The following is a 56275-nucleotide window of genomic DNA, read 5'->3' on the forward strand; positions in this document are numbered from 1 at the left end:
GCTGAGGTTTTGCGCGGTGGTGTTGAAATCCTGGCGCAGCTGTTCGTAATCCTGAGGGAAGGTCTCGGTGATCTGCGCACTCAGGTCGCCCTGCGACAGCGCCGACAGCTTGCTGCTGAGCGCGGCCACCACCTTGCTGCGCTTCTCATTCAGCGCATGCTCCGCGTCTTCCAGCTCCTGCTGCCGGATCAGCGCCTGGCGGAATACATCCAGGGTGCGCGCCATCTCACCGATCTCGCTTTTGCTGGCGGTGGCCGGAATGGCACTGGCGGTATCGCCGTCCGCCATCGACTGCATGCGCCCGCGCAGGGCGCCGACCGGCCCGGTGACACTGCGGGTGATCAGGGTCGCGCCCGCCATCAGAACCGCCAGGGTAACAAGCAGCCCTGTCACGGTTGTGATGATATTCTGCTGCACCTTGGCCTCGATATCCGACACATAGGCGCCGGTACCGATGATCCAGCCCCAGGGTTCATAGACCCGGATGTAGCCCATCTTGGCCTCGATCACGCCGGTGCTCGCGTTGGCGAAGTGGTAAATCAGAGAGCCCTGGCCATCCGCCTTGGCGATCTTAAGCATCTCCTGATAGATCCTGACCCCGTTTTCATCGGTCAGGCCGGGCTGGCGCGTGCCCACCCACTCCGGCAGAAAGGCATTTGCAGTGATCACCAGATCGAAGTCAAAGGCGTGAAAGTCGCCGGCGGTGCCGAACCTGAAGGTCTCAAGCACCGTGCGGCCCATCTCGCGAGCCGCTGCCTCCTCAAGCTGGCCGTCCGCAACCTGGCGTTGCAGCGCATCCAGCTGGCTGAAGGCCATGTCCGTGATTTGATGCAGCTCGCGTTCACGGCTGACGTATTCATCGTTATTTGCGCGAACCAGCAGGAAGACAGTCAGCAGGGCAAACCGCCATTGCGGCCAGCGCGTAGATCCGCACCGGCAAGCGGTAGAAGAAAGCAGGCATAGTGAAGTGGGTCCTTTGATTCCGGGCCATCTCCTTCTTGAAATAGGCAGCTGGTCCTAACAAAATCCTAGCACCACAGCACCGCGCCGGCGCAGCCCGCAAATGCACGCGCCAGTCCGGGCCGCCGTGCAGAAAACTCGGCAGCCCGGTAGATGTCAAACCGCACTAGCGCCACACCGCCAGGTGCTAGGCGGCAGGGCTGTAATAGGGGGAGTTCATTGCCCGGCTGGCAGCCTCCGTGACCGCAGCATCAAACACCCGCGTATAGAAGGCGCAGCCCAGTTCTGCCGCGGTTTCCGGGAACATGTTCACTGCAAAATCCAGTGCATGGTCCAGTGTCTGAAAGGCATCAAACCCGCCCAGTGTCCTGGTCTGCAAGCCGCTCAGCCAGACCTTGTTCTGCAGCCCCGGCAGCATCTTCAGCGCCTTGTTGCGGGCCTGCCAGGGTGCATCCTCGAAAGGCACCGATAATTGCAGCTCAGTATAGACAAAGGCGCCGGGTGCTGCGGCTGGGCCACCGTATTGCACCGCGCCCATGTCCCTGCTGGCGGCCTCGGTCGTTTCGGCATCAAACACCCGCGTGTTATGCGCCACGCCGAAGGCCCGCGGCTCCGACGGGAAATAGCCGGTCACGAATTTCCGCGCATTTTCAATGCTGTCAAAGCCATAGAACCCGCCCAGGGAATTGTTGCCGTGACCTGACAGCCAGGTCTTGTTCAGGAACCCGGGCTGCTGCCGGATCGCCTGGTTGATGTCCTGCCAGGGCGCCTGATCGAACGGCACGGAGATGGCAACTTCGGTGTAGACAAAGGCTTTGGGGGTCATGTCTTTTTCCTGAGCTTTGGGAAGGGAGGGCAGCAGCAGCGCGCCCGCAGAGGCGGCCAGCAGCTGGCGGCGGGACAGCCGCGATCGTTCGCGGAAATCCGCGGTCATTGGGGTTTCGGTCATGGTCACTCCTGATTGCTTGCATTTTGCAAGTGTTCAATTGGCTCGCACAAACACTTGCAATTCGCAAGTGAAAAATATACCGAGGGCCCATGACCCAATCGCGCAGTAAGTATGACTCCGGCTGTCCCGTCGCCTATGCGCTGGACATTTTCGGTGACCGGTGGAGCCTCCTGGTCATCCGCGACATGGCAGTGAAAGGCGCCCGGACCTATGGCGAGCTGCTGGCAGGCTGGGAGGGGATCTCCACCAACATCCTGGCGCAGCGGCTGAAGCAGCTGGAGCAAGCTGGTATTGTCACCAAAGAGAAAGACCCGGACAGCGGCCGCAGCTTTGTATATGAGCTGACGCAAAAGGGCCGCGACCTGGCGCCGGTGCTTATCGAAATCGCCCTGTGGAGCGGCCGCTACAACACTGCTCCGGATGCGATGACGGGTTTCCTCGACAAAATCTCAGCAGACCGGCCAGGAACAGAGGCCAGAATGCGCGCAGGCGAGCGCCCCTAAGCTCCTGATTTGCAGCACCCTTTGACCCGCACCCCCTGGCCCCGGCGGGTCATTCCACATATCTGTGGATTTTGTATCCATTATCCTGTATCTGATTCTCCATAACAACACACCGACAGGAGGATCTCATGTTCAAATCGCTGGCCGCTGCTGCGGCGCTTGCCCTGGTGCCCTTGGCACCTGCCCTTGCGGATACACTGGATGATGTGGTGGACCGCGGCACCCTGCGCTGCGGCGTGGTGCTGGATTTCCCGCCGATCGGCTACCGCGATGCCAACAACGAACCGGCAGGGTTTGACGTCGATTACTGCAACGACCTGGCGGCCGCGCTGGAGGTTGATGCCGAGATCCTTCCGGTCACCTGGGCCGAGCGCCTGCCCGCCATCGTGACGGGCCGCGCCGACGTGGTGTTCGGCGCCACCTCCGACAGCCTCGCGCGGGCGCGCACCGTCGGCTTCACCATTCCTTATGCGATCTATTTCGCTCAGGGCGTCGTGAACACTGAAAGCGGCATCGAAAGCTTTGAGGACATCAAGGGCAAGCGGGTGGCCGGCGCCATCGGCACCCTGCCGGAGCAGGAATGGCTGAAGATCGCCGCCGAATGGGGCGAGGAAGGCAACTACCAGGGCTACCAGTCCGAGAACGAGGTGTTCCTGGCGGTGGCGCAGGGCAAGGCGGACATAGGCCTCACCACCAACACCGCGGTGCTGCCGGTGACCCAGCAGTATGAGACCCTGGCGGCCGGCCCGCGGATGCCCTGGACCACCGACTATACCTCGGTCGTGGGCAAGCGCGAGGATGTCACCTGGATCAACTTCCTGAACCTGTTTGTAACCCATCAGGTACGCTCGGGCCGCTACGGCGAGCTGTGGGGCAAATACGTCGGCGGCGACGCGCCTGAGCTGCGCATCCCCGGCGTGCTGTACTGACCCAACGGTGAAACCCGCCCCTGCCAGCCGCGCTCTCCCGGCGGCTGGCAGGGGCCAGGGAGCATAACCCCAGATGTTCGACTATAATTTTCACTGGCGGCCGGTGATGAAAAGCCTGCCGGACCTGCTGGAGGCAGCCTCTTTGACGCTGCAGGTGGCGGTTCTGGCGATGGTGCTTGGCATCGTGATCGGCCTCTGCCTGGCGCTGGCGCGGCTGCACCTTCGGGGGCCGGTCTACTGGTTCGCCACCGCCTGGGTGGAGCTGGCCCGCAACACGCCCGCGCTGTTCCAGCTGTTCTTCTTCGGCTTCGGCCTCGGCGCCTTCGGGCTGCACCTCTCGCCTTATCTGATCGTGCTGGCGGGGCTGACCTTCAACTGCGCGGGCTATCTGGCCGAAAACTTCCGCGGCGGCTTCAAGGCGGTGCCGGAGACCCAGATCCGCGCTTCCCGCAGCCTTGGCATGACACCCTGGCAGGCCTACAGCCGCGTGGTGATCCCGCAGGTGTTCCGCATCGTCTATCACCCGATCACCAACCAGATGGTCTGGGCGGTGCTGATGTCCTCTCTGGGGATGCTTGTGGGCTTTCGCGAGCTGTCGGGCGAGACCCAATTCTTTGCCTCCCGCACCTTCCGCATCTTTGAATATTTTGCGGTCACAGCGGTGATCTACTACGCCATCGTCAAGGTGATCCTGCTCAGCTCGCGGCTGATGGCCGCCCGGCTGTTCCGGTACTGAGGGGAAGCGCCATGGAACCGACACTCAAGTTTTTCAGCGGCTTTGCTCCCAATGACCTGTGGTTCATGGGTGAGGCCGCGCTGCGCACGCTGTGGATTTCCGTCCTGTCGATCTCGCTTGGCACGGTGCTGGGCACCCTGTTCGGCTGGATGCTGTACGAGGGCCGCCGCGCCGCCACGCTTACACTGGCGCCGGTGCTGGACGTGTTCCGCTCCGTGCCGCTGATCATCCAGCTAGTGCTGTTTTACAACTTCGCCCCCATCGTGGGGCTGAACCTTGATCCCTTTGCCTCCGGCACCGTGATCCTGACCGTCTATACCGCGGCACTCGTGGCCAATGTGGCCCGCGGCGGGATTGAGGCGGTGGGCGCCCCGATGCGCCGCGCCGCGCGCAGCCTCGGGCTTAGTTACTGGCAGGACCTGCGCCATGTGGTGCTGCCAATCGGCGGGCGGGCGGTGTTTCCCTCCTGGGTCGGCGTTGCCTTGGGGGTGATGAAAGACAGCGCGCTGGTTTCCGTGCTTGGCTATGTCGAGCTGCTGAAAGCCAGCCAGATCCTGATCACCCGCACCCAGGAGCCGTTCCTGATCCTTGCCCTGGCCGGCGCCTTCTACTTTGCGCTGTCCTATCCGGTCTCCCGCTACGCCACACATCTCGAAAACAGGTGGGCCCAATGATTTCCATCCGCGACCTTCACAAGTATTTCGGCGCTCTGCACGTTCTGAAAGGCATCGACCTGGATGTGCAGAAAGGCGAGGTGCTCTCTGTCATCGGCGCCTCCGGCTCCGGCAAATCGACGCTGCTTTACTGCATCAACGGGCTGGAAGCGATCCAGGACGGGGCAGTCACCGTTGATGGCACCGATGTCCACGCCAAGGGCACCGACATCAACAAGCTGCGCCAGAAGCTGGGCATGGTGTTCCAGCAGTGGAATTCCTTTCCGCATCTGACGGCGCTGGAAAACGTGGCGCTGGCGCCGCGCATCGTCAAAGGCAAATCCAAGGCTGAGGCCCGCGACATTGCAGCGAAACAGCTGCAGCACGTGGGGCTGGGCGAGAAGCTGGATGTCTACCCCGGCGCCCTGTCCGGCGGCCAGCAGCAGCGGCTGGCAATAGCCCGCGCCCTGGCGATGGAGCCGGAATACATGCTGTTTGACGAGGCGACCTCTGCCCTTGACCCCGAACTGGTGGGCGAAGTCCTGGATACCATGCGCCTGCTGGCGGATGAAGGCATGACGATGATCTGCGTCACCCATGAGATGGGCTTTGCCCGCGATGTTTCCGACCGGGTGGCCTTCTTCCATCAGGGCGTGATGGAGGAGATCGGCCCTCCTGCCCAGATCTTCGGCGACGCCCGGTCCGAACACACCCGCAAATTCCTCGCCAACGTGCGCTGACCCCTTCCCCCGCAGGCTGCCGTGCCTCCCAGTGGCGGCCTGCCCCTAACTGGAGAAATTGGATAATGTCTACAAACGTCTTCACCGGCACCATGCCGGCCCTGATGACCCCCTGCAACCCGGACCGCACGCCGAACTTCGACGCCCTGGTCATGAAAGGCGTGGAAATGATCGCCGCGGGCATGTCGGCGGTGGTCTATTGCGGTTCGATGGGCGACTGGCCGCTGCTGACCGATGAACAGCGGATGGAGGGCGTTGCCCGCCTCGCCGCCGCCGGACTGCCGGTTGTAGTCGGCACCGGTGCGATCAACACCAAATCCGCGGTGGATCATGCCCGACACGCGCAGGAGGTCGGCGCGGCCGGCCTGATGGTGATCCCGCGCGTGTTGTCCCGCGGCACTTCCGTGGCGGCGCAGAAGAACCACTTCAAGGCCATTCTGGACGCAGCCCCGGACGTGCCGGCGATCATCTACAACAGCCCCTACTACGGCTTTGCCACCCGGGCCGATCTGTTCTTTGCCCTGCGCGCGGAGCACAAAAACCTGATCGGTTTCAAGGAGTTCGGCGGCAAGGACGACCTGCGCTATGCGGCGGAGCATATCACCAGCCAGGACGATCAGGTGACCCTGATGGTCGGTGTCGACACCGAGGTCTACCACGGGTTTGTCAACTGCGGCGCAACCGGCTCGATCACCGGTATCGGCTGCGCCCTGCCCAAGGAGGCGCTGCTGCTGGCGCGCCTGTCGAAACTGGCGGCTGAAGGCAGCGCCGAGGCCCGCGTCCGCGCGCAGGAGCTGACCGACGCGATCCACGTGCTGTCCACTTTCGACGAGGGTCCGGACCTGATCCTCTACTACAAGCACCTGCTGGTGCTGAACGGCGAAGAAGACTACCGCCTGCACTTCAACGCGACAGACGAATTGTCGGACGCCCAGCGCAACTATTGCGAACAGCAGTACACGCTGTTCCGCAACTGGTTCGCCGATTGGTCGGCGCAGGGCGGGATCATCGCCGAATGCATGTAGTCGACAGCCATACCGGCGGCGAACCGACGCGCGTGATCCTGGAGGGCGGTCCCGATCTGGGGACCGGCCCGCTGGCAGAGCGCGCGCGGCGGCTGGCAGTGGAGCACATGGGTTTCTGCCACGCCGTGATGCGCGAGCCGCGCGGCCAGCCCGCCATGGTCGGCGCACTGCTGGTGCATCCCACCGATCCAACCTGCGCCGCCGGTGTTCTCTACTTTGATGCCGACGCGGTTCTGGGCATGTGCGGCCATGGCACCATCGGGCTGGCGGTGACGCTGGCCCATCTGGGCTTGATCACCCCCGGCAGCCACCGCATCGAGACCCCCGTGGGCGTGGTGACGGTGCTGCTGGAGGACGCCAATACCGTCACCGTCACCAACATCGAAAGCCGCCGGGTCTCCGCGGCGGCCAAGGTCACCCTGCCGGATGGCAGCACGGTGACAGGCGACGTCGCCTATGGCGGCAACTGGTTCTTCATCGTCGAGCCCAGCCCGCTGCCCTTGCGGACAGACAACATCCGCGCCCTCACGGATCGCGCCATCGCCATCCGCACTGCGGCCAATGCCCAAGGGATTGGCGGCGAAAAAGGTGAGCTGATCGACCATGTGATCTTCCAAGGCCCCTCCCCCCGCGCTGGCATCCACAGCCGCAACTTCGTGCTGTGCCCGGACGACACCTATGACCGCTCCCCCTGCGGCACCGGCAGCTCTGCCCGGCTGGCCTGCCTAGCGGCATCGGGGCGGCTTCAGCCGGGGGAGGAGATCATCCAAGAAAGCATCATCGGTTCCCCCTACCGGCTGTCCTATCAGCCGGGGCCAGCTGGCGGCGTGATCCCCACCCTCAGCGGCCAGGCCTTTGTGATGGGTGAGGGCAAGCTGTTCTTCAGCCCCGACGATCCCTTCCGCGACGGCATCTCCAGCAGCGGGGAAGCCGCCGCCTGAGCATCTTTAACCAAGGCCCGGGACGGAAACCCGGGCCGCATCCCAGCAGAAGAGAGGATACTGTCATGAAATTCACATCCGCAATCGCCGCAGGCTTCAGCCTCGCATTGGCGTCTGCCGCTTCCGCAGCAGAGGTCGAATGGAAGATGACCGCCGCCGTCGGCGAAGGCTCCTTCCTCTATCAGAACTTCATGGAGCGCTTTGCCGGCAACGTCGAAACCCTGACGCAGGGCCGGGTTGAGATTCAACCCTTCGGCGCCGGTGTTCTGGTGCCCGCCTTCAAGGCCCATGAGGCGGTGCAGGAAGGCATCGTTGAGGCGGGCCATTCCACCCCGTCCTATCTGGTCAATCAGGACCCGACTAATGCGATCTTCGCCTCCTTCCCCGGCGGCATGTCGCCCGAGGCCACCCTGCACTGGATCTACGAGGGCGGCGGCGAGAAGATGCTGCAGGACTTCCGCCGCGAGGAGATGGGGCTGCACAGCCTGGTCGTCGGCATCGGCACCTCTGAAGTCATGGCCCATTCCAACGTCGAAATCAAAACCGTCGCGGACCTGAAGGGCGTGAAATACCGCACTTCGGGCGCCTTTGCCGCGGTGATGAAGGATGACTTCGGTGGCGTGCCGACCGTGGTGCCGGGCAACGAGATCTACACCCTGCTGCAGCGCAAGGGCGTGGACGCGATCGAATGGTCCACCCCCGGCGCCAACTTCTCCGAAGGCTTCCACGAGGTTGCTCCCTATATGATCATGCCCGGCGTGCACCAGCCGTCCTTCCTGTGGGAGGTTTTCGTCAAGGCTGAGACCTGGGACGCGCTGCCCGAGGACCTGCAAGGCCTGATCGAGGCCTCCGCGCGCCTGTCGACCTATGAGGGTTACACCCGCTTTGGCGACGCCGACATCAAGGCGATGGCCGATTACCGCAAGACCAAGGTGCAGATGGTCCAGATGGAGCACGCCGAGTCCGAAAAGCTGCGCGAAGCCGGCCGCAACTGGGCCCGCGCCCGTGCTGCAGAACTGTCTGAGGGCGGCAATGCCCGCATGCAGGAGATCCTGGACAGCTACCTGGCCTATCAGGCCAGCTGGGCGGAAAACTCCGTCTACCTGGTGCGTGACGCTTCTGAATGATCTTTTGCGCGGGCCGGGATCTCCGGCCCGCGCCTCCCTGCCCGGAGGTTTCCATGCATTTCTTCAGAACCGGCGTTGAGGGGCTGTCGGCCCTCTTGGGCGCGGTTGGCAAACTGACCATCCTCGCCATGATCGCGGCCATGCTTTATGAGGTCGCCGCCCGCTACGTCTTTGGCGCTCCGACCCTCTGGGCCTTCGACATTTCCTACATGCTGAACGGCTCCATCGTGTTCCTGGGTGCTGCCTATTCGCTGCGCAAAGAGGCGCATGTGCGGATCGATTTTCTGTCGCAGAAATTCCCGCTGCGGGTCCAGCAGCTGCTGAATGCCGCGGTCTATGCGCTGCTGATGGCCCCGATCACCGGCGCGCTGACCTGGGTCGCGGCCTCCAAGGCGCTGAAGGCGTTCCAGACCGGCGAGGTGGAAACCGTCAGCCCCTGGGCGCCGCTGATGTGGCCCTTTTATTCGGTGATTGCCCTTGGCCTCTTTGCCTTCTGCCTGCAGTTCCTGCTAGAGGCGCTCCTTTACTTACGCGGCGAGAAAGTCCCGGGACAGACCCCCGATGACCCGCACGCCGCGCCGGAGAGCTGATTTATGATCCCCCTTCTGATGTTTGCCGCCCTGTTTGCGCTGGTGTTTGCCGGCATCCCGGTGGCGTTTTCGATGATGATCGTCGCCGTTGCCTTTGGCTATGCGGTCTTTGGCGACATGCTGTTCCTGCAGCTTTACGGCCCGCTCTTGCACACCGCTTCGAATTTCGTGCTGGCTGCGATCCCGCTGTTCATCTTCATGGGCGCGGTGCTGGAACGCTCCGGCATTGCCAAGCGGCTGTTCTATGCGCTGCAGATCTGGCTGGGCGGACTGCCCGGCGGGCTGGCGCTGTCAACCATCGCCATGTGCGCGATCTTTGCCGCCGCCTCCGGCGTTGTCGGCGCGGTGGAGATCGTCGTGGGACTGATGGCCATCCCCGCGATGCGCGCGGCGGGCTACAAGAACGACCTGATTGCCGGCACCATTTGCGCGGGCGGCTCGCTCGGCACCATCATTCCGCCCTCGGTCATTGTGGTGGTCTATGCCTCCATCGCGCAGCTGTCGATCGGCCAGCTGTTTGCCGCCTCGATCCTGCCCGGCGTGCTGATGGTTGTGTTCTTCGTCGGCTATGTGCTCTTGCGCAGCCTGCGCCGCCCTGAGGACGCGCCGGTGCTGCCGCCTGAGGGCCGCGCCATTCCGATGGGCCGGAAGCTGAAGATCACCGTCACCGCGCTGGTGCCGCCACTCTTGCTGATTGCCATGGTGCTGGGCTCGCTGCTGGCAGGGGCCGCCTCTGCCACAGAAGCCGCCGCCGTGGGTGCTGCCGGCACGCTGGTGCTGACGCTGATGTTCCGCGAGCTCACCTTCACCATGCTGCGCGAGGCCCTTGGCGTCACCCTGCGCATTACCGCGATGATCATGCTGATCGTGGCCGGTGGCACCATGTTCACCTCGATCTTCGCCGTCACCGGCGGCGGCGGGCTGGTGCGCGATACGGTGGAGGTGATCGGCTACGGCAATGCGGGCCTCATCACCTTCCTGCTCCTGGTGGTGTTCTTTGCGGGTTTCGTGCTGGACTGGGTGTCGATCGTGCTGATCTTCGTGCCGATCTTTGCCCCGCTGGTGCGCAGCGCCGGGATCGATCCGGTGTGGTTTGCGATGCTGGTGCTGGTGGTGATCCAGACCTCCTACCTGACCCCGCCGATGGCACCGTCGATCTTCTACCTGCGCTCCATTGCGCCCAAGGACATGACCTATGGCCATATGTACCGCGGGGTGCTGCCTTTTGTGGCCGCGCAAGGCCTGGTGCTGGTGGCGCTCCTCTTGGTGCCGGAGCTGGCCACCTGGCTGCCCTCCCTGCTGGTCGGACTGTGAGGGACCTCTCATGAACTCAGAACAGACCGGCGATATCCTCGTCATCGGCGCCGGCATCATCGGCCTCAGCGCCGCGCTGGAACTGCAGAAACAGGGCCGCCGAGTGCGTATCCTCGACCGCACCGGCGTCGCGGCAGAGGCCTCGGCGGCCAGCGCCGGCGCCTTTGCCTTTACTGACATCGTGCCGCTGGCCACGCCCGGCATCATGCGCAAGGCGCCGAAATGGCTGCTGGACCCGCTGGGCCCCTTGTCGGTGCCGCCCGCCTATGCGCTGCAGATCGCCCCCTGGATGCTGCGGTTCTGGCGCGCCAGCTGGCGCAGCCGCTACCATGCGGCACTGCAGGCGCAGGTGCTGCTGATGGCACACTCCCGCGCCGCGCTGGAACGCCAGATCGCCGATGTGGACGGCGAGCCGCTGATGCAGCGCGAGGGGCAATTGCAGCTATACGAGGGTGAGAGTGCCTTCCGCGCCGCCCTGCCCGACTGGCAGCTGCGGCGCGAACACGGCATCCGCTTTGACCTGCTGCACAGCCCGCAGGCGATTGCCGAAATCCAGCCTGGGCTTGCCTCCCGCTTCACCCGCGCGGCTTTCACCCCCGACTGGATGAACACGGTGAACCCCAAAAGCTGGGCCGAACATCTGGCGCAGGCCTTCGTCACCCGCGGCGGCCGCATAGATACCGCTGAGGTGACGGCCCTGCGCGGCGAAGGCGGGCAGACCGTAGCGCAGACAAAGGACGGCCCTGTCCCTGCAGCCCAGATCGTGGTCGCCTGCGGGGCCTGGTCGCATCACTTGGCCCGCACCCTAGGCGAAAACGTCCCGCTCGAGACCGAGCGCGGCTACAACACCACCCTGCCGCCTGGCGCCTTTGGCCTCAGGACCCATCTGACCTTCCCGGCGCACGGCTTTGTCGTCACAAGGATCAGCGGCGGCGTCCGGGTCGGTGGCGCGGTGGAGCTGGGCGGGCTGAAGCTGCCGCCCAACTTCCGCCGGGCGGACATCCTGCTGCAAAAGGCCAGACTGTTCCTGCCGGATCTCGACACTTCCGGCGGCACCCAATGGATGGGGTTCCGCCCCTCGATGCCCGACAGCCTGCCGGTGATCAGCCGCTCCGCCCGCGCCCCGGGCGTGATCTATGCCTTCGGCCACGGCCATCTGGGCCTGACCCAGGCCGCCGGCACTGCCGAGCTGGTGGCCGCACTGGCCGCAAACACCCCGGCTGCGCTGCCGATGCAGCCCTATGCCGCCACCCGGTTTTGACCCGCCGCTGACCCGCAATTGAAAGGAGCCGCGCCATGAAGATCACCCAGCTCACCGTCTACCAGGTCGATCTGCCGCTGAAGGAAGGCCGCTACAGCTGGTCCAACGGCAATTACGTCGATGTCTTCGACAGCACCGTGCTGGAAATCACCACCGACGAGGGCCTCAAGGGCTACGCCGAATGCTGCCCGCTGGGCTCCGCCTACCTGCCCTCCTTTGCCCGCGGTGTGCGCGCCGGGCTGGCCGAGCTGGCGCCGCATCTGATCGGGCAGGACCCGCTGAATATTGGCGGCATCAACCGCATCATGGACGCGGCCCTGCGCGGCCACCCCTATGCCAAAGCGCCGGTCGACATTGCCTGCTGGGACCTCTTGGGCAAGGCAACCGGCCAGCCGGTCTATACCCTGCTGGGCGGCGCCGCGCAGGACGATGTGGTGCTCTACCGCGCCATCAGCCAGGAGGACCCGGATACCATGGCCCGCAAGATCGAGGGCTATGCCGCCGAGGGCTATACCAAGTTCCAGCTCAAGGTCGGCGGCGAGGCCAGCGACGATATCGACCGCATCCATGCCACCCGCGCGGTGCTGAAGAAATCCGACCTGCTGGTGGCCGACGCCAACACCGGCTGGACCCGGCACGAGGCCGCACGGGTGGTGGGAGCCATCGCGGGCCTCGACGTCTATGTGGAGCAGCCCTGCCTGACCTACGAGGAAAGCGTCTCGATCCGCCGCCGCACTGCGCTGCCCTTTGTGATGGATGAGGTGATCGACACCCCCAACACGCTGGTGCGGGGCATTGCCGAGGATGCGATGGACGTGATCAACCTCAAGATCTCCAAGGTTGGCGGCCTGAGCAAGGCACGGCTGATGCGCGACCTCTGTGTGGCCCATGGCATCCCGATGACCATCGAAGACACCTGGGGCGGCGACATCACCACCGCCGCCATCGCCCATCTGGCCCGCTCCACCCCGGCGGAGTTCACCTTCTCCGCCACCGACTTCAACAGCTATGGCACCGTTGACATTGCCCGCGGCGCGCCCAAGCGTGTGAACGGGCGGATGACCGCCCCGGACACGCCCGGCCTGGGGATCACCCCGATCTTCGAGGCCCTGGGCGACCCGGTTGCCCGCTATTCCTGAGGAGGCCTGCGGATGCGCAGCAGCAAAACCATTCATGTGATCTCTGCCCATGCGGAGGGCGAGGTGGGCGATGTCATCGTCGGCGGCGTCGCACCGCCGCCGGGCGAAACCCTATGGGAGCAGCGCGCCTTCATCGACCGTGATCAGACCCTGCGGAACTTCGTCCTGAACGAGCCCCGCGGCGGCGTCTTCCGCCATGTGAATCTGCTGGTGCCGCCCAAGCACCCGGAGGCCGACATGGGCTTCATCATCATGGAGCCGGAATACACCCCGCCGATGTCCGGCTCCAACTCGATCTGCGTCTCAACCGTCCTGCTGGACGGGGGCATCCTGCCGATGCAGGAGCCGGAAACCCATCTGGTGCTGGAGGCCCCCGGCGGGCTGGTGCGGGTGCGCGCCGAATGCCGGAACGGCAAGGCAGAGCGGATCTTTGTGCAGAACGTGCCAAGCTTCGCCGGTGAAATCGGCGCAGCGCTGGATGTGCCGGGCATTGGCACCCTGTCCGTCGACACCGCCTATGGCGGCGACAGTTTCGTGGTGGTGCAGGCCGCTGATCTGGGGCTGGAGATCACAGAGGCAAACGCCAAGCAGATCGCCCAGCTGGGCACCCGCATCCTGGAGGCCGCGAACGCGCAGCTCGGCTTCACCCACCCGGAGAACCCGGACTGGAACCACATTTCCTTCTGCGCCTTCTGCGGCCCGCTGGAACAGACGGAAACCGGCCTCAGCAGCCGCTCTGCCGTTGCCATCCAGCCGGGCAAGGTCGACCGCTCCCCCACCGGCACCGCGGTTTCTGCCCGCATGGCGCTGATGCTGGCCAAGGGGCAGATGACGCCGGACCAGACCTTTGAAGCCGTGTCCATCATCGGCTCCCGCTTCACCGGGCGCATCGTAGAACAGACCACGGTGGGCACCCGCCCGGCCATCGTCCCCGAACTCAGCGGCCGCGGCTGGATCACCGGCATTCACCAGCACATGCTGGACCCGGAAGACCCCTGGCCCGGCGGCTACCGCCTCAGCGACACCTGGGGCGCCTGACAGCCCGGCTTTTGGATACAAAAACCGGCTGCGGGACAGCAGCGCCCGCCGTCGGTGCAAAACCAGGCCAATTGCTTGAAGAAACCGGGCGGACCCTCTAGCGTATCCAAAATACGAACAACTGATTTCACGAGGCCCCCATGGCAGGCAAACGCGCCGTTACCCGCAGCTCCCTCCCGGAAGTGATTGCCAACGACCTGCGCGAACGCATCCTGAGCGGTGAACTGGCAGAGGGCGAAACCATCCGGCAGGAGGCGCTGGCAGAGGAATACGCAGTCTCCCGCATGCCAATCCGCGAAGCGCTGAAACGGCTGGACGCCGAGGGGCTGGTGCAATTCACCAACAACCGCGGCGCCTCCGTCACCAAGCATTCCCTGCGCGAAATCGCCGAGATTTTCGACCTGCGCATCCTGCTGGAGGTGGACCTGTTCCGCCGTGCGATCCCGGCAATGACGGCACAGGATTTCACCCGCTGCACCCAGATCCTCGACGACATGGACGCGTCCTATGATGCCAACGACGTGGCCAAATGGGGCGCACTCAATCACAAATACCACTCAGCGCTTTATGCCGCTGCGGACCGCAAGCTGACCAATGAGGTTCTGCAGGGCATCAGCCTGCACTCAGACCGCTTCATCCGGATGCACCTCAGCGTGATGCAACAGCGCGAGCCCGCCAAGAAGGAGCACCGCGACCTCCTGGACCTGGCTCAGGCCCGCGATGTGGAGGGCGCCTGTGCTGCACTGGCGCATCACATCTCCCGCACCAAGGAGGAACTGCTGTCCCTGGTCGCCGAACACCGCGCCACTGCCGACAGCTAGACCGCCCTTTCCCGGTTTCTGACACCCGAACCACCCGGTTTTCTCCGGCCAGCGTCTTGCACAATCAGCATTTTGTATCCATTATCCTGTATCAATATTCACCCGCTGCGCCGCAGCACCAGACAGAGGTCCGCCCATGTTCACACCGCACGGAAACCACCTGATCGCAGGCGCCTGGGTGCCCGGCGGCACCCGCTTCCCTTCCGCCCCCGCCACAGGCCCCAGCCACGAGTTCTCCGTTGGCCGCGTCAGCGACGTGAATGCCTCGGTGGAAGCGGCAGAGGACGCCTTTGCCATTTACGGCAGCACCAGCCGGGCAGAGCGCGCCGCCTTCCTCCACGCCATCGCCGATGAAATCGAGGCCCGCGCCGAGGCCATCACCGCCATCGGCACCCAGGAAACCGGCCTGCCGGAGGCCCGCCTGCAGGGCGAGCGCGGCCGCACCAACGGCCAGCTGCGCACCTTTGCCGAACATATCCTCCAGGGCAATTATCTCGACCGCCGCTATGACGCCGCGCTGCCGGACCGGGCGCCCCTGCCCCGGCCTGAGCTGCGGATGATGCAGCGCCCGCTAGGGCCGGTCGCGGTCTTTGGCGCCTCCAACTTCCCGCTCGCCTTCTCCACCGCCGGCGGCGACACGGCCGCGGCACTGGCGGCGGGCTGCCCGGTGGTGGTCAAGGGCCACAGCGCCCACCCCGGCACCGGCGAAATTGTCGCCGAAGCCGTCCTTGCCGCGATCACCAAATGCGGCCTCCACCCCGGCGTCTTCAGCCTGATCCAGGGCGGCAACCGCGAGGTCGGCGCGGCGCTGGTGCAGCACCCGCTGATCAAGGCGGTGGGCTTCACCGGCTCCCTCGCAGGCGGGCGCGCCCTTTTCGACCTCTGCGCCGCCCGGCCCGAGCCGATCCCTTTCTTTGGCGAGCTGGGGTCCGTGAACCCGATGTTCATCCTCGCCGCCGCCCTCGCCAATCGCGGCGCGGAAATCGCCACTGGCTGGGCCGCCTCGCTGACCATGGGCGCGGGCCAGTTCTGCACCAACCCCGGCATCGCCGTGCTGCGCGCAGGCGCCGAGGCCGACCGCTTCATCGACACCGCCACCGCCGCCCTGTCAGCGGTCGCCCCCCAGACCATGCTGACCGAGGGCATCGCCAGCGCCTACCAGGACGGCCAGCGCCGCGTCGCCGCCACCGCGGGCGTGCGCGAACTGCTGACCACCAGCTGCGACACCCGCACCGCCGCGCCCTACCTCTATGTCACCGAAGTCCGCACCTGGCTCGACAATGAGATCCTGGCCGAGGAGGTCTTTGGCCCGCTGGGTCTGGTGATCACCGCTGAGAGCGACGCCGAGATGCTGGAGATCGCCCGCGCGCTGCAGGGCCAGCTGACCTGCACGCTGCATCTGGATGAGGCTGACACCGCCCAGGGCCAGGCCCTGCTGCCGGTGCTGGAGCGTAAAGCCGGCCGGGTGCTGGCCAACGGCTTCCCCACCGGGGTTGAGGTTTCCGACACCATGGTCCACGGCGGCCCCTACCCGGCCTCTACCAACTTCGGCGCGACGTCGGTGGGCACCCTGTCCATCCGCCGCTTCCTGCGCCCGGTGTGTTATCAGAACATCCCCGAAGCATTGCTGCCGGAGGATCTGCGCGAGGGGTGAGAGGGCGTTTTGAGGCGGACGCTGTCCTGAGAAATGCAGAAGGCCCCGGAGGTGATCCGGGGCCTTATTCACGGGTGATGAGAATGACCACCAACAAGCGTCTAAAGGGCTAAAATTAAGTCATGAAACCAGCACGATAGTCAGGAATCCCCTACCAACAAATTTCACCATTGAGCCTCTAAGGTGACCTGCATGTAAAAACTGCACATGTTTCAACTCTAACGAGGCATTTATGAATTTCTCTATCCCCACAGCAGCTGTTCTCACGCTAATTTCTAGCACTGCAGTAAATGCCGAAAGTGGCACTATAAACATTGAACTTGTGCTCAGCGATGGCACGACCGGGCATTTGCAGTTCGTCGACCTCAGGCAGGAAGAATCATATGCCGACATGGATAATCCGCTCTCCAACTGCGCGCCCCCGCTAGCTAGAAGAATACTTGCCAAATCTTATATTGGTTCACCGCCTGTAGGTATTGCAGAAGTTGAACTAGACTTTAATCCAGAGCGTTTACATCGGCCTAAACTCAAGCTGGTCAGCCAAGAGATGACAAGCCTAATTGTTGTGAACTTGCGGGCAGGCAGCACTCCAGAGGAAATAAGCGAATGGCTGCCTGCAACAGAACCCCGCCGCGAAGGTCCCGACTGGGTCATTGAAACACATTGGGGCTTCAAACCAGCTCCCGTTCCAAAATTTTCAGGGGTTCCCGGCACTCCCGCGGCATTCACAGAAAGCCTAGAAACCCAGGAAAAATTACAACCTAGCTGGCTTGACCCTGAAACTGGAAAGATTTCGGCTTCCGAAGTCGCGCACGTAGACGTAAAAGCAAGTATTCGCTTTCCAGCCACCTATCTGGACCCAGAAACATTTGAGCCGGTTCCTTGCCCGGAAGTGAATTAACGGAACAAGCAAGGCTGTCCTCCAGTCACCCCCCAACAAGCCAGCGCCGTCCCGCGGGGGGGGCGCTCGCAACGTTGCGTTTGGCAGTTTGTCCCCTCAAAATCCTTACGACCCCACCGACACGCACAAGACCGGCCAAAAGCGCCGCCCCATGGGGGCGGGTCATGCCGGAGGCATGCCTTCGGCATGACGCTGGCGCGGCGGCCTGCGGCCTTTATTCCGCGCCGGGGTCCAGGCTCCGCTGCCGCGCTTTGAAAACTTGGCTCGCCAGGCTTTGGGCTCCACCCAAACCACCCGTTACGCCCCCACCGTACGCCCCTGCTTCCCGGATCTTAACCGCCAGCAGCTAAACAGGACCGGAGATCCCGGAAAGGACCCCGCCATGCCCGCACCCGCATCAGCCGCCCTTCACCTCTTCAACGATGGCCCCAACGAAAAAGGCCCCCGCTTGCGCGAGGGCCTTCCAATTTGTCAGAGAGGCAAATCTCAGAGTCCGGTGGACACGTCGATGGTGTTGCCTTCTTCCAGGGTGACATAGGCTTTTTTCACGTCTTTACGCTTGCCCATCTGGCCGCGGAAACGCTTGACCTTACCCTTGGTGACGGTGGTGTTGACCGCTTTCACCTTGACGCCAAAGAGAGCTTCGACAGCTTCCTTGATCATCGGCTTGTTGGAGTCGATTGCCACTTCGAAAACCACTGCGCCGTTCTCGGACGCCATGGTGGATTTCTCGGTGATGATCGGCTTGCGGATCACGTCGTAGTGTTCTGCCTTCACGCTCATTTCAGACGAGCCTCCAGTGCTTCGACACCCGCCTTGGTGATCACCAGGGTGTCACGCTTCAGGATGTCATAGACGTTGGCACCGATGGTCGGCAGGATGTCCAGACCTTCGATGTTGCGCGACGCTTGCAGGAAGCCTTCGTTGACCGCTGCGCCGTCGATGATCAGCGCGCGCTTCCAGCCCAGGTTTTTCACCTGCTTGGCCAGAGCTGCAGTCTTGCCTTCGGAAGCAGCGTCCTCGATGATGACCAGCTCGCCCGCTTTCGCCTTTGCGGACAGCGCATGGCGCAGGCCCAGCTTGCGGAACTTCTTGGTCAGCTCGTGGCCGTGCGAACGCGGGGTCGGACCCTTGTAGATACCACCCTTGCGGAAGATCGGCGCGTTACGGTCACCGTGGCGTGCGCCGCCGGTGCCCTTCTGGCGGTAGATCTTCTTGGTCGAGTAGGAGGTCTCGGAGCGGGTCTTCACCTTGTGGGTGCCGGCCTGCGCGTTGTTGCGCTGCCAGCGGACCACGCGGTGCAGGATGTCCGCACGCGGCTCCAGGCCGAACAGGTCTTCGGACAGTTCGATGTCGCCCGCTTTGCCGCCGTCCAGTTTGATCACGTCAAGTTTCATGCTTCACCACCTTCCGCGGCAACTTCCGCAGTTTTCAGAGCGGCCGGGAAAGGCAGACCCTCGGGGGCTTTCTTCTTCACGGCGTCCTTGACGGTAACCCAGCCGGATTTCGGGCCCGGTACGGCACCCTTGATGAAGACCAGGCCGCGCTCGGCGTCGGTTTTCACCACTTCCAGGTTCTGGGTGGTCACGCGGGCTGCGCCCATGTGGCCGGCCATTTTCTTGCCTTTGAAGACCTTGCCCGGGTCCTGACACTGACCGGTCGAACCGTGCGAACGGTGCGAGATCGACACACCGTGCGAGGCGCGCAGGCCGCCGAAGTTGTGCCGCTTCATGGCACCGGCGAAACCTTTACCGATCGAGGTGCCGGTCACGTCCACTTTCTGGCCAGCCAGGAAGTGTTCGGCCGAGATTTCGGCGCCGACTTCGATCAGGCCGTCCGCGGGAACGCGGAATTCGACCAGCTTGCGCTTGGGTTCAACCTTGGCAGCTGCAAACACGCCGCGCATGGCTTGCGAGGTGCGCTTTGCCTTGGCGGAGCCTGCACCCAGCTGAACAGCGGTGTAGCCGTCTTTTTCCTCAGTGCGCTGAGCAACGACCTGCAGGCCGTCCAGGGACAGAACGGTCACAGGGATCTGCTTGCCGTCTTCCATGAACAGGCGGGTCATGCCCACTTTTTTAGCGATAATTCCGGAACGCATAATCAATACCCTCCGAACTTACGACTGCAGCTTGATTTCGACGTCAACGCCGGCAGCCAGGTCGAGCTTCATCAGCGCGTCCACGGTCTGCGGGGTCGGGTCGACGATGTCGAGAAGGCGCTTGTGGGTGCGGATCTCGAACTGGTCGCGGGATTTCTTGTCAACGTGGGGGCCACGCAGAACAGTGAATTTCTCGATCTTGTTCGGCATCGGGATCGGGCCGCGCACTTGCGCGCCGGTCCGCTTGGCAGTGTTGACGATCTCTTGCGTGGACGCATCCAGCACGCGATAGTCAAATGCCTTCAGCCGGATACGGATGTTTTGGCTTTGCATCGTACAGCCTTTTATTCAGGCGTTGGGGTTGAGAGGAGGGCCTGCGACCACCGCAACCCCTCATCGAACCCAAAAGGCGGGAATCATCCCGCCCCAATTCGCATCAGCGAACTCGCGCCCTATACGCCCTATGGCCCCATGTGGCAAGGGGTTTCGCCGCGAAACCGTTGCGTTTGAGGCGGACGGTGCGTTTGGGTTTTGTCAGTAAGTGTTAATCGGAGGTTTCTGAGGGAAGGTTCGAAACCGGGCCTTAGCCGATGGCCGCAGTTCTCAAACCGCCCGCAACAGGTTTTGCCTTTCAATTCCGGTCTGAGAGCTTCCAAAAGACCGCCCGGTGACCAAACTCTCCCGTAGATGACCCTGCGACAACTGACCCATCCGCGCTTACATCACTGGCGGAACTGAACCTTGTGCCGCCACGCTCTGGCAGCCATCCAAGAAACTCCATAGGCTTGTCCTTCGCCTTTACGAATGCAACTTCGCCCCCTGAACCCTTGACATACCCCACGACGGTCTCGTTCAGCTGGCTGATCGCACGCGCTCCCGTTTTCTTAACTTTGAACGCTGGCAACAACAGATCGGTGCCACCCTTGGAGCTCCAGTAAAATGCCTTAGTTTTGCTATTGCTGCCCGCTTCACCCACGATGATTGAGCCATCTGTTGAAGCATCGTGGGCATACCGTAGTTTTTCGCCTTGTACCGGCGCCAGCAGGACAACCCCCTCTGCATTGGTCCATCGGAAAGCACGGAATCCTACACGTCCAACGATAACCTTGCCGTCACCGCTGATACCAAGCGCGGCACTATCGCTGTTGAGTTCTTCGGTCCCGATGAAGGTCAGGCCGTCGTCTGCTGTCCACCGAAAGGCACTACGCCCCCCGATGCCGCCAACGCTGCCGACTATAACTGTGCCATCTGAACTTACTGCTGTTGCTCCGGTTTGCCTGTCCCCATCGACGTCACCGAGACTTATCATGCCCGTTTCTTTCGTCCAACGGAACGCACGCCAACCGGCTTCACTGTCACTCTTTCCCACAACAACTGAACCATCAGCACTAATACCCGTAGCTCTGCTTTCGGCACCTCCAGCCAGGACCCCCAAGCTGATCATTCCCTGCTCTTCAGTCCACAAAAAGGCGCGCTCTCCTTCCGAAGAGTCACTCACTCCTACGACGGTCAAACCATCTTCGCTTACGGCCTTCGCGAAGCTGCTTTCCCCGCCATCCAGAACTCCCAGATCGCAGATAACGGCTCCCTTGATGCTGCTATCAACTGGGGCACTGCAATCTGCGGCAGAGGCGTAGGAGCTTGGAACCAGCTGCGCCAGAGAAACTAAAGCAATCGCCCCCAGCTTGGGAAGAACCCTGAACATTCATAAACCTTTTTGGAAAAGAAAAGTGCAGGCCGTGCTGCATCCAATTTCGTATTAACAAAGCGAGATGACGTTTTCCACCCAGGGCTGCGTCAAACCTGCATTTTCACGTCAGGCGGTCTTGAAAACAAAAAAGGGGCCTCCCGAGAAAGACCCTTTCTATCAAGTATCAGGAGACCTGACTACTCGATGATCTTCAACGCAGCCTTGATACGAGCGTCTCGAGATCATCGCTTGCAAACAAAAAAGGGCGCCGCAAGGGCGCCCTTTCCGTTCGAACATTCGCTGGCGCGAATTACTCGGTGATTTTGGAAACGACGCCGGCGCCGACGGTGCGGCCGCCTTCGCGGATGGCGAAACGCAGGCCGTTTTCCATCGCGATCGGGGCGATCAGTTCAACGTCGAACTTCAGGTTGTCGCCCGGCATCACCATCTCGGTGCCTTCCGGCAGGGTCACGGTGCCGGTCACGTCGGTGGTGCGGAAGTAGAACTGCGGACGGTAGTTCGCGAAGAACGGGGTGTGGCGGCCGCCTTCTTCCTTGGTGAGGATATAGGCCTCAGCTTCGAACTTGGTGTGCGGCTTCACGGAGCCCGGCTTACACAGAACCTGGCCGCGCTCAACGCCGTCACGGTCGACACCGCGCAGCAGCGCGCCGATGTTGTCGCCCGCTTCACCGCGGTCCAGCAGCTTGCGGAACATTTCCACACCGGTGCAGGTGGTGGAGGTGGTGTCGCGGATGCCGACGATCTCGATCGCGTCGCCGACGTTGATCACGCCGCGCTCGACACGGCCGGTCACAACGGTGCCGCGGCCGGAGATCGAGAACACGTCTTCGATCGGCATCAGGAACGGCTGGTCAACCGCGCGCTCCGGGGTGTCGATGTAGTCATCAACAGCCGCCATCAGCTCTTTGATCTTCTCTTCGCCGATTTCCGGCTTGTTGCCTTCCATCGCCGCCAGAGCGGAGCCTGCAACGATCGGGATATCGTCGCCCGGGTACTCGTAGGAGGAAAGCAGTTCGCGGATTTCCATTTCGACGAGCTCGAGCAGCTCTTCGTCGTCGACCTGGTCAACCTTGTTCATGAACACCACCATCTTCGGGATGCCAACCTGGCGGCCCAGCAGGATGTGCTCGCGGGTCTGCGGCATCGGGCCGTCAGCTGCGTTCACAACCAGGATCGCGCCGTCCATCTGGGCCGCGCCGGTGATCATGTTCTTCACGTAGTCGGCGTGGCCGGGGCAGTCGACGTGCGCGTAGTGGCGGTTCTCGGTCTCATACTCGACGTGCGCGGTCGAGATGGTGATGCCGCGGGCTTTCTCTTCCGGGGCGCCGTCGATCTGGTCGTAGGCTTTGAAGTCACCGAAGTATTTGGTGATAGCCGCGGTCAGAGTGGTCTTGCCGTGGTCAACGTGGCCGATGGTGCCGATGTTGACGTGCGGTTTATTGCGTTCAAACTTTTCCTTAGCCATGATGGCCTCCTTTTGCTTCGAGGGAGGCCCGCACCACCTGCGAGCCCCCGTATTTTCTGACGCTTACGCGTATTTCGCCTGGATCTCTTCCGAGATGTTCTGCGGCACCGGATCGTAGTGATCGAACTGCATGGTGAACTGGGCGCGGCCCGAGCTCATCGAACGCAGGGTGTTGATGTAGCCGAACATGTTGGCCAGCGGCACAAAGGCGTCGATGGCGATGGCGTTGCCGCGGTTCTCCTGGCCGGACACCTGGCCGCGGCGGGAGGTCAGGTCGCCGATGATGCCGCCGGTGTATTCTTCCGGGGTGATCACTTCGACCTTCATGACCGGCTCGAGCAGTTTCGCGCCAGCTTTGCGCATGCCTTCACGCATGCCCATGCGGGCGGCGATTTCAAAGGCCAGAACGCTGGAGTCCACGTCGTGGAACTTACCGTCGATCAGGGCAACCTTGAAGTCGATCACCGGGAAGCCTGCCAGCGGACCGGAGTCCATGACCGACTGGATGCCTTTTTCGACACCCGGGATGTATTCCTTCGGAACCGCACCGCCGACGATACGGGATTCGAAGGAGTAGCCTTCGCCCGGCTCTGTCGGGGAGATGATCAGTTTCACCTCGGCGAACTGGCCCGAACCACCCGACTGCTTCTTGTGGGTGTAGGAATGCTCGACCTCTTTGGAGATGGTCTCGCGGTAGGCCACCTGCGGCGCACCGATGTTCGCCTCGACCTTGAACTCGCGCTTGAGACGGTCCACCAGGATGTCCAGGTGAAGTTCGCCCATGCCCTTCATGATGGTCTGACCGGACTCGATGTCGGTCTCGACGCGGAAGGACGGGTCTTCGGCGGCCAGACGGGCCAGACCCTGGGACATCTTCTCCTGGTCGGCCTTGGTTTTCGGCTCAACCGCGATCTCGATCACCGGATCGGGGAAGGTCATGGTTTCCAGAACGACGGGATCGTTGACGGCGCAGAGGGTGTCACCGGTGGTGGTGTCCTTCAGGCCTGCCAGCGCGATGATGTCGCCTGCGAAAGCTTCCGTGATTTCCTCACGGTTGTTCGAGTGCATCATCATCATCCGGCCAACGCGCTCTTTACGGCCTTTGGTCGAGTTCAGCAGGGTGTCACCCTTGTTCATCACGCCGGAGTAGATCCGGGTGAAGGTCAGGGAGCCGACGAAGGGGTCGTTCATGATTTTGAACGCCAGGCCGGAGAACGCCATGTCATCGTCCGCGCGGCGGGCAATGTTACGGACTTCTTCTTCGTCGCCGGGTTTGAAGCCCATGTAGTCGACAACGTCCAGCGGGCTGGGCAAGTAGTCGATCACAGCGTTGAGCAGCGGCTGAACGCCTTTGTTCTTGAACGCGGAACCGCCCAGGACCGGAACGAAGGCCAGTTCCAGGGTGCCCTTGCGCAGCAGTTTGCGCAGGGTCGGAACGTCGGGCTCTTCGCCTTCCAGGTAGGCTTCCATCGCGTCGTCGTCCATTTCGACGGCCGCTTCGATCATCTTGCCGCGCCATTCGTCAGCCATGTCTTTCAGGCTGTCGCGGATCGGAGCTTTGACCCAGGATGCGCCCAGGTCTTCGCCCTGCCACAGCCATTCTTCCATGTTGACCAGGTCAACCAGGCCTTCCAGCTCGTTCTCGGCGCCGATCGGCACACCAACCGGAACCGCGCGGGCGCCGGTACGGTCTTCGATCATGTTGACGCAGTTGAAGAAGTCAGCGCCGATCTTGTCCATCTTGTTGACGAACACCATGCGCGGAACCTTGTAGCGGTCAGCCTGACGCCACACGGTTTCGGTCTGCGGCTCAACACCGGCGTTGGCGTCCAGAACACAGACAGCACCGTCGAGAACCGCCAGCGAACGCTCGACTTCGATGGTGAAGTCAACGTGGCCGGGGGTGTCGATGATGTTCAGGCGGTGCTTCGGAGAGTCAGCGGTTTTGCCGTCTTCGGTGCGTTCCCAGAAGGTGGTGGTCGCAGCCGAAGTGATGGTGATGCCGCGTTCCTGCTCCTGCTCCATCCAGTCCATGGTGGCTGCACCGTCGTGCACCTCACCGATGTTGTGGGATTTGCCGGTGTAATACAGGATGCGCTCGGAGCAGGTGGTTTTACCCGCATCGATGTGCGCCATGATACCGAAGTTACGGTACAGGTTGAGGGGATATTCGCGTGCCATAGGTCTATGTCCTCCGGCTTACCAGCGGTAATGGCTGAAGGCTTTGTTCGCCTCGGCCATCTTGTGGGTGTCTTCGCGCTTCTTGACCGCGGTGCCACGGGACTGGACGGCGTCCAGCAGCTCGCCTGCAAGGCGCTCTTCCATGGTGTTTTCGTTGCGGTTGCGGGCGGCAGCGATCAGCCAGCGGATGGCCAGCGCTTCGCGGCGCTCAGGGCGGACTTCAACCGGAACCTGGTAGGTTGCACCGCCAACACGGCGGGAGCGGACCTCGACGGACGGTTTGATGTTGTCCAGCGCTTCGTGGAAGACTTCAACCGGAGCGCGCTTGATCTTGCCTTCGACGCGGTCGAACGCGTTGTAGACGATACGCTCTGCGACCGACTTCTTGCCGTCGATCATCAGGTTGTTCATGAATTTGGTCAGAACGCGGTCGCCGAACTTGGCGTCGGGCAGAACTTCGCGTTTTTCAGCGGCGTGACGACGTGACATATCAGCCTCTCCTTCTTACTTAGGACGCTTCGCGCCGTACTTCGAGCGGCGCTGCTTACGGTCTTTGACGCCCTGGGTATCCAGAACACCGCGCAGGATGTGGTAACGGACACCCGGAAGGTCTTTTACACGGCCGCCGCGGATCAGAACCACGGAGTGTTCCTGAAGGTTGTGGCTTTCACCGGGGATGTAGGAGATCACTTCGAAACCGTTGGTCAGGCGGACCTTCGCAACTTTCCGCATAGCGGAGTTCGGCTTCTTCGGAGTGGTGGTGTACACGCGGGTGCAGACGCCGCGCTTTTGCGGGCACTGCTCGAGGTGCTGGGACTTCGAAACTTTACGCTTCGGCTGACGCGGCTTGCGGATCAGCTGCTGGATCGTTGGCATTCAGGTATTCCCCGTTTAGCAACTTGTCATGCACGCCGGCGCGTGCGGGTGATTTCGCTGCACCTGTGCGTCCACAAGCGCAAAAACCGCAATCGCTCCCATTCCGAGGTGAGACGACGCGGTGTGTTTACAGAGGATCCGGGTGGTAAAAGTGCCCGGACCTTGAGCCACTGCAATTTTGAATTCGGCTGACGGAGAATACACTCCGGGTGCCGGATAGGCGCGCGTATATGGGGAGTCGCGGGGGTTGTCAACAGCAGCCGGGCACTGCGGACCCCGGCGGAACAGGACGGCACCCGCGCCGCTGTTGCCAGCAGGCGCACCACCCGCCATAGTTGCCGGCGCAGGCATTGGCAATACATGGATCTTCAGAATGCAAGTCATCGGGCTGTGCCGGTTTTCCTATCCGGCGCTTGGCGGGTTTCAGGTCGAGCATGACACCGTCGCAGAGCGGATCGCCTATCTCTACTCCGAGACACGGATGGAGGAGCGGTTCCGGCTGTTCGAAACTGTCGCCCTGCCCTCCCTGCTGGCGCAGACCGACGCCGATTTCGACCTGATCATCGTGATTGGTGACAGCCTGCCCCGGCATCACCGCGACCGCCTGAAGGATCTGACCGCGGATATGCCGCAGGTGCGGATCGTGGCTGAGCCGCCGCGCCGCCACCGCGAAGTGATGAAAGAAATACTGAACGCCGCCCGCCGCAATCCGGACCAGCCTTGCCTGCAGTTCCGCGCCGATGACGACGATGCGGTCGCGGCTGAGTTTGTCGAGCGTCTGCGGGAGACCGCGGCGGACTGCGCCGGGCTGCTGGAAAAGTCACCCACCACGGCAATAGACTTCAACCGGGGCTACATCGCCGAGTTCAGCGCTGATGGGATTTCGGCCTCGGAACCGGCGGTGCGGTCCTATTTCACGGCGGCGCTGGGAATGTATGCGGCTGGCGGCGTGCGCCAGACGATCATGAATTTCGGCCACCACCGCATCCACCATCATATGCCGTCGGTCACCATCACCGATGTGCCGATGTGGGTGCGCAGCCACAACACCTACAACGATTCCCGCCAGCGCAATGCAGGGGCTGAGGCCGTTGCGCCGCTGACCCCGAAACAGGAGCGGGAGTTCGCAACGATGTTCGGCATCAAGGCCGCCCATGTGCGCTCCGTTTTCACACCGCAGCTGAGCGGGTCCGGCGGCTGATCTGCCGTTCTCTGTAGAAGGTGAAGATCCCGGCCCCGGCAACAACCGCCGCACCCGCCAGCGTCAGCAGATCCGGCCATTCGCCAAAGACCAGCCAGCCCAGCAGCAGCGCCCACAAGAGCCCGCTGTAGCGCAAGGGTGCGATCACCGCGATCTCGCCCACCCGCATGGTCATCACCGAACACAGGTAGCCGCCGAAAATGAACAGGGCCGCCCCGCCCAGGATCAGCAGCTGCATCCCCGTCACCGGCTGCCACGGCACAGCAGCGGACATGGCAATGCCGAAGCCCAGCACCGACAGCGACGACGCCAGCGTTACCGTCATCGACGGCACCTCCGGCGGCATCCGCCGGGTGACCAGGTCGCGGGCAGTAATGCAGGCCACCGAGGCCAGCGCATAAAGCGCGCCCTCGCTGAAGCCCTCCGGCCCGGGCCGCACGATCAGCAGCATGCCGCAAAATCCCGCGGCAATCGCCGCCATCCGCCGCCAGCCCAGCGGCTCGCGCAGGAACAGCGCCGCGCTCAGCGTGACCGCCAGCGGCAGCACCTGCAGCACCGCGGTGACATTGGCAATCGGCATGCGCATCAGCGCGGTCAGGAACAGGTAGGTGGCCGACACTTCGCCGGCGCAGCGCAGCGCGATCATGCCCCAGGCGCGCGGCGGCAGCCGGAAGCGCAGCCCGCCCATGCGGCGGGCCAGCAGATAGATCAGGAAACTGGCAGCGATACCGCGGATGGTCAGGATCTGCGCCAGCGGCAGCGCGCCGCCGATCAGCTTGACCAGCGCATCGTTGAACGTATAGGCCGCCATCGCCCCGATCATCAGCAGCGCGCCTGTCTGATTGGCGGTCATGTCGGTTTCTCCTCTGACCCCGAAGATCTCTGGCATATGAACATCACTTCAACCTTCGCAGCAAGAAACACAACATCCGGCATGTTCCACTGACTTGTCCCTAAGACGGAGAACGGTTTTCCGAACCGCACCGAAGGGTTGCATGCCGCTTGAAACAAGCCATAATTTCCCGTGTTCCGTTCTTCAAAGGAGCCCTGGGCCTTGAAGCTTCATGATGCAATCCGCAGCCGCCCGGGCCTGTATTTGGGTGATTTGGCTGCGCTGGGAACGGCACGGCTGATCGGACTGGCAGCAGAACTTCTGGCGGCATTGGCAGCAAACCGGGATGACGTCCCCTGCTTCGCACACCATGCGTTCCTCGACGTGCGGCTGGAGGGGCGCACAGTGGCGGCAGTCCTCGATTTTCACCCGGAAGAGTGCCCCGGCATTTCCTCCCGCTGCGCCGCATTGCTCGAAAACCAGCACGATGTTTCGCCCGCCATGTTTGCCGGCAAAAAGGAGCCAAAAGCGCTGCTGGCCATGCTGATGGCGCTCTCTGCAGACCTTCGGGTATCCTATTCTCTAGGCAGCACCGAGGAAGCTGTCATTTCCAACCGCTCACTTGTCTTTCCTGCACAACCCGCTGCCCGGCAAGGCGCCTGGATCGCTGCGCATTTTCAATTCGTGGAACAAATTGATTCCAGCGGCCTTACACAGGATTATCTTGAAGGCTTCCTGCAAGGTGCAGCAATCATGCCGGGACTGCTGGTCCGCGATATCACGGTCATTTCAAGCTTCTGAAGTCGAACCGCTGCAACCGACGCTTTCCCGTGGTCAATTCCGGTTCAGAAAACGGGATTGAGTTCCGCACGGAAAGAAAAAAGCCCCCGCACCGGAGATGCGGGGGCTTTTCTTTTTTTCATCTGCCGCAGATCAGTCGCGGCTTTCCGGAGTATCGACCAGGTTGTCGAGACCTGCGTCCATCGCGTCTTCGTCCATCACCGGCGCAGCCAGGGCTGCAGCGGCTTCGGCTTCCTCGCGGCGGGCTTCCAGAACCACGTTGTCGCGGCCCTGCGCAATCGCGCGCACAGCCTGGGTCGCACCGCCGGTGCCGGCCGGGATCAGGCGGCCAACGATGACGTTCTCCTTGAGGCCGACCAGCTTGTCCTTCTTGCCCTGCACCGAGGCCTCGGTGAGAACCCGGGTGGTCTCCTGGAAGGAGGCCGCCGAGATGAAGGAGCGGGTCTGCAGCGACGCCTTGGTGATGCCGAGCAGGATCGGTTCGCCCTGAGCGGGACGCTTGCCGCGGGCAAGGGCCTTCTCGTTGGCGGCGTCGAACTCCTGCTTGTCCACGTGTTCGCCTTTCAGCAGCGTGGTGTCGCCAGAGTCCGAGATCTCCCACTTCTGCAGCATCTGGCGGACGATCACCTCGATGTGCTTGTCGTTGATCTTCACACCCTGCAGGCGGTAGACGTCCTGAACCTCGTCGATCATGTAGTTCGCCAGAGCCTCGACACCCATGATGGACAGGATGTCATGCGGCGCCGGGTTGCCGTCCATGATGTAGTCGCCCTTCTGGACAAAGTCGCCTTCCTGGACCGGAATGTGCTTGCCCTTGGGCACCATGTATTCGACGGCTTCCATCGCCTCGTCCGACGGCTCGATCGCGATGCGGCGCTTGTTCTTGTAGTCGCGGCCAAAGCGCACGTAACCATCGATTTCGGCGATGATCGCGTGATCCTTGGGACGGCGGGCTTCGAACAGTTCCGCAACGCGCGGCAGACCACCGGTGATGTCCTTGGTCTTGGCGCCTTCACGCGGGATACGCGCAACAACGTCGCCTGCCATGATGTGCTGGCCGTCTTCGACCGACAGGATGGCGTCCACGGACATCGGGTAGGTCAGCGGGTTGCCTGCGTCGTTGCGCACCGGCTCGCCGTTTCCGTCCACCAGGATGATCTCCGGCTTCAGGTCAGAGCCCTTAGGCGCCGCACGCCAGTCGATCACGATCTTCTGGGTCATGCCGGTGGCTTCGTCGGTCTCGTCGCGGACAGCCAGGCCCGAGACCAGGTCGACATACTTCGCGGTACCCGGCTTCTCCGCGATGATCGGCAGGGTATAGGGATCCCATTCGAACAGCTTGTCGCCGCGGGCAACAGTCTGGCCTTCCTTGACGAACAGCTTGGAGCCGTAGCCCAGCTTGTGGCTGGCGCGCTCTTCGCCGTGCTCGTCCTGGATGATCAGCTTCATGTTGCGGCCGACAACCAGGGTCTCGCCATTGGCGTTCTCCAGGGTGTTCGGCATCTCGAAGACGATCTTGCCTTCCTGAGACGCTTCCAGGAACGACTGCTGGCCGCCCTGGGCAACGCCGCCGATGTGGAAGGTCCGCATGGTCAGCTGGGTGCCGGGTTCACCGATCGACTGCGCCGCAATGATGCCGACGGCCTCGCCGGTGTTCACGCGGGTGCCGCGGGCCAGGTCACGGCCGTAGCACATGGCGCAGACGCCCTCTTCGCTCTCACAGGTCAGCGGCGAGCGGATGCGGGTCGACTGCACGCCGGCCTCTTCCACTGCGTCGGACATGCGCTCGTCGATCAGCTGGCCTGCGGCCACGATGATCTCTTCGGTGCCGGGGCGCTTGATGTCATCCGCAGCCACACGGCCCAGGATGCGCTCACCCAGCGACGCCACGACCTCGCCGTCGTTCACAGCCGCTTCGGCGGTGATCGCACGCTCGGTGCCGCAATCGATCTCGCGAACGATGCAGTCCTGCGCCACGTCCACCAGACGGCGGGTCAGGTAACCCGAGTTCGCCGTCTTAAGCGCGGTATCCGACAGACCCTTACGGGCACCGTGGGTGGAGTTGAAGTACTCCAGAACGGTCAGGCCTTCTTTAAAGTTCGAGATGATCGGGGTCTCGATGATGTCGCCGTTCGGCTTGGCCATCAGGCCGCGCATGCCGCCCAGCTGCTTCATCTGGGTAACCGAGCCACGCGCACCGGAGTGGGCCATCATGTAAACCGAGTTCGGTTCCATCACGGCGCCATTGTCGTCGCGCTTGTCAGCGGAGATGGTGCTCATCATCGCTTCGGTGACCTTGTCGTTACACTTCGACCAGGCATCGACAACTTTGTTGTACTTTTCGCCCTGGGTGATCAGGCCGTCCATGTACTGCTGTTCAAAGTCTTTCACCTGCTCGCGGGTGTCGTCGACGATGGTCCACTTGGTATCCGGGATCACCATGTCGTCCTTGCCGAACGAAATGCCGGCCTTGAACGCCTCGCGGAAGCCCATGGTCATGATCTGGTCACAGAAGATCACAGACTCCTTCTGTCCGCAGTAGCGGTAGACGGTGTCGATGACCTGCTGAACCTCTTTCTTCCGCAGAAGACGGTTGACCAGTTCAAACGGCGCCTTGGCGTTTTTCGGCAGCAGCGCACCCAGACGGACACGGCCCGGGGTGGTCTCGAAACGCTGGAGAACCTCGTTGCCTTCCTCGTCGATCTGGGTGATCCGCGCGGTGATCTTGGTGTGCAGATGCACTTCGCCGGCGTCCAGCGCATGCTGAACTTCGTCGATGGTGCCAAAGATCTTGCCTTCGCCGGGCATGCCTTCGCGTTCCAGGGACACATAGTAGAGACCCAGGATCATATCCTGCGACGGAACGATGATCGGCGCGCCGTTGGCGGGCGACAGAACGTTGTTGGTCGACATCATCAGGACGCGCGCTTCCAGCTGGGCCTCGAGGCTCAGCGGGACGTGCACAGCCATCTGGTCGCCGTCGAAGTCCGCGTTGAACGCCGAGCAGACCAGCGGGTGCAGCTGGATGGCCTTGCCTTCGATCAGCGTGGGTTCGAACGCCTGGATACCCAGACGGTGCAGCGTCGGTGCGCGGTTCAGCATCACCGGGTGCTCGCGGATCACCTCATCCAGGATATCCCAAACCTCGGGACGCTCCTTCTCAACCAGCTTCTTTGCCTGCTTCACGGTCGAGGACAGGCCCTTGGCCTCCAGACGCGAGTAGATGAAGGGCTTGAACAGTTCCAGCGCCATCTTCTTGGGCAGGCCGCACTGGTGCAGCTTCAGCTCAGGACCGGTCACAATCACCGAACGGCCGGAGAAGTCGACGCGCTTACCCAGAAGGTTCTGGCGGAAGCGGCCCTGCTTGCCTTTCAGCATGTCAGACAGCGACTTCAGCGGACGCTTGTTGGCGCCGGTGATGACGCGGCCGCGGCGGCCGTTGTCGAACAGCGCGTCAACAGACTCCTGCAGCATCCGCTTTTCGTTACGGACGATGATGTCCGGCGCACGCAGCTCGATCAGCCGCTTCAGGCGGTTGTTCCGGTTGATCACGCGGCGGTACAGGTCGTTCAGGTCGGAGGTCGCAAAGCGGCCACCGTCCAGCGGAACCAGCGGGCGCAGTTCCGGCGGGATGACCGGGATCACGGTCATGATCATCCATTCCGGACGGTTGCCCGATTCCAGGAAGGATTCCACGACTTTCAGACGCTTGATGATCTTCTTGGGCTTCAGTTCGCCGGTGGCTTCGGCCAGTTCGGCGCGCAGCGTTTCGGCTTCCGATTCCAGGTCGATCTGGGCCAGCATGTCACGGATCGCTTCAGCGCCGATGTTGGCGGTGAAGGCGTCCATGCCATAGGCATCCTGGGCGTCCATGAACTCTTCTTCGGTCATCATCTGGCCGTACTGCAGGTCGGTCAGACCCGGCTCGATGACGACGTAGTTTTCAAAGTACAGAACCCTTTCCAGGTCGCGCAGGGTCATGTCCAGCATCAGGCCGATGCGGGACGGCAGCGACTTCAGGAACCAGATGTGCGCAACCGGGGCTGCCAGCTCGATGTGGCCCATGCGCTCGCGGCGCACTTTCTGCAGGGTGACCTCGACGCCGCATTTCTCGCAGACGACGCCGCGGTACTTCATCCGCTTATATTTGCCGCACAGGCATTCGTAGTCTTTGATCGGGCCAAAGATGCGGGCACAGAACAGGCCGTCGCGCTCCGGCTTGAAGGTCCGGTAGTTGATGGTCTCGGGCTTTTTGATTTCGCCATAGGACCAAGACAGGATCCGTTCCGGGCTGGCCAGCGAGACTTTGATTTCATCAAAGACCTTCGGCGGGGTCAGCGGGTTGAACGGGTTGTTGGTGATTTCCTGGTTCATTTTGATACCTCAAATCTTGCGGAAGGGGGGAGCGGGAGAAGGGCGCGGGGCCCTTACTCCTCAACCTCCGCATCCAGGAGTTCCATATTCAGGCCGAGGCCGCGGACTTCTTTGACCAGAACGTTGAACGATTCCGGCACGCCCGCCTCGAAGTTATCCTCGCCCTTGACGATCGACTCATAGACCTTGGTCCGGCCGGCGACGTCATCCGACTTGACGGTGAGCATCTCCTGCAGGGTGTAGGCGGCGCCATAGGCTTCCAGAGCCCAGACTTCCATCTCACCAAAGCGCTGACCGCCGAACTGCGCCTTACCGCCCAGCGGCTGCTGGGTAACCAGCGAGTACGGGCCGGTGGAACGCGCGTGGATCTTGTCGTCCACCAGGTGGTGCAGTTTCAGCAGGTACTTGATGCCAACGGTCACAGGACGCGCGAACTGCTCGCCGGTGCGGCCGTCGAACAGGATCGACTGGCCGGACTGGTCAAAGCCCGCACGCACCAGGGCGTTGTTGACGTCATCTTCCTTGGCGCCGTCAAAGACCGGGGTCGCAATCGGCACACCGCGGGTCACGTTGCCTGCGGCTTCGATCAGCGTGTCCTCGTCCATATTGGCGATGCCTTCATCATAGACATCGTCGCCATAGGCGTGGTGCATCGCTTCACGGACCGGGGTCAGGTCGCCCGAGCGGCGGTATTCCTGCAGCGCGTCATCCACCTTGATGCCGAGGCCGCGCGCGGCCCAGCCCATGTGGGTCTCCAGGATCTGACCGACGTTCATACGCGACGGCACGCCCAGCGGGTTGAGGCAGAAGTCGACCGGGGTACCGTCGGCGAGGAACGGCATGTCCTCCATCGGCACCACTTTCGAGATCACACCTTTGTTGCCGTGACGGCCGGCCATCTTGTCGCCCGGCTGCAGCTTGCGCTTCACCGCGATGAAGACCTTGACCATCTTCATCACACCCGGCGGCAGGTCGTCGCCGCGGCGGACCTTCTCGACCTTGTCCTCGAAACGGGCGTCCAGAGCACGTTTCTGTGCTTCGTACTGCTCGTTCAGGGCCTCGACAACCTGGGCGTCCTGCTCATCCTCAAGGGCAAGCATCCACCACTGGCCGCGGGACAGGCTGTCCAGCAGGTCCTGGTCGATCGGGGCACCGGCGCGCACGCCTTTCGGGCCTTTGACCGCGGTCTTGCCCAGCAGCATACCGTGCAGGCGGGCATAGATGTTGCGGTCCAGGATCGCCAGCTCGTCGTCCCGGTCACGGGCCAGACGCTCGACTTCCTCACGCTCGATCTGCAGCGCACGCTCGTCTTTTTCCACGCCGTGGCGGTTGAAGACGCGCACCTCGACCACAGTACCGTAATCGCCCGGCTTCACGCGCAGCGAGGTGTCGCGCACGTCAGATGCTTTTTCACCAAAGATGGCGCGCAGCAGCTTTTCTTCCGGGGTCATCGGGCTTTCGCCCTTGGGTGTGATCTTGCCGACCAGAATGTCGCCCGGCTCCACATCGGCACCGATGTAGACGATGCCCGCCTCGTCGAGGTTGCGCAGGGCTTCCTCGCCGACGTTGGGGATGTCGCGGGTAATCTCTTCCGGCCCAAGCTTGGTGTCACGGGCGGCGACTTCAAACTCCTCGATGTGAACCGAGGTGAAGACGTCGTCACGCGCGATGCGCTCGGAGATCAGGATCGAGTCTTCGTAGTTGTAGCCGTTCCACGGCATGAACGCGACGACCACGTTTTTGCCCAGTGCCAGTTCACCCATATCGGTGGACGGGCCGTCGGCAATCACTTCGCCCTTCTGGACGGTGTCGCCCACCTTGACCAGAGGCTTCTGGTTGATGGTGGTGTTCTGGTTGGAACGCTGGAACTTGCGCAGACGGTAGATGTCAACGCCCGCGTCGCCCAGCTCCAGATCGGAGGTGGCCCGGATCACGATACGCTGCGCATCGACCTGGTCGATGATACCTGCGCGTTTCGCCTGGATCGCAGCACCGGAGTCGATCGCAACCTTCTCCTCGATGCCGGTACCGACCAGCGGCGCCTCTGCACGCAGCAGCGGAACCGCCTGACGCTGCATGTTCGAGCCCATCAGAGCGCGGTTGGCGTCGTCGTTTTCCAGGAACGGGATCAGCGAGGCAGCAACGGAGACCAGCTGCTTCGGCGACACGTCAATGAGGTCCACGCTTTCGCGCGGCGCCAGGGTGTAATCGCCGGACTGACGGGTGGAGACCAGCTCATTGATGAACTTGCCGCCTTCGTCCAGGGTCGCGTTCGCCTGCGCCACGGTGTGGCGCATCTCTTCGGTTGCCGACATGTAGTGCACTTCGTCGGTCACCTGGCCCTCGTTCACCACCCGGTAAGGGGTCTCGATGAAGCCGTATTTGTTGACGCGCGCAAAGGTCGCCAGCGAGTTGATCAGACCGATGTTCGGGCCTTCCGGGGTCTCAATCGGGCACATCCGGCCATAGTGGGTCGGGTGCACGTCGCGGACCTCAAAGCCGGCGCGTTCGCGGGTCAGGCCGCCCGGGCCAAGCGCCGACAGGCGGCGTTTGTGGGTGACTTCGGACAGCGGGTTGGTCTGGTCCATGAACTGCGACAGCTGCGAGGAGCCGAAGAATTCACGCACCGCGGCAGCAGCCGGTTTCGCGTTGATCAGGTCCTGCGGCATCACGGTGTCGATCTCGACGGAGGACATCCGCTCCTTGATCGCACGCTCCATGCGCAGAAGGCCGACGCGGTACTGGTTTTCCATCAGCTCGCCGACGGAGCGCACGCGGCGGTTGCCCAGGTGGTCGATGTCGTCGACATCGCCGCGGCCGTCACGCAGGTCGACCAGCGCCTTGATGCAGGCGACGATGTCTTCCTTGCGCAGGGTACGCTGGGTGTCCTCGGCGTCCAGTGCCAGGCGCATGTTCATCTTCACGCGGCCAACGGCGCTGAGGTCGTAACGCTCGCTGTCGAAGAACAGGGTGTCGAACAGCGCGGAGGCTGCCTCGACGGTGGGCGGCTCGCCCGGGCGCATCACGCGGTAGATGTCCATCAGCGCGCTGTTGCGGTCCAGGTTCTTGTCCTGCGCCATGGTGTTGCGCATGTAGGGGCCGACGTTGACGTTGTCGATGTCCAGCACCGGAATGTCGGTGATGCCCGCGTCCAGCAGCTCCTTCAGGGAACCGCCGATCAGCTCGCCGTCCTTGTCGTATTCCAGGGTCAGCTCATCACCGGCCTCGACATAGATCGCGCCGTTGTCTTCGTTGATGATGTCCTTGGAGACATATTTGCCGACGATGTGATCGAACGGAACCAGAAGGTCGGTGACAGAGCCTTCCTCGATCAGCTTCTTGACGGCGCGCGGGGTGACCTTCTTGCCGGCTTCGCAGATGATCTCGCCGGTGGCAGCGTCCACCAGGTCATAGGTCGGGCGGGTGCCGCGCACGCGTTCCGGGAAGAACGGGGTGACCCAGCCGCGGGATTTCTCCAGCTTGAACTGCACGGTGTTGTAATAGGCATCCATGATGCCTTCCTGGTCCAGGCCCAGGGCGTACAGCAGGGTGGTCACCGGCAGCTTGCGGCGGCGGTCGATACGGGCAAAGACGATGTCCTTGGCGTCGAACTCGAAGTCCAGCCAGGAGCCGCGGTACGGGATGATGCGGCAGGCGAACAGCAGCTTGCCCGAGGAGTGGGTCTTGCCCTTGTCGTGGTCGAAGAACACGCCAGGGCTACGGTGCATCTGGGACACGATCACACGTTCGGTGCCGTTCACGATGAAGGTGCCGTTCGGGGTCATCAGGGGCATGTCGCCCATGAAGACGTCCTGTTCCTTGATGTCCTTCACGGACTTCGCGCCAGTGTCTTCGTCGACATCAAACACGATCAGGCGCAGGGTGACCTTCAGCGGCGCCGAGTAGGTCATGTCGCGCTGCATGCACTCTTCGACGTCGTACTTCGGCTTCTCGAACGAGTATTTCACGAACTCCAGAACGGAGGTTTCGTTGAAATCCTTGATCGGGAATACCGACTGGAAAACACCCTTGATGCCTTCGCCGTCCAGCGGCTCAGCTGCATCGCCGGAGCGCAGGAAAAGGTCATAAGAAGATTTCTGCACCTCGATGAGGTTCGGCATCTCCAGCACTTCGCGGATTTTGCCGTAGTATTTGCGTAGACGTTTCTGGCCAAGGAACGATTGAGCCATGTCAGATGTCACCTTTCGAGTTCTCACCGGTCAAGGAAGCCGCCGGGCCCCGGCTCCTTGCCCATACGAGACAGCGCGTTCGGATCAATTCATGGCCACCGTCCCGAAGGCAGCCTCCCGATCCTTTGAACTCCGCCTAAGAAAACGCCTCTTGGATGAGGCCCTTTCTAAGACAGGTTCGGCTGGGCCCGGAAAAATCCGGACCCAGCCAAATTTCCGATGCATCAGAAATGCACCAGAGGCAGTGCTTAGGCCAGCTCGACTTCGGCGCCAGCTGCTTCCAGCTTGCCTTTGATGTCTTCTGCTTCGTCCTTGGACACGCCTTCTTTGATTTTGCCACCAGCTTCGACCAGTTCTTTGGCTTCTTTCAGGCCCAGGCCGGTGATGCCGCGGACTTCTTTGATCACGTTGATCTTGGAAGCGCCGGCGTTCTTCAGAACGACGTCGAATTCGGTCTTTTCTTCTTCAGCTGCACCGCCGGCGTCGCCGCCAGCTGCCATGACAACTGCGCCGCCAGCTGCGGGCTCGATGCCGTATTCGTCTTTCAGGATGGTTTTCAGTTCTTGTGCTTCCAGCAGGGTCAGACCCACGATGCTTTCTGCGAGTGCTTTCAGATCAGCCATTGTATCAGCTCTTTCCGTTTACAGTATGTGTGTTCCAACGTGCGGGATTTTTCCCCACGCCAGCCATTCAGTGCCAACCGCTTACGCAGCTTCCGCCTTCTCTTCGATGGTCGAAAGAATGCTTGCGATGTTGCTTGCAGGTGCGCCAATCGCGCCGGCGATGTTGGAAGCAGGTGCGCCAATGCAGCTTGCGATCTGAGCAATAAGCTCGTCGCGGGACGGCATTTTCGACACGGCTTCGACACCAGCACGGTCCAGAGCGTTCTCACCCATTGCGCCGCCAAGGATCTCAAACTTTTTGTTTTCCTTGGCGAAATCCTCGGCCACTTTTGCAGCGGACACGGGATCTTCGGAGTAGGTCAGAACGGTCATCCCCGTCAGCAGGCCGGCCATGCTTGCACACGGCTTACCCTCGAGGGCGATTTTGGCGAGCCTGTTCTTGGCAACACGCACGGAGCTGTTCGCGTCGCTTGCACGCGCGCGCAGATCCTGCATCTCGGCAACTGTCAGACCGGCGTAGTGAGCTACCACCACGACGCCAGAGCTTTCGAAGATCTGGCCGAGTTCCTCGACCACTTTCTCTTTCTGGGCTCTATCCACAGTTCTCTCCAAGTTAGGGATGCTTGCACATCCCGGCTCATATTTGCCGAACCAGATGGCCCGGCGTTCAGGTCCGTTTTACGGGATGAGCCAAAGTCGCCCGAGGGATTGAAAACCCTCGATCTTCCTGGTCTTACCCGTCTCAGGAGGGAAATTAAGGCCCGATCGAAAGGCCACCCACCATCTTGGACGAAATGAAATAAAGCGCACGACGAATCGCACGCTTTATCTCAAGGCCGTAGTTAGCCCCATTGACAGGGATTTCCAAGGGGCAAATCCACCTCAGGCGGCAATTTCCCGCGTGTCCAGGCGGCGGCCGGCAGCCCCGGCCCCGGACGCATGCGGTCACAGCCACAAGGGCGAGAGCGCACAGGCCGCCAGACCCGCCAGCGCCGCAGCCAGGATCACGCGGCAGATCAGGCGGAACCCTCCGCCGCTGTTCAGCAGTTCTTCGGTCTCGATCCGCCCTGTCACCCTGCAGATATACCCCGGAACCACATCACCCTCCCGGTGCGGGCAGGAGTTCCGCCAGGCATGCGATGCATAGCTTTGCGAAGCCCCCTCAGCGCCATGCACCTCCAGCACCGGCTGATACTGCCGGTAGCGCTCCAAGTCCCCCTCGCTATCTGCCCTCTCAGCCCACTGGACACGCACCTGCGCAACATGCACAAACGCCCGTTCAGCGGTCTTCAGGAATTGCCGCCTGCTGAGCGCGGCAATGCCCAGAATGGTTCCGGCGCACAGGGCCGCAACCGACAAGAATATTGCAAGCCCAACCATCAGATCTCCACCTGCACCTCCTCCCGGCTGGAAGAGGTCAAAACAACATCAAAGAAAGAAGCAAAACAAAAGAAGGCCCGGCAGGATCAGATCCGCCGGGCCTCCTGACTTCAACTGTACGCCCGATTACTCGGTGACAGCGTTGTCCACGTCAACCGTGATGCCCGGACCCATGGTCGAGGACAGGTTGATCTTTTTCATGTAGGCGCCTTTTGCGCCGGCCGGCTTGGCCTTGGCCACAGCCGACACGAAGGCACGGACGTTCTCGACCAGCTTGGCTTCGTCAAAGGACGCTTTGCCGACGCCGGCATGCACAACGCCGCCTTTTTCCGCTTTGAACTGGACTTCGCCGCCCTTGGCTGCTTCCACGGCCGCTTTCACGTCCATGGTCACGGTGCCGACTTTCGGGTTCGGCATCAGGTTGCGCGGGCCCAGGATTTTGCCCAGACGGCCGACGACCGGCATCATGTCCGGGGTGGCGATGCAGCGGTCAAAGTCGATCTTGCCGCCCTGGATCGCTTCCATCAGGTCTTCTGCGCCGACGATGTCTGCGCCAGCCGCGGTGGCTTCGTCCGCTTTCGGGCCGCGGGCGAAGACTGCAACGCGCATGTCTTTGCCGGTGCCGTTCGGCAGGCCGACCACGCCGCGGACCATCTGGTCTGCGTGACGGGTGTCAACGCCCAGGTTCAGGGCGATCTCGACGGTTTCGTCGAACTTCGAGGTTGCGTTGGCTTTCACCAGGGCAACTGCTTCTTCCACGGACAGGTTTTCTTTGCCTGCGAAAGCTTCGCGCGCGGCGCGGGTGCGTTTACCGAGCTTTGCCATCTTACTTCACCTCGATGCCCATGGAGCGGGCGGAGCCCAGGATGATCTGCATTGCCGCGTCGATGTCGTTGGCGTTCAGATCTTTCATCTTGGCTTCGGCGATTTCTTTCACCTGGGCCACGGACACGGTGCCGACGGTTTCCCGGCTCGGGTTGTTCGCGCCGGATTTCACCTTGGCCGCCTTCTTCAGGTAGTAAGACGCGGGCGGCGTCTTGATGTCCATGGTGAAGGACTTGTCCTGATAGTAGGTGATCACGGTCGGGCACGGCGCGCCGGGCTCCATGTCTGCGGTCTTGGCGTTGAACGCCTTGCAGAATTCCATGATGTTGATGCCGCGCTGACCCAGGGCCGGGCCGACGGGCGGAGAGGGGTTTGCCTGACCTGCAGGAACCTGCAGCTTCATCGAACCAACAAGCTTCTTAGCCATTTGGTTTTCCTTTCAACGAGGACGGAACGCGTTCCGCCCGGAGAATGTTGCGTGGTCGGATTTCAGGATCGCGATCCCTTGATCTCCCACGAGAGAATCTCGCCCGAAGACGATAGAGGCGGCGTTTACAGGGGAATGCGGGGGTTGGCAAGTGGGCCGGCAGGAATTCGGATACAGCCACTTGCCCCCTCTTACGGATGTTCTTCCCGCCGGGCCAGCCGCTTCTCATACTGCTCAGTAATTTCCGACCACTTACCTAAAAGAGCCACAAATTGCCCCTCTCTGTCGAGAGAGAGTGCAATTGAAAGCTCCTCCTTGAGATCCATTAAAGCAACACGCCAGGGCTTCGCCGGGTCGAGCAGAATTCCGGTTGGCCACTCGTGAAAATCCTGCCTCAAGCTATTCATCAGCGAGCTTAGATAGGCCCGCCGGTACTTTTCGGAACTTGGGGCTCCTTGAAACGCGAGACGAAAAAAGTCTACCTCCGAACGCTGCTCCATCTGCTCGCGAAGAGCCGGCCTCGCATAAAGGTTTTGCGCGTATTTTCCGAGCAGATAACTGGCCTCTGCTTCGCCTCGGTCAAATCCGGATTGTAAGGCTGGAAAAACAATATCCTCGTAAATCTCGTGCCGTATCCGGCCTGAGCCGTTTAGCGGCAACTGCTCCAGGTAGTTGTGGGTCCAAACCGTTTTGGCTTCCAAACTGGAAACAGCTTCAACAAGCTTCAGCACAGCCTGCTTTGACTTTTGCCTCAACCCGAGCGCATCAAAACGCAAGAATTGCTCTAGCGCATCATCGGCTGATTGGCTGCGGGTTTTCGGCTCGGACATTACTTCCTAGTTAGATCTGACTCAACCTAAAGGCAACGACCTCCTTATTGTTAAGCAGTCAAAAAAACGCCGCGTTGAACCCAACGCGGCGCCTTAAATTCCACTGGGGGGCTTATCACCCTTGTTTGGTCATCTGGGTGAAGTCCAGATCCACCCGGCTCTCGCGGCCAAGGACCGGCGCGGCAGCCTTGAGCTTTCGGATGCCCCTGGCCTCTTCGGCCGTACCGGCGAAATCTTCGAACCGGCCGCCGTGCACCGTCCCGCCAATCCCGGCACAGATCAGGCTGCGCCGTGGCTTCTCCGGCGCGGCGCGGACACCCGGGCGCGGCCCCGCCGGGTGATCCGCCTTCTGCACTCCGCCGTAGATATCAAAAGAGGAGGAAGAGACGCCCGTGGAACACGCACCCCCGCACTGGCCGGAAGGATGGACGGCCGAAACAATCCGCCGCAGGATTTTCCGCCCCCGGCTGTGCGCGTGCGGATGGCAGGCGCAGCCTGCGCAACGCTGATTGCGTATCAAACCATCCGGAAGTGAAACCGGCGCAAAGGCAGCTGTTATGATTGACGTACAAAATGAAGACGCAAACGGCACCGCTGAGCACCGGGCGCTGGTTGTCGGCGCCTCAGGCGGCATAGGGGCCGCCCTCTCCGCCGCGCTCAGGGCCAGGGGCGCGGACGTGACCACCCTGTCCCGCTCCGCTGACGGCTTCGATGTGACCGATCCGGCCAAGGTGGGGTTTCACATGGACCGGCTTCGCGGCCCCTTCGGCACTGTCATCGTCGCCTGCGGCATTCTGGCCCCGGACGGCGGACAGCCGGAAAAGTCGCTCGACGATATCGATGCGGCCAGCATGGCACGGGTTCTCGCCGTCAATGCCATAGGCCCGGCCTTGATTTTGCGCCACCTGCCCCGCCTCCTGCCGAAAAGCAGCCGGTCGGCGGTCGGCATACTGACCGCCCGTGTCGGCTCTATCGGCGACAACCGGCTCGGCGGCTGGTACAGCTACCGCGCGGCCAAGGCCGCGGCCAACCAGATCGTGCATACTGCCGCCATCGAAATCGCAAGGAAGCGCAAACAGGCCACTGTTGCCGCCCTGCACCCCGGAACAGTGGAAACACAATTCACGAGGAACTATCCGCATCATGCGAAGGCAACACCGGAAGAGGCAGCTGCGAACCTCCTGTCGGTTCTGTACGGGCTGACACCGGCCGACAGCGGCGGCTTCTTTGACTGGGCCGGAAATCCTGTACCATGGTGACCCCGCCGCGCCTCGGCGCTCCAAAAATGAAAACGCCGCGTTGAACCCAACGCGGCGCCTCAAATTCCACTGGGGGTCTTATCACCCCTGTTTGGTCACCTGGGTAAAGTCCAGCTCGACCGGGGTCTCGCGGCCGAAGATCGACACGGTGACCTTGAGCTTCTGGTTGTCCTCGTCGACCTCTTCGACCATGCCGTCGAAATCTTCGAACGGGCCGTCGTTCACCTTCACCTTCTCGCCCACCTCGTAGTGGATCAGGGTGCGCGGCGCCTCGACGCCTTCCTCGACACGGCCCAGGATGCCCTGCACCTCTGCGTCGCGCATCGGCATCGGGCGGCCCTGCGGGCCCAGGAAGCCGGTGACGCGGTTGATCGAGGAAATCAGGTGATAGCCGCGGTCGGACATTTCCATATGCACCAGCACGTAGCCGGGCATGAAGCGACGCTCGGTCGAGACCTTCTTGCCGCGGCGGATCTCGATCACCTCCTCGGTGGGGACCAGAACCTCGTCGATCTCGTCCTCAAGGCCCTGTTCTGCGACCGAGGTGCGGATCTGCTCTGCGATTTTCTTTTCGAAGTTCGAAAGAACGCTGACCGAATACCACCGTTTCGCCATGAACCGTTGTCCTTGTTCTGCCGGGCGGGCCTTTGCCGCGCCGCTGCCTGTTCATCCGCTGCAGCCCCGGGGCTGCGCTCTCCAACAAAAAGCGGCGTGCAAACCGAATCGCTGCACGCCCGCCTCAATAATTCCTGCTCAGGTACCGCCCATCGCTGCCAAGATCAAGTGCAGCGCAGCAATTGCGGCCCCAAAGCCATAGTACCGCTGCGGGCTTAGCCGAACATCCCCAGAAGCCCTTGCAGGCCAAAGCGGATCAAGAGATCGACCAGCGCAAAGAACAGCGCCGTCAGCGCCGCCATGATGAACACCATGACCGTGGTCAGCAGCACTTCGCGGCGGGTCGGCCAAACGACCTTGGATACTTCGGCGCGAACCTGCTGGATAAACTGAACGGGGTTGATAGTCGCCATACTGGGGGTGTCTCTCTGCTAGCAGTCAGGGCGATGTAACCGGAGCGGCCCGTGAATTCAAGCCCTGCCCGCCCTCGCAGCGCCCCGTTGCGCGGGCTGCGCACGCCCGGTCAATCTAATTTTAATCCACTAATGGCAAAAATGACGGGAAAGCGGTTCCCAGCGGCCTTCCGGCTGCCTTGGGGGCCGGACTGTGTGATTGATTGAGGCAGAACACCATGACACCAGCCAATTCCCTGTCCGAGGCCGAACAGTTCGAACGCGAAGCCAAGTTTGAAGATGCCGCCATGGCCTATGCCGGCATCCTGTCCCGCAATCCCCGCAACAAGCGCGCGCAATCCGCGCTGGAGGGGCTGCGCAAACGGCTGGACTCGCAGACCGACCCGTCGCCGGTGCATCAGGCCGGGCTGGAGGAAGCGCTGGCCGGGGGCCGCCATTTCGAGGCGGCCGAAAGCTGCGGCGCACTGCTGAAGACTTTCCGCGAATCGCATTTCCTGTGGGATTTCCTGGGCCGCTGCCACCTGGCCGCCGGCCATCTGGACAATGCTGCCACCTGCCTCAACAAGGCGATCGGGATCAATCCCCGCGCCGCCGGCACCTATGCCGCCATGGGCCGGGTCAAGGCCGCCCGCGGCGAGCTGGACAACGCCATGGCGCTGTTTGACAAGGCGCTGATGCTGGCCGCCGGCAGCCTGCAGGCGCTGCATGGCAAGGCAGAGGTGCTGATCAAGCAGGGCCAGAGCCAGCGCGCCGCAACGATGCTGCGAAAGGCGGTGAAGCTGGCGCCGCATGACGCCGCGCTGCATGTCACGCTTGCGGGCCTCCTGACCCAGCAGGGCGCGGCTGAAGACGCCAAGGAACACTACACCCAGGCCGTCCGCCTGAACCCCGCCCTGACTGAGGCCCGCTACCAGCTTGGCCTGCTCCTGAAAGCCGAGGGCGCCTATGCCGCCGCCCTGCCCTGTTTCGACAAGGTGCTGCAGGCCAACCCTTCGGATGACCGCGCCCGCACCCAGCGTCTGCATGTGCTGGCGGAGCTGTGCGACTGGAACTGGCTGCCGGAATATGGCGACTGCCGCCGCCAGCTGGGCCTGCGCGGCCCGGGCTGCGACCCCAGCGCGCTGATGCGGATGGAAGACAACCCAGACCTGCTGCGCGCCCGCGCCCAGTCCTATGCCAGCGATCTGTTCGGCACGGCTGAGCTGAACAGCATCCCGCCCGCAGGCCAGCGCCCCGAACGCCTGCGCATCGGCTATTTCTTCGCCGCCCGCGACGCCGCTGCGGTTCTGGACCAGCATGGTGCGATGCTTGCCGCCCACGACCAGACCCGCTTTGACATCCGCATTTATGCGGTTGGCGCCGGCCTGCCCGAGGGTACGGCGCAGAGGTTTGACGGTCTCAAGGTTCTGGATGCCAGCGCCACGGATCAGATGGCGGCGGCGGTGAAGGCGGACCAATTGGACGCCGCGGTGGATCTCTCCGGTTACGCGGGCGGCGGTGCGCTGCCGCTGTTTGCCGCCCGCCTGGCGCCGCTCCACATCCTGTTCCCCGGCTACCCCGGCACCATGGGAACAGCCGCTTATGACTACCTGGTCAGCGATGCCGCCGCCTGCCCGCCCGGCAGCGAACGCTATCACAACGAGCATCTGCTGCGACTGGAGGGCGGGCATCAGTCTGTGGCTCCAGCGGTGTCACACGCCACCCCGGACCGTGCCGCCTGCGGCCTGCCCGCGCAGGGTTTCGTGTTCTGCAGCTTTGCCAGCGGCAGCCATATCACACCGCAGGAATTCGATATCTGGATGCGCCTGCTGCACGGTGCCCCGGAAAGTGTGCTGTGGCTGGCAGGCAACGGCGACCATGCCGTGTCGAACCTGCGCCGTGCAGCCGCTGCGCGCGGGATTGACCCGGACCGCCTGGTCTTTGCCCCCGCCGCCGGCCGCGATGATCACCTAGCCCGCCTGCCGCTGGCGGATCTGTTCCTGGACAGCTTCACCGTGAACGCCGCCGCAGCCGCCCGCGATGCCCTGGCCGCCGGCGTGCCGGTCCTCACCCTGCCCGGCCAGCAATCCGCCGCCCGCACCTCCGCCAGCCTGCTGCAGGCCGCCGGACTGCCGGAGATGATTGCCGAAAACATGCAGGACTACGAGGCCAAAGCCGCGGAACTGGCAGCAGACAGTGCCGCCGCCGCCAGCCTGCGCAGCACGCTGCGCGCCCGGCAGCAAACCGCGGCGCTGTTCAGCCCGCAACGGCTGGCCCGCCAAGTGGAGCGCGCCTTTGACGCGGCCTGCGAACGGCAGCAGCAGGGGCTGGCGCCGGCCCATCTGGATCTGGAGTAGCCAGTCACGCCAAACGGCCTGCCCGGAAGGGCAGCGCTGAACCGGCGATGTGCGGGAAAATGGCAGGGGCAGCAGGGTTCGAACCCGCGACCTACGGTTTTGGAGACCGTCGCTCTACCAACTGAGCTATACCCCTGTGGTGCGGCATGTCCTACGGCAGGCGCGCTGCAGAGGCAAGAGGGAAAAGCGCATTTTCTTGCGCCGCCCGGACGCTTTGCCGCCACCGGGCTTAGCCTGGGCTTTGCCCCGGCGCTGCCATGCAGTAAGACGGGGCAATTACCGGGGCCAAGCCCCTGTGCCCCCTGCAGGAATGAGCCCTAGCCCCGTGAGCCTCAGAAAGAAAATCGCCGACAGCCCAAGGGTCAACCGCGCCGTGGAGGGGCTGTTTGCCGCCTACGTGCGATTCGCCTTCCGCACCTCCCGCTGGACCCGCACCGGGTTCGAGGAAATGGACGCCTGCGTGCGCCGCGGCGAGCCGGTAATTTTCGTGCTTTGGCACCAGCGGCTGATCATGGCACCTTATCTGTTCGACACCTCGCTGGGCCGCATCTGTGCACTGACCTCCGCCGCCCGTGCCGGACGGCTGGCGGGACAGATCCTGGTGCGGCTGGGGTTTGAGACCATCCCGATGTCGAGCCACAAGCGCCATGTCGCCCTGTCGCGCGAGGTGCTGCGCCGCACTAGGGAAGGCTGCTCCATCGGCATCGCTGCTGACGGTCCGCGCGGGCCTGCGCGGGTCTCATCCACCGTGCCCGTGGTCTGGGCCCGGATGACCGGCTGCCGGGTGTTCACCGTCGCCTTTGCCGAGAAGAAGGTGATGAAGCTGCCGACCTGGGACCGGCAGATGCTGCCGATGCCGTTTTCCCGTGGCGTGCTGATGTGCCGGGAATGGACCGATGAGGTGCCGAAGAAGCCGAGCGACGAGCAGGCGGAGATGCTGCGGCAAAGCCTGGAGGCATCGCTGGATGCCATTACGGACGCAGCGGATGCAGCGGCGGGGCGCGGCGGTGAAGATCCGAAGACAGTCAAGAGCTGAACAGGACCCGCGGCGAGACGGTTGTGTTTAAGGCTGACTTAGCGTTTGGCGTTCGCTCATCATAGTTGGAAACTGCGAAAACCATCAATCCGCGTGTATTGTGACAACGCTGGGCAATCCGATTTGCAGCCCCTTGCTGACAAAGAATACCTCCAACTCAAGATTGATCGGATTCTGCTCAGAAGGCTGCCCATCCAGCCAAGCCAGAAGAATGCCGTAACCGTTTCCGTTTGCTTCCCCTGCCAAAGGAATTGCGGGGAATATCCCGTAAGCATCCTCGCCGCGAACAACCCGGAAATACACACCCAAATCTTTTATTTCATACAATGTTGTATCTGGCAGAGACACCGACAGGCGAAGTGTTCCTGCATCCCCGCATGACATTCCAGGAGCTTCTTTGCCCCTTTGGATTTCTTTCACTTCAACATTAGGTGCCGGAATATCACCAAGATACTCCCCATCACCGGCGAATGGCTCCCAGCCTTCTAGGTCTGGCTGAAAAGGCCAAGCGCCTTCAAACGAACAAGAAAGGGCCGCAGAACTGAGGGGCATTGCTGCGGCAAAAACAAAAGCGAATAATTTCATTGAAAGAGCCCAAAATGAATAAAATCCAGTCGTCACACCTCCACCCTAGCCAGGTGAAAAGCCGAGAGGCAAGCTGGTGATTATCACTCAGGCGGGCGCGATTGGGTCGCGCCCGGAACTGACGCTCCCTGCGACCTCAAAATCTTCACTGGAGATTTTGCAGGACGGCCTCCAGCCCTTGGCCCTGCCCTGTTCCGACGTCAGCGCACAGAAAAAGGGCCGCTCGGTTGAGCGGCCCTTTCTATTATCTCACCGGTGCGGGCTCTCAATGATTTTGCTGCGCAAAACCATCTGCCGCCCGCCAGACGGCAAAGCCGTCTTACTCAGTGATTTTCGACACGACGCCGGCGCCGACGGTGCGGCCGCCTTCGCGGATGGCGAAGCGCAGGCCGTTTTCCATCGCGATCGGGGCGATCAGTTCAACGTCGAACTTCAGGTTGTCGCCCGGCATCACCATCTCGGTGCCTTCCGGCAGGGTCACGGTGCCGGTCACGTCGGTGGTGCGGAAGTAGAACTGCGGACGGTAGTTCGCGAAGAACGGGGTGTGGCGGCCGCCTTCTTCCTTGGTGAGGATATAGGCCTCAGCTTCGAACTTGGTGTGCGGCTTCACGGAGCCCGGCTTACACAGAACCTGGCCGCGCTCAACGCCGTCACGGTCGACACCGCGCAGCAGCGCGCCGATGTTGTCGCCCGCTTCACCGCGGTCCAGCAGCTTGCGGAACATTTCCACACCGGTGCAGGTGGTGGAGGTGGTGTCGCGGATGCCGACGATCTCGATCGCGTCGCCGACGTTGATCACGCCGCGCTCGACACGGCCGGTCACAACGGTGCCGCGGCCGGAGATCGAGAACACGTCTTCGATCGGCATCAGGAACGGCTGGTCGACCGCGCGCTCCGGGGTGTCGATGTAGTCATCAACAGCCGCCATCAGCTCTTTGATCTTCTCGGAACCGATGTTGTCGTCACGGCCTTCCATCGCCGCCAGCGCGGAACCTGCGATGATCGGGATATCGTCGCCCGGGTACTCGTAGGAGGACAGCAGTTCGCGGATTTCCATTTCGACGAGCTCGAGCAGCTCTTCGTCGTCGACCTGGTCAACCTTGTTCATGAACACCACCATCTTCGGGATGCCGACCTGGCGGCCCAGCAGGATGTGCTCGCGGGTCTGCGGCATCGGGCCGTCAGCCGCGTTCACAACCAGGATCGCGCCGTCCATCTGGGCCGCGCCGGTGATCATGTTCTTCACGTAGTCGGCGTGGCCGGGGCAGTCGACGTGCGCGTAGTGGCGGTTCTCGGTCTCATACTCGACGTGTGCGGTCGAGATGGTGATGCCGCGGGCTTTCTCTTCCGGGGCGCCGTCGATCTGGTCGTAGGCTTTGAAGTCACCGAAGTATTTGGTGATAGCCGCGGTCAGAGTGGTCTTGCCGTGGTCAACGTGGCCGATGGTGCCGATGTTGACGTGCGGTTTATTGCGTTCAAACTTTTCCTTAGCCATTGCTTAGGCGCCCTTTTGAAATGAGGGGTCGCTTGCCGACCCGGTTTCCTCTGCGCCGGCGGATTATTTGGTTTGCCGGCAAAAATCAACCCGTTCCTGCTTGACAGGGGCGGTTTTCACAAGCCTCAGCCAGCAGGTTGCGTCTCTGCCGCAGCGGCGTCCGTGCCGCTGGCGGAATCCGCCGCTGCGCGCGGGGCAAACCAGCCTTCTTTCTCATGCTGCTCAGCCATCCATTCCTCGACCTTGTCGGCGATATTGATCGCAAGGCCCTGGATCTGCTCTTCCTTTGTGCGGGCATGGCCGGAGCCCAGCACCGCGCTTTCTCCGGTGGTGCTTTCGAAGATTTCCATCTGGTGCTTCTTGGCCAGGAATTTCTTTTCTGCCACGTCATAGACAAACACGTTCACCACCACCGCGCTTTTGGGGGAGAACAGCACCGGCACGCCGGGGGGCGCCAGCATGAAGCCCTCAAGCGTGACGGCAACGTCATACTGCTGGGCCCCGTCATAGCGGCGCAGGCGGGTGTTCAGCGCGTTTTCGATCGGCGCGGTCCATTCGCTGTGCTCAGCATTGCGCGACAGCGGCCATTGCAGCGCCTTATCGGTGTAGACGTGGGTGACGCGGGCCTGGAAGGCGCCCAGATCCTCCGGCGCCTCGTTCAGCTGGGTTTCGCCGCAGGCGGTAAGCAGGGCCAGCGCGGCCAGCATGGAAAGAACGCGGATCATGGAAATCCCCCAAGAGAAATTCGGTCCCGCCCTGATAGCCGGGGGCGGCAGGCAGGGTAAAGGGGCGGAAACAGCAACCCCCGCGCGGGTGGCGCGGGGGGCACAGGCAGACGGCAGGTTTCTGCTGCCCTACTTGAACTTGTAATTGCGCGGGAAGCCGTGCGGCGGGCGTTTGCCGACGCCGGCGCGCTTGCCGAGCCACTGGGTGAGGTCGGCCTCGTGGCGGGTCTTGCCGCCGCCCATTTCCCAGCGCAGGCCGTCATCCCAGTTGAAGGTGGTGATGTCCGAGAGGCCGCCGTCCAGTTCCAGCGAGCCCTGCTTGCCGCGGGCCATGTTGTATTTCTGCAGCCGCACGCCCTTGCCGCGGGTCAGCTCGGGCATTTCCTCGACTGCGAAGACCAGGAGCTTGCCGTTCTCGGAGACGATGGCGACGTGGTCGCCCTCCACCGGGATACAGATCTTGGCGCGCTCGTCGTCCTTGACGTTCAGCACCTGCTTGCCGCTGCGGGTCTGGGCGACGATTTCCTTCTCCGCGCAGATGAAGCCGTTGCCCGCGTCCGATGCGACCAGAAGGCGGCCTTCGGGGTTGTGGATCATCAGATCGACGATCTCTGCTTCGTTCGGCAGATCGACCATCAGGCGCAGCGGTTCGCCCATGCCGCGCCCGCCGGGCAGATTGGCCGCCGACAGGGTGTAGAAACGGCCGTTGGAGCCGAACACCAGCAGGCGGTCGGTGGTTTCGGCGTGGAAGATGAAGCGCGGGCCGTCGCCGTCCTTGAACTTCAGCTCGCGGTTCAGGTCGATGTGGCCGGTCATCGCCCGGATCCAGCCCATCTGGGAGCAGACCACGGTGATCGGCTCGCGGTCTATCATCGCTTCCAGGGGCACGTCTTCGACTTCGCCTGCCTCGGCAAACAGCGTGCGGCGGGCGCCGCCGGCGTAGTCCTTGCCGAACTGCTTCTTGGTTTCCTTCAGCTGTTCGGAGATGCGCGACCATTGCAGGTCCTCGGAGGCCAGCAGTTCGACCAGCCCGGCGCGCTCCTCGCGCAGGGCATCGCGTTCGCGGACCAGTTCGATCTCTTCAAGCTTGCGCAAGGACCGCAGGCGCATGTTGAGGATCGCCTCGGCCTGCACCTCTGTCAGCTCACCGGTGCCGGGAGCCGGGGTGACATATTCCGCCTCGGTGAAGGCGCGGGGGTGGTCCTTGCTCCAGTCCTCGCGGATCAGGGCGGCCTTCGGGTCCTCGTCATAGCGGATGATGTCGATCACCCGGTCGAGGTTCAGAAAGGCGATGATGAAGCCTTCGAGCACCTCCAGCCGGTGGTCGATCTTTTCCATCCGGTGGCGCGAGCGGCGCTGCAGCACGTCGCGGCGGTGATCGAGGAAGGCGCGCAGCACCTCCTTCATCGAGCAGACCTTGGGGGTCACCCCGTCGATCAGCACGTTCATGTTGAGGCTGAAGCGGATTTCCAGGTCCGAATTGCGGAACATCATGTTCATCAGAACCTCGGGGTCCACGTTCTTGGACTTGGGTTCCAGGATGATGCGGATGTCGTCCGCCGATTCGTCGCGCACATCGGCGAGGATCGGCACCTTCTTGGTCTGGATCAGCTCGGCGATCTTCTCGATCAGCTTGGATTTCTGGACCTGATAGGGGATCTCGGTGACAACAATCTGCCACTGGCCGCGGCCCAGGTCCTCGACCTCATGCTTGCAGCGCAGGCGGAAGGAGCCGCGGCCGGTGCTGTAAGCCTTGGCGATGTTTTCCTTGGGCTCGACGATGATGCCACCGGTGGGGAAATCGGGGCCGGGCACGTAGTTCAACAGCGTGTCGTCACGGGCATCGGGCGTCCTGATCAGATGCAGGCAGGCGTCGATCAGCTCTGCAATGTTGTGCGGCGGGATGTTGGTCGCCATGCCCACCGCGATGCCCGCCGCGCCATTGGCGAGGATGTTCGGGAAGGTCGCGGGCAGCACCGCCGGTTCGGTCAGGCGGCCGTCGTAGTTGTCGCGGAAATCAACCGAATCCTCATTGAGGCCTTCCAGCATCGCCTCGGCCACAAAGGTCATCCGCGCCTCGGTGTAGCGGGAGGCTGCCGGGTTGTCGCCGTCGATGTTGCCGAAGTTGCCCTGGCCGTCGACCAGCGGGTAGCGGACGTTGAAGTCCTGCGCCAGGCGCGCCATCGCGTCATAGATCGCGGCGTCGCCATGGGGGTGGAAGTCGCCCATGGTGTCGCCGGAAATCTTGGCCGACTTCAGGAAGCCGCCGGTGGAGCTGAGGCGCAGGCGGTTCATCGCATAGAGAATGCGCCGGTGCACCGGCTTCAGCCCGTCACGCGCGTCGGGCAGCGCCCGGTGCATGATGGTGCTGAGCGCATAGGTCAGATAGCGCTCGCCAATGGCGCGGCGCAGCGGTTCCAGGATTTCACCCTGTTCAGGGGCAGACGGCATGTCGGGATCTTCTACCAGGTCGGTCATGAATTCGTGATACTGCCGCCGCCGGAATTGGTAAAGCGGGCGCGCGCGAATTTCGCGGGGATGCAGCGCCGCGCCAACGTTTTGGGGGAGAAGATTGCGGACTCTCCCCTGTTTCCCCGCCGTTAACTTGCCCTAGATAGATGGGAACCAGGCAGCTGCGCCGTGCGTTTCTTTTTCAAACCAATGCTATTTCGTGCAGCCGCCATGTGTGGTGGTACTAGGGGGGACTGGGTTATGTCGCGATTTGTTTTAGTTTCTTTCGCTTTTCTGGGCTGGGGGTTTTATGAGCTCAGCGGGGGTGCGGATTTCGAGCCGCGCAAGGAACGCTCTGACGCGCTGGAGATTGCCAAGGCCGCATTTGCCGCGCCGGAGGAGACCCGCCAGGGCAGCCGCAGCAGCAGCGCCAGCGAGGATGCCAAGTCCCTGATCCGCAACGTGACTTTCCGTCCGGCCGGCAGCATGCAGGAGGCGGAACGGCCTGTGCGCCCTGCCGCTGATCCGCAACTGCGGTCGCGGGTGGCGCTGCGGCAGATCACCCAGGCCCGGCTGGCGATCGGCGACAGCACCAATGTTTTCCCGGCGGTGGCGGACGAAGGCGCGCCGTTGCAGCTGGCGTCGCTGGAGGGCGGTCTTGCCGCGCTGCAGCCGGCCTCGGCCGCGGCTGACGCGCAGAACGATTCGCCGGAACCGGCGGGTGCCGCGCTGGCAGAGCCGCAGCCCGCACCGGAACCGGACATCCGCCAGATCAGGGCCTCCCGCGTGAACATGCGGCAGGGGCCGGGCACCAATTACCCGGTGATTACCCGCCTCCTGGGCGGGGATGAAGTGATCGTGTTCGAGGACAGCGGCACCGGCTGGCTGCATCTGCGCGCACCCGGCAAGGGCAAGGTCGGCTGGATTGCCGCTTCCCTGGTGAGCAAGAAACGCCCATAACTGGCCCCGGAGACATCCGGGCAGAGGGGCAATCTCTTGAAGAAAACGATTCTGATTACGGGCTGTTCCTCCGGGATCGGCCTGGATGCGGCCCGCGGCATGCGGGAGCGCGGCTGGCGGGTGTTTGCCTCCTGCCGGCAGCAGCGCGACTGTGACCGGATGCGGGCCGAGGGATTCGAGAGCCCGCGCATCGATTACACTGATCCAGAAAGCATCACCGCTGGCCTGGCCGAGGTACTGGAGGCCACTGGCGGCACGCTGGATGCGCTGTTCAACAACGGCGCGCACGGGTTGCCCGGCGCGGTGGAAGATCTGCCGACGGACGGCTTGCGCTCCATCTTCGAGGCGAATTTCTTTGGCTGGCATGAGCTGACCCGGCAGGTGATTCCGGTGATGCGCAGGCAAGGCCACGGGCGGATCGTGCAGAATTCTTCGATCCTGGGGTTTGTGACCTTTCCCTGGCGCGGCGCCTATGTGGCGACGAAATACGCGCTGGAGGGGCTGACGGATACGCTGCGGGTGGAGCTGCAGGGGACCGGCATCCACATGGTGCTGATCGAGCCGGGGCCGGTGACGTCGAAGATCCGCGAAAAATCGATCCCGCATTTCGAGCGCTTCATCGACTGGCAGGCGTCGCCGCTGCGTGAGCTTTATGAATCGCGGCTGCTGAAGCGGCTTTATGAAAGCAGCGGCCCGGACCGGTTTGAGCTGCCTGCCTCTGCCGTCACCGCCAAGCTGGCCCATGCCTGCGAATCCCGGCGGCCGCGTCCGCGCTACTATGTCACCACCCCCACCCATATTGCGGGCTTTCTGCGGCGCATCCTGCCGACCCGGGCAATTGACCGCATCCTTGTCAGGCTCGGATAGGGTCGCCATCCGCATCTGCGCGGGTTAGATGGGGTGCAATGGAATAAACGCGCTTGGGGGACAGGATGTTCGATCCGCTGTATTATCTGGCACTGGCAGCCGTGGCGGCTGTGGTTGTGGCGCTGGTCATCGGCATTGGCGGCTTTGGCAAGGGCGGCGAGTTCAACCGCCGCAACGCAAACAAGATGATGCGGCTGCGCATCCTGTTTCAATTCATTGCGGTGGTGCTGGTGCTGACCTACGTCTACCTGCGTAACCAGGGAGGATAAGGGGCGATGGTCGTTCTGAACAAGATTTACACCCGCACCGGCGACAAGGGCGAGACCGCGCTGGGGAACGGCGAGCGGGTGGCCAAGCATTCGGCGCGGGTCAATGCCTATGGCACCTCGGATGAGCTGAACTCCTTTGTCGGCGTCGCCCGGCTGGAAGCGGAGGGCGAGATGGATGCGGCGCTGGCGCGGATCCAGAATGACCTGTTTGATCTGGGCGCCGACCTGTGCCGTCCGGAAATGGAGAAGGACGCCGATGCCGAATACCCGCCGCTGCGGGTTGCGGTGGCGCAGGTCGAGCGGCTGGAAGCCGAGATCGACGTCATGAACAAGGATCTGGAGGCGCTGCGCAGCTTCATCCTGCCGGGCGGGTCGAAACTGGCGGCGCATCTGCACGTCTGCCGCACCGTGGCGCGCCGGGCCGAACGGCTGGCCACCGACCTCAGCACCACTGAGGACGTGAACCCGGCGGCGGTGAAATACCTGAACCGCCTTTCCGACTGGTTCTTTGTCGCCGCCCGCACCGCCAACAATGGCGGCAAGGACGACGTGCTGTGGGTGCCGGGCGCCAACCGCTGAGGCCCCCTGCCCCGGTCTGACCCCGGTCTGATTCGCACTTTGGCGCCGGATTTTGGCGAATCCGGTGCCAAACGCGTCACGCAGGCCGCCGGCGCCCTGCCGCTGCGGCAGGCGGATTTCCCACCGGAAACATTCTTGCGGAAATGATGTTCCAAATGCGCAAACGCGACGTCGCCGTGCGCTAACGTGACGATTTTGCCCTGTTGCGCGCCCGCACCAGCCGGTATCAACGCTGCGAGAGCATAGAGGGGGAGTCGCCCTGGGGCGGCTTGCCGTTTGTTAAGGAGAGAACGCAAAATGAAGGTACTCGTGCCTGTCAAACGCGTGATTGACTACAACGTGAAGGTCCGCGTCAAAGCGGACGGCAGCGGTGTCGATCTCGCCAACGTGAAAATGTCGATGAACCCCTTCGACGAAATCGCTGTCGAAGAAGCCATCCGCCTGAAAGAAGCCGGCAAGGCTGATGAGGTGGTTGCGGTTTCCATCGGCGTCAAGCAGGCCCAGGAAACCCTGCGCACCGCCCTGGCGATGGGTGCGGACCGCGCCATCCTGGTGGTTGCTGCCGACGACGTGCACACCGACATCGAGCCGCTGGCCGTTGCGAAAATCCTGGCCAAAGTGGTCGAGGAAGAGCAGCCCGGCGTCGTGCTCTGCGGCAAGCAGGCAATCGACAACGACATGAACGCAACCGGCCAGATGCTGTCGGCGCTGCTGGGCTGGTCCCAGGGCACCTTTGCCTCTGAGCTGGACATCGAAGGCGACACCGCAAAAGTCACCCGTGAGGTTGACGGCGGCCTGCAGACCATTTCCGTGAAGATGCCCGCCATCATCACCGTGGACCTGCGCCTGAACGAGCCGCGCTATGCGTCGCTGCCGAACATCATGAAGGCGAAGAAAAAGCCGCTGGACGAGAAAACCGCCGCCGATTACGGCGTCGACGTCACGCCGCGCCTGGAAATCGTCAAGACCGAAGAGCCGCCGGCACGCGCCGCAGGCATCATCGTCGGCTCCGTCGACGAGCTGGTTGAGAAACTCAAAGAAGCGGGGGCTGTGTAATGGCTGTTCTTCTCCTTGCTGAAGTGACCGACGGCGCGCTGGCGCTGGACGCGACCGCAAAAGCCGTTGCCGCTGCCGCACCGCTGGGCGACGTGACCGTTCTGGCTGCTGGCGCCTCTGCTGCTGCAGCCGGCGAAGAAGCGGCCAAGATCGCTGGCGTTGCCAAGGTTCTGGTTGCTGAGGACGCATCCCTGGGCCACCGCCTGGCAGAGCCGACCGCAGCGCTGATTGCTGGCCTGGCGTCCGACTTTGAGCACATCGTTGCGCCCGCTACCACCGACGCCAAGAACGTTCTGCCGCGCGTTGCAGCACTGCTGGACGTGATGGTGATCTCGGACGTGTCCGGCGTTGTCGACGGCAACACCTTCGAGCGCCCGATCTATGCGGGCAACGCGATCCAGACCGTGAAGTCGAACGACGCCAAGAAAGTCGTCTCCTTCCGCACCGCGTCGTTCGATGCAGCTGGCGAAGGCGGTTCCGCATCCGTGGAAACCATCTCGGCTGCCGCAAACCCCGGCCTGTCCGAGTGGGTTG

The 56275-nt window shown here is 62.7% G+C and carries 54 protein-coding genes and 1 tRNA gene (1 of these 55 cut by a window edge); 27 read left to right on the forward strand and 28 right to left on the reverse strand.

What is annotated here, in order from left to right:
- Nucleotides 1-1011, reverse strand: a 1011-nt coding sequence (locus tag N6L27_RS11950) for a cache domain-containing protein (protein WP_334312500.1), incomplete at its 3' end; no start/stop codon positions are given.
- A gap of 136 nt (nt 1012-1147) precedes the next feature.
- Nucleotides 1148-1909 carry a YdhR family protein gene (locus N6L27_RS11955; protein ID WP_271907489.1) on the reverse strand — a complete coding sequence of 254 codons (762 nt, stop codon included), beginning with the start codon at nt 1907-1909 and terminating at the stop codon, nt 1148-1150.
- Nucleotides 1910-1998: 89 nt separating this feature from the next.
- Between N6L27_RS11955 and N6L27_RS11960 the strand changes: the two genes are divergently transcribed.
- The 16 genes from N6L27_RS11960 (at nt 1999) to N6L27_RS12035 (ending at nt 17281) form a co-directional block, all read left to right on the forward strand.
- Nucleotides 1999-2412, forward strand: a complete 414-nt coding sequence (locus tag N6L27_RS11960; protein WP_039187380.1) for a winged helix-turn-helix transcriptional regulator — start codon at nt 1999-2001, stop codon at nt 2410-2412.
- A 128-nt stretch (nt 2413-2540) separates the two neighbouring features.
- Nucleotides 2541-3341 carry a transporter substrate-binding domain-containing protein gene (locus N6L27_RS11965; protein WP_271907490.1) on the forward strand — a complete coding sequence of 267 codons (801 nt, stop codon included), beginning with the start codon at nt 2541-2543 and terminating at the stop codon, nt 3339-3341.
- Between the two features lie 73 nt (nt 3342-3414).
- Nucleotides 3415-4077 (forward strand): amino acid ABC transporter permease, encoded by a 663-nt coding sequence (locus N6L27_RS11970; protein WP_039187376.1) that lies wholly within the window; start codon nt 3415-3417, stop codon nt 4075-4077.
- An 11-nt stretch (nt 4078-4088) separates the two neighbouring features.
- Entirely contained in the window at nt 4089-4751 is a 663-nt protein-coding gene (locus N6L27_RS11975) for an amino acid ABC transporter permease (protein WP_019298488.1), read from the forward strand.
- On the forward strand, nt 4748-5470 hold the full coding sequence (locus N6L27_RS11980; protein WP_271907491.1) for an amino acid ABC transporter ATP-binding protein: 723 nt from the start codon (nt 4748-4750) through the stop codon (nt 5468-5470). Before N6L27_RS11975 ends, N6L27_RS11980 begins: the two co-directional genes overlap by 4 nt.
- Before the next feature lie 65 nt (nt 5471-5535).
- Nucleotides 5536-6495 (forward strand): dihydrodipicolinate synthase family protein, encoded by a 960-nt coding sequence (locus N6L27_RS11985; protein ID WP_271907492.1) that lies wholly within the window; start codon nt 5536-5538, stop codon nt 6493-6495.
- Complete coding sequence (locus N6L27_RS11990; protein ID WP_271907493.1) at nt 6486-7436, forward strand: 4-hydroxyproline epimerase; 951 nt, start codon at nt 6486-6488, stop codon at nt 7434-7436. Before N6L27_RS11985 ends, N6L27_RS11990 begins: the two co-directional genes overlap by 10 nt.
- Nucleotides 7437-7501: 65 nt before the next feature.
- Nucleotides 7502-8563, forward strand: coding sequence for a TRAP transporter substrate-binding protein DctP (gene dctP / locus N6L27_RS11995; protein WP_271907494.1), 1062 nt, complete (start codon nt 7502-7504; stop codon nt 8561-8563).
- Between the two features lie 53 nt (nt 8564-8616).
- On the forward strand, nt 8617-9153 hold the full coding sequence (locus N6L27_RS12000) for a TRAP transporter small permease subunit (protein WP_271907495.1): 537 nt from the start codon (nt 8617-8619) through the stop codon (nt 9151-9153).
- 3 nt (nt 9154-9156) lie between these two features.
- Nucleotides 9157-10467 carry a TRAP transporter large permease gene (locus N6L27_RS12005; RefSeq protein ID WP_271907496.1) on the forward strand — a complete coding sequence of 437 codons (1311 nt, stop codon included), beginning with the start codon at nt 9157-9159 and terminating at the stop codon, nt 10465-10467.
- 10 nt (nt 10468-10477) lie between these two features.
- Nucleotides 10478-11728, forward strand: coding sequence for an NAD(P)/FAD-dependent oxidoreductase (locus N6L27_RS12010; RefSeq protein WP_271907497.1), 1251 nt, complete (start codon nt 10478-10480; stop codon nt 11726-11728).
- Between the two features lie 35 nt (nt 11729-11763).
- Nucleotides 11764-12867 carry a cis-3-hydroxy-L-proline dehydratase gene (locus N6L27_RS12015; protein WP_271907498.1) on the forward strand — a complete coding sequence of 368 codons (1104 nt, stop codon included), beginning with the start codon at nt 11764-11766 and terminating at the stop codon, nt 12865-12867.
- A 12-nt stretch (nt 12868-12879) separates the two neighbouring features.
- Nucleotides 12880-13905, forward strand: a complete 1026-nt coding sequence (locus tag N6L27_RS12020; RefSeq protein WP_271907499.1) for a trans-3-hydroxy-L-proline dehydratase — start codon at nt 12880-12882, stop codon at nt 13903-13905.
- Between the two features lie 140 nt (nt 13906-14045).
- The gene (locus tag N6L27_RS12025) at nt 14046-14726 is read left to right on the forward strand and encodes a GntR family transcriptional regulator (RefSeq protein ID WP_271907500.1); all 681 of its coding nucleotides are present in this window, start codon (nt 14046-14048) and stop codon (nt 14724-14726) included.
- A 136-nt stretch (nt 14727-14862) separates the two neighbouring features.
- The gene (locus N6L27_RS12030) at nt 14863-16380 is read left to right on the forward strand and encodes an aldehyde dehydrogenase (NADP(+)) (RefSeq protein ID WP_271907501.1); all 1518 of its coding nucleotides are present in this window, start codon (nt 14863-14865) and stop codon (nt 16378-16380) included.
- A 232-nt stretch (nt 16381-16612) separates the two neighbouring features.
- On the forward strand, nt 16613-17281 hold the full coding sequence (locus N6L27_RS12035) for a hypothetical protein (protein WP_271907502.1): 669 nt from the start codon (nt 16613-16615) through the stop codon (nt 17279-17281).
- A 486-nt stretch (nt 17282-17767) separates the two neighbouring features.
- On the opposite strand, the gene N6L27_RS12040 is transcribed toward N6L27_RS12035, so the two are convergent.
- The 9 genes from N6L27_RS12040 to rpsL all read right to left on the reverse strand — a co-directional run bounded on the left by N6L27_RS12040 (nt 17768) and on the right by rpsL (nt 25612).
- Complete coding sequence (locus N6L27_RS12040; protein WP_039188990.1) at nt 17768-18064, reverse strand: 50S ribosomal protein L23; 297 nt, start codon at nt 18062-18064, stop codon at nt 17768-17770.
- The gene (rplD, locus tag N6L27_RS12045) at nt 18061-18678 is read right to left on the reverse strand and encodes a 50S ribosomal protein L4 (RefSeq protein WP_019298499.1); all 618 of its coding nucleotides are present in this window, start codon (nt 18676-18678) and stop codon (nt 18061-18063) included. Before rplD ends, N6L27_RS12040 begins: the two co-directional genes overlap by 4 nt.
- Nucleotides 18675-19379, reverse strand: a complete 705-nt coding sequence (gene rplC, locus N6L27_RS12050; protein WP_019298500.1) for a 50S ribosomal protein L3 — start codon at nt 19377-19379, stop codon at nt 18675-18677. Before rplC ends, rplD begins: the two co-directional genes overlap by 4 nt.
- An 18-nt stretch (nt 19380-19397) precedes the next feature.
- Entirely contained in the window at nt 19398-19712 is a 315-nt protein-coding gene (gene rpsJ / locus N6L27_RS12055; protein ID WP_019298501.1) for a 30S ribosomal protein S10, read from the reverse strand.
- A gap of 298 nt (nt 19713-20010) precedes the next feature.
- Nucleotides 20011-21084 (reverse strand): hypothetical protein, encoded by a 1074-nt coding sequence (locus tag N6L27_RS12060; RefSeq protein ID WP_271907503.1) that lies wholly within the window; start codon nt 21082-21084, stop codon nt 20011-20013.
- A gap of 295 nt (nt 21085-21379) precedes the next feature.
- Nucleotides 21380-22555 (reverse strand): elongation factor Tu, encoded by a 1176-nt coding sequence (gene tuf / locus N6L27_RS12065; protein WP_271907504.1) that lies wholly within the window; start codon nt 22553-22555, stop codon nt 21380-21382.
- 63 nt (nt 22556-22618) lie between these two features.
- Nucleotides 22619-24736 (reverse strand): elongation factor G, encoded by a 2118-nt coding sequence (gene fusA, locus N6L27_RS12070; protein WP_271907505.1) that lies wholly within the window; start codon nt 24734-24736, stop codon nt 22619-22621.
- Nucleotides 24737-24754: 18 nt separating this feature from the next.
- The gene (gene rpsG / locus N6L27_RS12075; protein WP_019298618.1) at nt 24755-25225 is read right to left on the reverse strand and encodes a 30S ribosomal protein S7; all 471 of its coding nucleotides are present in this window, start codon (nt 25223-25225) and stop codon (nt 24755-24757) included.
- A gap of 15 nt (nt 25226-25240) precedes the next feature.
- Complete coding sequence (rpsL, locus tag N6L27_RS12080) at nt 25241-25612, reverse strand: 30S ribosomal protein S12 (RefSeq protein ID WP_008204009.1); 372 nt, start codon at nt 25610-25612, stop codon at nt 25241-25243.
- A gap of 373 nt (nt 25613-25985) precedes the next feature.
- On the opposite strand from rpsL, the gene N6L27_RS12085 reads away from it, so the two are divergent.
- Complete coding sequence (locus N6L27_RS12085; RefSeq protein WP_271907507.1) at nt 25986-26813, forward strand: putative rhamnosyl transferase; 828 nt, start codon at nt 25986-25988, stop codon at nt 26811-26813.
- On the opposite strand, the gene N6L27_RS12090 is transcribed toward N6L27_RS12085, so the two are convergent.
- Complete coding sequence (locus N6L27_RS12090) at nt 26782-27666, reverse strand: DMT family transporter (protein WP_271907508.1); 885 nt, start codon at nt 27664-27666, stop codon at nt 26782-26784. The genes N6L27_RS12085 and N6L27_RS12090 overlap by 32 nt on opposite strands.
- Nucleotides 27667-27909: 243 nt before the next feature.
- Here N6L27_RS12090 and N6L27_RS12095 point away from each other — a divergent pair, with 243 nt between their 5' ends.
- Nucleotides 27910-28446, forward strand: a complete 537-nt coding sequence (locus N6L27_RS12095; protein WP_271907509.1) for a hypothetical protein — start codon at nt 27910-27912, stop codon at nt 28444-28446.
- A 132-nt stretch (nt 28447-28578) separates the two neighbouring features.
- On the opposite strand, the gene rpoC is transcribed toward N6L27_RS12095, so the two are convergent.
- The 9 genes from rpoC to N6L27_RS12140 all read right to left on the reverse strand — a co-directional run bounded on the left by rpoC (nt 28579) and on the right by N6L27_RS12140 (nt 41450).
- Nucleotides 28579-32820 carry a DNA-directed RNA polymerase subunit beta' gene (gene rpoC / locus N6L27_RS12100; protein WP_271907511.1) on the reverse strand — a complete coding sequence of 1414 codons (4242 nt, stop codon included), beginning with the start codon at nt 32818-32820 and terminating at the stop codon, nt 28579-28581.
- A gap of 53 nt (nt 32821-32873) precedes the next feature.
- Nucleotides 32874-37010 (reverse strand): DNA-directed RNA polymerase subunit beta, encoded by a 4137-nt coding sequence (gene rpoB, locus N6L27_RS12105; protein ID WP_271907513.1) that lies wholly within the window; start codon nt 37008-37010, stop codon nt 32874-32876.
- Nucleotides 37011-37258: 248 nt separating this feature from the next.
- Nucleotides 37259-37633: a 50S ribosomal protein L7/L12 gene (gene rplL / locus N6L27_RS12110; protein WP_058286637.1), complete on the reverse strand. Its 375-nt coding sequence runs from the start codon at nt 37631-37633 to the stop codon at nt 37259-37261.
- An 81-nt stretch (nt 37634-37714) separates the two neighbouring features.
- A complete protein-coding gene (gene rplJ, locus N6L27_RS12115; RefSeq protein WP_029205089.1) occupies nt 37715-38233 on the reverse strand; it encodes a 50S ribosomal protein L10 in 519 nt (172 codons plus the stop codon).
- 345 nt (nt 38234-38578) lie between these two features.
- Entirely contained in the window at nt 38579-39013 is a 435-nt protein-coding gene (locus N6L27_RS12120; RefSeq protein ID WP_271907515.1) for a hypothetical protein, read from the reverse strand.
- A 126-nt stretch (nt 39014-39139) separates the two neighbouring features.
- Nucleotides 39140-39838: a 50S ribosomal protein L1 gene (gene rplA / locus N6L27_RS12125; protein ID WP_039187479.1), complete on the reverse strand. Its 699-nt coding sequence runs from the start codon at nt 39836-39838 to the stop codon at nt 39140-39142.
- Between the two features lies 1 nt (nt 39839).
- Nucleotides 39840-40265: a 50S ribosomal protein L11 gene (rplK, locus tag N6L27_RS12130; protein ID WP_039134872.1), complete on the reverse strand. Its 426-nt coding sequence runs from the start codon at nt 40263-40265 to the stop codon at nt 39840-39842.
- Nucleotides 40266-40456: 191 nt separating this feature from the next.
- Nucleotides 40457-41095 (reverse strand): hypothetical protein, encoded by a 639-nt coding sequence (locus tag N6L27_RS12135; protein ID WP_271907518.1) that lies wholly within the window; start codon nt 41093-41095, stop codon nt 40457-40459.
- 115 nt (nt 41096-41210) lie between these two features.
- Nucleotides 41211-41450: a hypothetical protein gene (locus N6L27_RS12140; protein ID WP_271907519.1), complete on the reverse strand. Its 240-nt coding sequence runs from the start codon at nt 41448-41450 to the stop codon at nt 41211-41213.
- Nucleotides 41451-41652: 202 nt separating this feature from the next.
- Here N6L27_RS12140 and N6L27_RS12145 point away from each other — a divergent pair, with 202 nt between their 5' ends.
- Nucleotides 41653-42354 (forward strand): SDR family NAD(P)-dependent oxidoreductase, encoded by a 702-nt coding sequence (locus tag N6L27_RS12145; protein WP_271907520.1) that lies wholly within the window; start codon nt 41653-41655, stop codon nt 42352-42354.
- Nucleotides 42355-42435: 81 nt separating this feature from the next.
- Here N6L27_RS12145 and nusG read toward each other — a convergent pair whose 3' ends face one another.
- Both nusG and secE read right to left on the reverse strand, forming a co-directional pair.
- Complete coding sequence (gene nusG / locus N6L27_RS12150) at nt 42436-42969, reverse strand: transcription termination/antitermination protein NusG (protein ID WP_039150217.1); 534 nt, start codon at nt 42967-42969, stop codon at nt 42436-42438.
- A gap of 215 nt (nt 42970-43184) precedes the next feature.
- Nucleotides 43185-43382 carry a preprotein translocase subunit SecE gene (gene secE / locus N6L27_RS12155; protein WP_019298606.1) on the reverse strand — a complete coding sequence of 66 codons (198 nt, stop codon included), beginning with the start codon at nt 43380-43382 and terminating at the stop codon, nt 43185-43187.
- Between the two features lie 218 nt (nt 43383-43600).
- Between secE and N6L27_RS12160 the strand changes: the two genes are divergently transcribed.
- A complete protein-coding gene (locus N6L27_RS12160; RefSeq protein WP_271907522.1) occupies nt 43601-45718 on the forward strand; it encodes an O-linked N-acetylglucosamine transferase, SPINDLY family protein in 2118 nt (705 codons plus the stop codon).
- Nucleotides 45719-45778: 60 nt separating this feature from the next.
- Here the strand turns inward: N6L27_RS12160 and N6L27_RS12165 are convergent.
- Nucleotides 45779-45854, reverse strand: a tRNA-Trp gene (locus N6L27_RS12165).
- Between the two features lie 189 nt (nt 45855-46043).
- Between N6L27_RS12165 and N6L27_RS12170 the strand changes: the two genes are divergently transcribed.
- On the forward strand, nt 46044-46754 hold the full coding sequence (locus N6L27_RS12170; RefSeq protein ID WP_271907524.1) for a lysophospholipid acyltransferase family protein: 711 nt from the start codon (nt 46044-46046) through the stop codon (nt 46752-46754).
- Nucleotides 46755-46838: 84 nt separating this feature from the next.
- On the opposite strand, the gene N6L27_RS12175 is transcribed toward N6L27_RS12170, so the two are convergent.
- From N6L27_RS12175 to N6L27_RS12190, 4 genes are all read right to left on the reverse strand, one after another.
- Nucleotides 46839-47375: a hypothetical protein gene (locus N6L27_RS12175; protein ID WP_271907525.1), complete on the reverse strand. Its 537-nt coding sequence runs from the start codon at nt 47373-47375 to the stop codon at nt 46839-46841.
- A 283-nt stretch (nt 47376-47658) separates the two neighbouring features.
- Nucleotides 47659-48834 (reverse strand): elongation factor Tu, encoded by a 1176-nt coding sequence (gene tuf, locus N6L27_RS12180; protein WP_271907526.1) that lies wholly within the window; start codon nt 48832-48834, stop codon nt 47659-47661.
- Nucleotides 48835-48959: 125 nt separating this feature from the next.
- The gene (locus N6L27_RS12185; protein WP_271907527.1) at nt 48960-49559 is read right to left on the reverse strand and encodes a hypothetical protein; all 600 of its coding nucleotides are present in this window, start codon (nt 49557-49559) and stop codon (nt 48960-48962) included.
- 129 nt (nt 49560-49688) lie between these two features.
- The gene (locus N6L27_RS12190; protein ID WP_271907528.1) at nt 49689-52037 is read right to left on the reverse strand and encodes a DNA topoisomerase IV subunit A; all 2349 of its coding nucleotides are present in this window, start codon (nt 52035-52037) and stop codon (nt 49689-49691) included.
- A gap of 234 nt (nt 52038-52271) precedes the next feature.
- On the opposite strand from N6L27_RS12190, the gene N6L27_RS12195 reads away from it, so the two are divergent.
- The 6 genes from N6L27_RS12195 to N6L27_RS12220 all read left to right on the forward strand — a co-directional run.
- Entirely contained in the window at nt 52272-52970 is a 699-nt protein-coding gene (locus N6L27_RS12195; protein ID WP_271907529.1) for an SH3 domain-containing protein, read from the forward strand.
- 36 nt (nt 52971-53006) lie between these two features.
- Nucleotides 53007-53837, forward strand: coding sequence for an SDR family NAD(P)-dependent oxidoreductase (locus N6L27_RS12200; RefSeq protein ID WP_271907530.1), 831 nt, complete (start codon nt 53007-53009; stop codon nt 53835-53837).
- A gap of 65 nt (nt 53838-53902) precedes the next feature.
- Entirely contained in the window at nt 53903-54106 is a 204-nt protein-coding gene (locus N6L27_RS12205; protein ID WP_039186659.1) for a twin transmembrane helix small protein, read from the forward strand.
- Nucleotides 54107-54112: 6 nt separating this feature from the next.
- Nucleotides 54113-54685 (forward strand): cob(I)yrinic acid a,c-diamide adenosyltransferase, encoded by a 573-nt coding sequence (locus tag N6L27_RS12210; RefSeq protein ID WP_271907532.1) that lies wholly within the window; start codon nt 54113-54115, stop codon nt 54683-54685.
- A gap of 297 nt (nt 54686-54982) precedes the next feature.
- Nucleotides 54983-55741 (forward strand): electron transfer flavoprotein subunit beta/FixA family protein, encoded by a 759-nt coding sequence (locus N6L27_RS12215; RefSeq protein ID WP_264212152.1) that lies wholly within the window; start codon nt 54983-54985, stop codon nt 55739-55741.
- On the forward strand, nt 55741-56275 hold the 5' portion of the coding sequence (locus N6L27_RS12220; protein ID WP_271907533.1) for an electron transfer flavoprotein subunit alpha/FixB family protein. The gene runs 395 nt beyond the window's last position; 535 of the gene's 930 nt are visible here — the first part of the coding sequence; it begins with the start codon at nt 55741-55743; its stop codon lies beyond the right edge, outside the window. The genes N6L27_RS12215 and N6L27_RS12220 overlap by 1 nt, the downstream gene beginning before the upstream one ends.

It is taken from the genome of Leisingera sp. SS27 (genome assembly GCF_028368855.1).
Classification (GTDB): Bacteria; Pseudomonadota; Alphaproteobacteria; order Rhodobacterales; family Rhodobacteraceae; genus Leisingera.

Coding starts and splice junctions, on each gene's coding strand:
- tuf (WP_271907504.1), bottom strand. CDS start 22,555: ATGGCTAAGGAAAAGTTTGAACGCAATAAACCGCACGTCAACATCGGC.
- N6L27_RS11970 (WP_039187376.1), top strand. CDS start 3,415: ATGTTCGACTATAATTTTCACTGGCGGCCGGTGATGAAAAGCCTGCCG.
- N6L27_RS12210 (WP_271907532.1), top strand. CDS start 54,113: ATGGTCGTTCTGAACAAGATTTACACCCGCACCGGCGACAAGGGCGAG.
- N6L27_RS11975 (WP_019298488.1), top strand. CDS start 4,089: ATGGAACCGACACTCAAGTTTTTCAGCGGCTTTGCTCCCAATGACCTG.
- N6L27_RS12020 (WP_271907499.1), top strand. CDS start 12,880: ATGCGCAGCAGCAAAACCATTCATGTGATCTCTGCCCATGCGGAGGGC.
- nusG (WP_039150217.1), bottom strand. CDS start 42,969: ATGGCGAAACGGTGGTATTCGGTCAGCGTTCTTTCGAACTTCGAAAAG.
- N6L27_RS12005 (WP_271907496.1), top strand. CDS start 9,157: ATGATCCCCCTTCTGATGTTTGCCGCCCTGTTTGCGCTGGTGTTTGCC.
- N6L27_RS12145 (WP_271907520.1), top strand. CDS start 41,653: ATGATTGACGTACAAAATGAAGACGCAAACGGCACCGCTGAGCACCGG.
- N6L27_RS12030 (WP_271907501.1), top strand. CDS start 14,863: ATGTTCACACCGCACGGAAACCACCTGATCGCAGGCGCCTGGGTGCCC.
- rpsJ (WP_019298501.1), bottom strand. CDS start 19,712: ATGCAAAGCCAAAACATCCGTATCCGGCTGAAGGCATTTGACTATCGC.
- N6L27_RS11990 (WP_271907493.1), top strand. CDS start 6,486: ATGCATGTAGTCGACAGCCATACCGGCGGCGAACCGACGCGCGTGATC.
- N6L27_RS12015 (WP_271907498.1), top strand. CDS start 11,764: ATGAAGATCACCCAGCTCACCGTCTACCAGGTCGATCTGCCGCTGAAG.
- fusA (WP_271907505.1), bottom strand. CDS start 24,736: ATGGCACGCGAATATCCCCTCAACCTGTACCGTAACTTCGGTATCATG.
- rplC (WP_019298500.1), bottom strand. CDS start 19,379: ATGCGTTCCGGAATTATCGCTAAAAAAGTGGGCATGACCCGCCTGTTC.
- N6L27_RS12040 (WP_039188990.1), bottom strand. CDS start 18,064: ATGAGCGTGAAGGCAGAACACTACGACGTGATCCGCAAGCCGATCATC.
- rpsL (WP_008204009.1), bottom strand. CDS start 25,612: ATGCCAACGATCCAGCAGCTGATCCGCAAGCCGCGTCAGCCGAAGCGT.
- N6L27_RS12000 (WP_271907495.1), top strand. CDS start 8,617: ATGCATTTCTTCAGAACCGGCGTTGAGGGGCTGTCGGCCCTCTTGGGC.
- N6L27_RS12160 (WP_271907522.1), top strand. CDS start 43,601: ATGACACCAGCCAATTCCCTGTCCGAGGCCGAACAGTTCGAACGCGAA.
- N6L27_RS11965 (WP_271907490.1), top strand. CDS start 2,541: ATGTTCAAATCGCTGGCCGCTGCTGCGGCGCTTGCCCTGGTGCCCTTG.
- rpoC (WP_271907511.1), bottom strand. CDS start 32,820: ATGAACCAGGAAATCACCAACAACCCGTTCAACCCGCTGACCCCGCCG.
- N6L27_RS11980 (WP_271907491.1), top strand. CDS start 4,748: ATGATTTCCATCCGCGACCTTCACAAGTATTTCGGCGCTCTGCACGTT.
- N6L27_RS12085 (WP_271907507.1), top strand. CDS start 25,986: ATGCAAGTCATCGGGCTGTGCCGGTTTTCCTATCCGGCGCTTGGCGGG.
- N6L27_RS12215 (WP_264212152.1), top strand. CDS start 54,983: ATGAAGGTACTCGTGCCTGTCAAACGCGTGATTGACTACAACGTGAAG.
- rplD (WP_019298499.1), bottom strand. CDS start 18,678: ATGAAACTTGACGTGATCAAACTGGACGGCGGCAAAGCGGGCGACATC.
- N6L27_RS12060 (WP_271907503.1), bottom strand. CDS start 21,084: ATGTTCAGGGTTCTTCCCAAGCTGGGGGCGATTGCTTTAGTTTCTCTG.
- N6L27_RS12035 (WP_271907502.1), top strand. CDS start 16,613: ATGAATTTCTCTATCCCCACAGCAGCTGTTCTCACGCTAATTTCTAGC.
- tuf (WP_271907526.1), bottom strand. CDS start 48,834: ATGGCTAAGGAAAAGTTTGAACGCAATAAACCGCACGTCAACATCGGC.
- N6L27_RS12120 (WP_271907515.1), bottom strand. CDS start 39,013: ATGGTTGGGCTTGCAATATTCTTGTCGGTTGCGGCCCTGTGCGCCGGA.
- N6L27_RS12195 (WP_271907529.1), top strand. CDS start 52,272: ATGTCGCGATTTGTTTTAGTTTCTTTCGCTTTTCTGGGCTGGGGGTTT.
- N6L27_RS12025 (WP_271907500.1), top strand. CDS start 14,046: ATGGCAGGCAAACGCGCCGTTACCCGCAGCTCCCTCCCGGAAGTGATT.
- N6L27_RS12205 (WP_039186659.1), top strand. CDS start 53,903: ATGTTCGATCCGCTGTATTATCTGGCACTGGCAGCCGTGGCGGCTGTG.
- rplK (WP_039134872.1), bottom strand. CDS start 40,265: ATGGCTAAGAAGCTTGTTGGTTCGATGAAGCTGCAGGTTCCTGCAGGT.
- rpoB (WP_271907513.1), bottom strand. CDS start 37,010: ATGGCTCAATCGTTCCTTGGCCAGAAACGTCTACGCAAATACTACGGC.
- rpsG (WP_019298618.1), bottom strand. CDS start 25,225: ATGTCACGTCGTCACGCCGCTGAAAAACGCGAAGTTCTGCCCGACGCC.
- N6L27_RS12185 (WP_271907527.1), bottom strand. CDS start 49,559: ATGATCCGCGTTCTTTCCATGCTGGCCGCGCTGGCCCTGCTTACCGCC.
- rplL (WP_058286637.1), bottom strand. CDS start 37,633: ATGGCTGATCTGAAAGCACTCGCAGAAAGCATCGTGGGTCTGACCCTG.
- N6L27_RS11985 (WP_271907492.1), top strand. CDS start 5,536: ATGTCTACAAACGTCTTCACCGGCACCATGCCGGCCCTGATGACCCCC.
- N6L27_RS11960 (WP_039187380.1), top strand. CDS start 1,999: ATGACCCAATCGCGCAGTAAGTATGACTCCGGCTGTCCCGTCGCCTAT.
- N6L27_RS12090 (WP_271907508.1), bottom strand. CDS start 27,666: ATGACCGCCAATCAGACAGGCGCGCTGCTGATGATCGGGGCGATGGCG.
- dctP (WP_271907494.1), top strand. CDS start 7,502: ATGAAATTCACATCCGCAATCGCCGCAGGCTTCAGCCTCGCATTGGCG.
- secE (WP_019298606.1), bottom strand. CDS start 43,382: ATGGCGACTATCAACCCCGTTCAGTTTATCCAGCAGGTTCGCGCCGAA.
- N6L27_RS12190 (WP_271907528.1), bottom strand. CDS start 52,037: ATGACCGACCTGGTAGAAGATCCCGACATGCCGTCTGCCCCTGAACAG.
- N6L27_RS11955 (WP_271907489.1), bottom strand. CDS start 1,909: ATGACCGAAACCCCAATGACCGCGGATTTCCGCGAACGATCGCGGCTG.
- N6L27_RS12135 (WP_271907518.1), bottom strand. CDS start 41,095: ATGTCCGAGCCGAAAACCCGCAGCCAATCAGCCGATGATGCGCTAGAG.
- rplA (WP_039187479.1), bottom strand. CDS start 39,838: ATGGCAAAGCTCGGTAAACGCACCCGCGCCGCGCGCGAAGCTTTCGCA.
- N6L27_RS12010 (WP_271907497.1), top strand. CDS start 10,478: ATGAACTCAGAACAGACCGGCGATATCCTCGTCATCGGCGCCGGCATC.